Genomic DNA, 57671 nt, shown 5'->3' with positions numbered 1-57671 from the left:
TCTGCCGTGGGGACCTCTGCCGATGCAACCCGTTTCAGGCGCACTGACCCTGCGGCGCCGCCGGCGCTGAAGACCGCCCAGCTCTTTTCCCCGGCCTTGCCGTCCAGTCCGGCCACGGCTTCGCGGTGGTAGTTGCGGAACCATGCCGTGCGTTCGGGGTTCCAGCCGGGCCCGCCCAGCGGGGGAGCCACCTCGTCCGGGGACGCATCCCGGTGGGCAAGGGACAGCAGCTGTTCCAGCACCAGCTCATCGACGTCGACGAGCGTCACGGCGGGGGAGTGCGGTGATTCAGGCATGGGGCACATCAATCCACTCCGTTCCTTCAGGGGCCAGTGTGGCTGACCCGGCGGTCAGGCCGAGCACCCGTTCGGCTGCGGCGGAGATTTCAGCGCCGGTGTCCGGCACGGCGATGCGCAGCACTGTATGGCTGCCTCCGTAGCTGGTGCCGGCCATGGTGAAGCCGCCGGCCCGGAGATCATTCTCAAGACGTCCCGCAACGCCGTGCGGCACGGGGATGGAGCAGATCCGCAGCCGGCTGCGCCGCACCTGGGGCGCCAGGGCCAGCGCCGAGGACACAGATTCCGAGTAGGCACGCACCAGGCCGCCGGCGCCCAGCAGGATGCCGCCGAAGTAGCGGACGACGACGGCGCTGACGTCGCTGAGGTCCGTGGCCCCGGGCACGGTTTCCTTCTTGGTGAGGGCTTCCAGCATCGGGATGCCGGCGGTTCCGGAGGGTTCGCCGTCGTCGCTGGAGCGCTGGATGTCACGGTCCGGTCCGATCACGAATGCGGAACAGTGGTGCCTGGCGTCGTGGAACTCGCGGCGAAGGTCTGCCAGCAGTGAACGGGCTTCGCCTTCACTGCCGGAGCGGCGCAGCACGGTGATGAACCGGGACCGCTTGATCTCCACTTCGTGCCGGAAGTCTTCCCCGGCCAACAGGGTGGTGTAGGCCGTGGCCCTGCTGTTCCCGGGCTCCGCTGCTTCCACCACGGCCTCAGTCTAGCCGCAGCCGTAGGGCCGCCACTGCGGCGGCCCTACTTGCCGGCAGACCCGCGCGGACGGCGGCGCAGTGTCTTGGCCAGCGAGAGTTTGCCGGTGTACTGGATGGACCCGTAGCGGAACAGGTGTACGGACAGGCGCAGCATGAGGACGCCGATGATGAACAGTTCGGCGATCACGATGATCGACTCGGCGGGGCTCAGGGTTCCGAAGCCGTTCCGGAGCATGGCAGTCACGGGCGCCGAGAGCGGGAAGTAAGTGAACGCCTGGACGATGGGTGACTGGGGGTCGCTCAGGATGAGGCTGATGGCGTAGAACGGTACGAAGATCAGCGCCATCAGCGGGCCGAAGACCACCCCGGCTTCCTTGGCGTTTGGCATTACCGCGCCAATGGCACCCAGGACTGCTGTGAACAGCAGGAAGCCGCCCAGCAACAGCAGTGCGCCCACCAGCAGCGGCCCCGGTTCGAACACGACGTCGGAGAGGTCGATGTCCGGAAGCGACAGCCTGTCCCTGAAGAAGGCAAAGCCGACGATGACCGGCGCCAGGAACACCGAAATCTGAACGAGGCCCACCAGGAGGAGCGAGATGATCTTCCCGATTATCAGGGTGGTGGGGTTCAGCGTGGTCAGTATCATCTCGGTGACCCTGTTCTCTTTTTCTTCCAGGGTGCTGTTCAGCATCTGGTTGGAGAGCAGGATGATCATCACGTAGAAAAGCACCAGGAACATCAGCGGCGGAACGGCGGCGCCGAAGCCACCGGATGCCTGCCCGTCCCGGTAGGTCTCGGTGTCCACCTTAACGTTCCCGCTGGCTGCCGCCGTGAGCTGTGGTGAGCCGATGTCTGCTTGCGCCGCCACCATGAGCAATTGCTTGGCCACCGCCTCATAGGTCCCGTTGGCGAAGACGCCACGGTCCGTGCCGTACACCTGCACCGGTTCGGCAGCGGGGTTGGCCGGATAGGCGAAGTAGGCGTCCACCGTGCCGGCCTTGACGTCAGCGAGTGCCTGCTCCGGGTTTGCGGCTTTGGTCCCGCCGGCTGCCCGGCCGGTGGCCTCCGGGATGATCCCCGATGCGTCGGTGTAGGTGAAAGACAGTGCCGCGTTCTTCTGTGCATCCGCGGACGCGCTGGTGGAACTGTTGCTGACAAAGATCAGGGCGAAGACGATCGCTGTCACCACGGGGATGGCCAGTGTGGCGATCCAGAACCGCGGCTTTTTGGTGGTGCGGAAGAACTCAAACCCCACCACGGTGCCCAGGTTGTGCCAGCGCACGGCGGGGCGCCGGGCAGGGATGGGCGGAGTGGAGGACGAACGGGATGGTGCAGTGCTCATGGCCGGGCCTCCGCGGGTTGGTCCTGTCCGCCGTAGACCCGGATGAAGATTTCATCCAGGGAAACGCGGGCTGTGGTGAAGCTGCTGACGCTGACTCCGGCGGTGACCAGCTCGCGCAGGACGGCAGCCTGCCCTGCGCCCGGGCGCGGCGCCAGCTCGGCGTACCCGCCGGAGTCGAGGGCGATGCCGTACAGCGTGGAGCGGGGCAGGACGCCGTCGTAGCCCACCCTGTAGACGGTTCCGCCGAACTGCTCCTGCACCTCCTCCACTGTGCCGTAGGCGCGGGAGGTGCCGTCCTTGAGGAGGATGACGCGGTCGCAAAGCCGTTCCACTTCTTCCATCTGGTGGGTGACCATGATGACCGTGGCACCGGCCAGCTTCTGTTCTTCGATGATGTCCATCAGCAGGCGGCGGTTCACGGGGTCGAAGCCCTTTGTGGGTTCGTCCAGGATCAGCAGTTCCGGGGCGTTCATGATGGTGACGCCGAGTTGGATCTTCTGCTGCTGGCCGCCGGAAAGCTTATCCAGGTTGGAGGCGGCCTTGTCCGCGAGCTGCACGCGCTCCAGGTAGTCGAGGGACCAGGCTTTGGCCTGCGCCTTGCCCAGGCCCTTGAGCCGGCCGAAATAGACCATGACGTCCAGGACTGGTTCCTTTTTGTACAGGCCGCGTTCTTCCGGCAGGTAGCCCAGCCGGGCGCCGTCGCTGGGTTCGAAGGGTTTCCCGCCGATGTGGAGCGTCCCCGCGGTGGGCTGGTAGATCCCCAGCAAAGCGCGGAGCGTCGTGGTCTTCCCCGATCCGTTGCTCCCCAGGAACCCGAAGGTTTCCCCGGCGCGCACATCGAAGGACAGGTCCCTGATGACGGTGGCGTCACCGAAATCCATCCGGAAATCCGCGATATGGACCAGCGGCTCCGTGTCCGCACCCCCTGCAGTCATGGACTCAGACTACCGAACCACGCGGCCCTCCCGGTCCTGCGGCCCGTGCCGGGAACGGGGCGCGGTGCCGCCTGCTGTCCGTCTAGGCTGGGACGGTGCTGAAGATCGGATTGACCGGCGGGATCGCGTCAGGGAAGTCGGTGGTTGCCTCCCGGCTGAAGGAGCGCGGGGCGGTCCTGGTGGACGCAGACGCACTCGCCCGCGAGGTGGTGGAGCCCGGCACCGAGGGCCTGGAACGCATCGTTGCCGAGTTCGGCCAGGACATGCTCGACGCCGAAGGCCGGCTTGACCGCCCGCGGCTCGGAGAGGCGGTGTTCGGCAACAAGGACCGCCTGGCTGCGCTGAACGGCATTGTGCATCCACTGGTGCGCGCCCGGGCGGCGGCCATCACGGCGGCCGCGCCGGAAGGTGCGGTGGTGGTCCAGGACATTCCCCTGCTGGTGGAGACCGGCCAGGGCAGCAACTTCCACCTTGTCCTGGTGGTCGATGCCCCGGACGGGCTGCGGCTGGAGCGGATGCAGGAACTCCGGGGCATGAGTGCTGAAGCCGCCCGTGCCCGCATGGCCGCGCAGGCCCCCCGGGAAACCAGGCTGGCCGCGGCCGACGTCGTCCTGGACAACTCCGGCCCCCTGGTGCACTTATTGGAGCAGGTGGACAGCCTCTGGGACACCCGCCTGCTGCCGTACGCACGGAACCTCGCAGCCGGTGTAAGGGCCAAAAGGACCGGTGCGCCTGTCCTCGAGCCGTACCGGGATGACTGGCCACAGCAGGCCGCAAGGATCGCCGCGAAGCTCATGGCCGCGGCTCCCGGGCTGATCCTCGCAGTGGACCACATCGGCTCCACCTCTGTCCCGGGCCTGGCCGCGAAAGACGTCATCGATCTGCAGGTTGCGGTGTCCGGACTGGACGCCGCAGACAGGCTGGCGCCGTTGCTGGGTGCGGCAGGCTTCCCCCGGGTGCCCGGCGCCGGCAAGGACACTCCGAAACCAGTCGACCCCGATCCCGCGCAGTGGCAGAAGCGGTTCCATGCGAACGCCGATCCCGGCAGGGCGGTCAACCTCCACGTGCGGGTGGCAGGCTCTCCGGGCTGGCGTTATGCCCTGCTGTTCCGGGACTGGCTTCGGGTTGACGGCCAGGCGCGGCGGCTGTACGAGGCGCATAAGACTGCACTTGCACAGAGCTTCGCCGGCGCCGGCAGCACCAGGCCGTATGCCGAAGCCAAGGAGCCGTGGTTCACAGACGTTGCGTGGCCCTCGATGGGGGCCTGGGCCGCCGCAACCGGGTGGGAACCGCCGTCGTACGCTCCCTGAAGGCGCGGACACCGCGCTGTGCTGTTCGCCCGTAACGGACTGGGCCGTCCAGTGTCGGTGCCCGGTTGTAGATTAGATCCATGAGCCTTGCGCAGGATATCAACCGTGTTGTAGCGCCCTTCGAAGTCATCAGCGAGTTCAAGCCGGCCGGCGACCAGCCTGCCGCCATCGCCGACCTGACGGAGCGGATCAACAACGGCGAGAAGGACGTGGTGCTGCTGGGTGCCACGGGTACCGGCAAGAGTGCCACTACAGCCTGGCTCATTGAACAGGTGCAGAGGCCCACCCTGGTGATGGTCCAGAACAAGACCCTCGCCGCGCAGCTGGCCAACGAATTCCGTGAACTGCTCCCTAACAACGCGGTGGAATACTTCGTCTCCTACTACGACTACTACCAGCCTGAGGCCTATGTGGCCCAGACGGACACCTTCATCGAGAAGGACTCGTCCATCAACGAGGAAGTAGAGCGGCTGCGTCACTCCGCCACGAACGCCCTGCTCACGCGGCGCGACGTCATCGTGGTGGCCACCGTGTCCTGCATCTACGGCCTTGGCACCCCGGAAGAATACATCGCCGGCATGGTGACGCTGCGCAAGGGCGCCGAAATGAACCGGGACGACCTCCTCCGGAAGTTCGTCTCCATGCAGTACGCCCGCAACGACATGGACTTCCACCGCGGGACGTTCCGCGTCCGCGGCGACACCGTGGAAATCATCCCGATGTACGAGGAACTCGCCATCCGGATCGAGTTCTTCGGGGACGAAATCGAAAACATCCAGACCCTTCACCCGCTGACCGGCGAAATCATCCAGGATGAAGAGGAAATGTACGTCTTCCCGGCCTCGCACTACGTGGCCGGTCCCGAGCGGATGAGCCGCGCCATCAAGCGCATCGAGGACGAACTGGCAGAGCGCCTGCAGGTCCTTGAGAGCCAAAACAAGCTCGTCGAGGCCCAGCGGCTCCGGATGCGCACCACCTATGACCTGGAAATGATGCAGCAGATGGGTTTCTGCAACGGCATCGAAAACTACTCCTCCCACATCGACGGCCGCGCCCGCGGGACGGCGCCGCACTGCCTGTTGGACTATTTCCCGGACGACTTCCTGCTGGTCATCGACGAATCCCACGTGACCGTGCCGCAGATCGGCGCCATGTACGAAGGTGACATGTCCCGGAAGCGGAACCTCGTGGACTTCGGCTTCCGGTTGCCCTCCGCCATGGATAACCGGCCGCTGAAATGGGACGAATTCCTTGAGCGCGTCGGCCAGACCGTCTACCTGTCGGCAACGCCCGGCAAATACGAGCTGGGCAAGGCTGACGGCTTTGTCCAACAGATCATCCGGCCCACCGGCCTGATCGATCCCGAGGTGGTGGTCAAGCCCACCAAGGGGCAGATCGATGACCTGCTGGGCGAGATCAAGAAGCGTACCGAAAAGAATGAACGCGTCCTGGTAACCACCCTCACCAAGCGGATGGCCGAAGACCTCACTGACTACCTGTTGGGCCACGGCGTCAAAGTCGAATACCTGCACTCGGACGTTGACACCCTGCGCCGCGTGGAGCTTTTGAGGGAGTTGCGGATGGGGACGTTCGATGTCCTTGTCGGCATCAACCTCCTGAGGGAGGGCCTTGACCTGCCCGAGGTCTCGCTGGTCAGCATCCTCGATGCCGACAAGGAAGGCTTCCTCCGGTCCTCCACGTCGCTGATCCAGACCATCGGCCGCGCGGCCCGTAACGTCTCCGGCCAGGTGCACATGTACGCGGACCGGATCACGGACTCCATGGCCCACGCGATCGATGAAACCAACCGGCGCCGTGCCATCCAGGTGACGTACAACACCGAGCATGGGATTGATCCGCAGCCTTTGCGGAAGAAGATCGCCGACATTACGGACCAGCTGGCCAAGGAAGACGCCGACACCGATGCACTGCTGGGAAGCTTCGACTACGGCAAGGGCAAGCGCGGCATCACGGGGTCAACCAAGGCCGGCGCGAAGAAGGGCGCCGCGCAAGTACGGGCGGACGGCCTGGCCGCAGCACCGGCGGAGGACCTGGTGGGGATGATCGCGCAGCTGACCGAGCAGATGCACGGGGCTGCGGCGGAACTGCAGTTCGAAGTGGCCGCCCGGATCAGGGACGAGGTCGGCGAACTGAAGAAGGAACTGCGCCAGATGCAGGCCGCCGGCCACGCCTGACACATACGTCACCACGGGGTCGCATCCAGCCGCGCTGCGGTACAGTTAACGTCACGTAGGGGAGTATCCCAAGCGCTACGATCGTCAACACGCAGGGCATGGTTGCCCAGCCGGGCGTAGCGGGCCCGCCGCATCAGCACCAAGTGCCCAGGCTGGCCGGAGAGACTTACACCGCATCTCTGTACCCCGCGAAAGGCTACCCCTGTGCTCGAATTGCCCTTGTGGTTCGAGGTCGGCTCATTTGTCGTCCTCGGCCTGATCCTCCTGATCGACCTGCTCCTGGTCGTTCGCCGCCCGCACGAACCGTCCATGAAGGAAGCCGGACTGTGGGTGGCGTTCTACGTCACCCTGGCGCTGCTGTTTGCCGGCGCCATGTTCCTCTTCGCCGGCCACGAGTATGGCGGCCAGTTCGTTGCCGGCTGGGTCACTGAGTACAGCCTCAGCATCGACAACCTCTTCGTCTTCATCATCATCATGGCCCGGTTCTCGGTGCCCAGGAAGTACCAGCAGGAAGTGCTGATGGTGGGCATCATCATCGCCCTGGTCCTGCGTGGCATTTTCATCCTGCTCGGCGCGATCGTGATCGAGCAGTTCAGCTGGGTGTTCTACATCTTCGGCGCGTTCCTGCTGTGGACCGCGTGGAAGCAGGCCCAGGATGAGGGCGAAGACGAAGAGGACAAGGAAAACCCCCTCATCGCCCGGATCCGCAAGGTCATCCCCATGTCGGAGAAATTCGACGAAGGCAAGCTGCGCACCACCGTGAACGGCAAGAAGGTCTTCACCCCCATGCTGATCGTGTTCATCACCATCGGCCTGACAGACCTGCTGTTCGCCGTGGACTCGATTCCCGCAATCTTCGGCCTCACCCAGAGCCCGTTCATCGTGTTCACCGCCAACCTGTTCGCCCTCATGGGCCTGCGCCAGCTGTACTTCCTGCTCGGCGGCCTCATGAACCGCCTGGTGTACCTGAAGCACGCCCTGTCCGTCATCCTGGCGTTCATCGGCGTCAAGCTGGTCCTGCACGCCATGCACGTGAACGAGCTGCCGTTCATCAACGGCGGCAAGCACATCGAATGGGCACCTGAAATCCCCACGTTCGTGTCCCTCGCGGTCATCGTCGGCACCATCGTCATCGCCGTCGTTGCCAGCCTGCTCAGCTCCAAGGCCAAGGAAGCCCACATGGACCCGCGCCTCGAAGAGGACGTCCGGAAGAGCCACAGCGACGCCGAATAGACGCTTCATCCCGTTTCAGCGGACCGCAGTCCCGGCAGCATCAGCGCCGGGACTGCGGTCTTTGGTTTATAACCACTGCTGGACGGCGTACCGCGGGACTATGCTCGGTCCATGGCCATCATGGCGGAGCGTGAGGTTGTAAGGGTGCAGCGGCGCACCGTAGCCCTCTTGGCTGCTGCGCAGGTTTTTAGCGGCATCGGCACGGGCGCCACCGTCTCCATCGGCTCCATCCTCGCCGTCGAACTGTCCGGCTCCAGCGCCTGGGCAGGAGCGGTGGCCACCGTCATGACCCTCGGAGCCGCCCTGACCGCACTACCGCTCGCGGCACTGGCGGACCGCAGGGGCCGCAGGGCAGGCCAGGTGGCCGGCATGCTCGCGGCGCTGGCCGGCGCCCTCCTGATGGTGCTCTCAGTGGTAACCGGGTTGTTCGTGCTCCTCATGCTGGGTGCGGCGGGCATCGGGGCCGGCACCGCCGCAAACCTGCAGGCCCGTTTCGCCGCCGTCGACCTTGCCGACGCCGGACACCGCGGCCGGGCGCTGGCAACGGTCGTCTGGGCGGTCACCATCGGCGCCGTGGCCGGCCCGAACCTGATTCAGCCCGGCGCCGCTGTAGGGCAGGCGCTGGGACTGCCGCCAGTAGCCGGACCGTTCGCCATCTCCAGCGCCGGACTGCTGCTGGCCATCATCCTCGTGTTCGCCGGCCTCCGCCCGGACCCGCTGCTGCTGGCGCGGGAACTTGCGGCCCGTGCCGCGGGGCCGGCAGGCCGGCCCCACGCGCACACTCCCCGGTACCAGAACGCGGATCACCGGGACAAGGCCGCCTACGGCGCCGGGGTTGACCCTGCGGCCGGCGCCGGAACCGGCACGCGTCGTCGGCGGAAGCCGGCAGGAAGGCTCACCACCGGCTTGCGGGCCATCCACGGTTCCCGGATGGCGCTGCTGGCCGTCACCGCGGTGGTTGGTGCCCACGCCGTCATGGTGGGCGTGATGTCCATGACGCCGCTGCACCTGCAGCACCTGGTCGAGGGGCCAGGGTTGCCGCACGCCGGCCACGCAGCCGACGGTGGGGTCCTGGTGATCATCGGCTTCACCATTTCGCTGCACATCGCCGGCATGTTCGCCCTGTCTCCAGTCATGGGGTGGCTGACGGACAAGGCAGGCAGGACGGAGACCATTATCATCGGCTTCGCCACGCTGATTGCGGGTGTCGCCGTGGCCGGTTTCGGGCAGGACTCCACCGCCGCGGTGGCCGCCGGACTCGTGCTGCTGGGACTGGGCTGGTCAGCATCCACCGTCGCCGGCTCCACGCTGCTGGCCGAAAGCGTGGAGCAGGACGCACGCGTGGTGGTCCAGGGGGTCTCGGACATGCTGATGGGTGCGGCAGGAGCCGTCGGCGGCGCCGCCTCCGGCCTGGTCCTGAGCGGGGCAGGGTACTTTGGCCTCAACATGCTTGCCGGCGCTATCGCCGCCTGCGTCCTGGCTGCCGCGGTGATGGCCAGGGCTTCGGCGCACCGGCAATCAGCGGCGGCCTGACGCCACCATCCCCAACAGCCGCGCGAAGATTCCCTCACCGTCGTCGGCAATGCCATCGTGGTGGAAATCGCCCGTTTCCCAGACCTGGAGCCCGCGGACCGTGGCTGCGGTCTCCAAGGAGAGTTTCCGGTCCACGTAGATGTCGTCCGAGTAAACAGCAGCAGCCACGGGCACCCGGTTGGCGGCGAGCACGCGGACGTCGTAAAGCGGCTTCCAGTCGTTCTTGGCGGCCAGCAGTCCGGCCACCTCCCGGAGCGGCCGCAGCGCGGGGTCCTGGTCGAAGTACCAGGGGTAGACCATCTCGCCGGTGAGCAGCAGCGGTTCGGCGTCAGGCCGGAACTCGGGGTACTCGTCCAGCACCCGCCAGGCGGCCCAGTCCGTTGCCTGGCCCTGGCCATAAATCGACTCGTGCATCAGGGCGTACAGCGGGTTGGACCCCCGCGAGACCACGCCGTGCACCTGCTCCAGGAACCCGTCCGCGAGCCTGGGCCCGTCGGGGGTGTCCGTGAAGGCGTCCTCGAGCAGGTAGTGGAGGCTGTCCACCCGGGTGTTCCCGCCCAGGAACGCCCCCAGCATCTGCAGCCGCTCCACTGTGAGCGGACTGCCGTCGGGCAGGGTTTCGGGTTTGCTGCGCAAGTGCCGTGCGATCCGTTCCAGGGCCTCCCGGTCCTCCGGGTACCACGAGAAGTACTCCGCGTTCCGTGCCGCAACCCGTTGGTACGTGGCGCGGTATACGTCGTCCGCCGGACCCCTCAGCGGGGCGAGCCCGCCGGTGATGAGCACCTGGCGAAGGGCCTCCGGGGCGAAGGAGAGATAGGTCAGGGCACAGAACCCGCCGTAACTCTGGCCATAGATGGTCCAGTACGGGATGCCCAGCGCTTTGCGGATGAGTTCTGCGTCGGCGACGATCGAGTCGGCGCGGAAGTGCTCCAGGTAGGCGGCCTGCCGGGCGGCCGACCCCCGCAGCGGAAGCGTGTTGCGGTCCGCGGGGGTGGACAGGCCGGTTCCGCGCTGGTCCAGCATGAGGATGCGGAAGTCCTTGGCCGCTGCCTTGCTCCAACCGCCCAGGGTCCCGAACCTGTTGCCGCGCCCTCCCGGCCCGCCCTGCAGGAACAACAGCCAGGGCAGGTTCTCCGCTTCCTCGGCGCTGTGGCCGGCCGCAACATATTCGCGGGCAAAGACGGTGATGGTTTCTGCGTCCCCGCCGCTGGCGGCATGGTCCAGGGGCACGGTGAAGACGTGCTCCACGGTGCGCATGCCGCGGAACTCATGGCGTGCACGGATCCGGTGGCCTGCCTCAGCCACGGGCCGCGGCCGGAACTGGGCTGCCAAACTGGTCCAGGGCTTCGCCGGTAAGCCGGAACGTCGACCACCCGTCCATCGGCCGGGCACCCAGGCTGCGGTAGAAGTTGATGGAGGGCTCGTTCCAGTCGAGCACGCTCCATTCCACCCGGGCGTAGCCGTTCTCCACGGCGATACCCGCCAGGTGCTTCAACAGGGCCTTCCCGTGCCCCTCGCCGCGGGCCGCCGGACTGACGTAGAGGTCCTCGAGGTAGATCCCGTGAACGCCCTCCCATGTGGAATAGTTCAGGAACCACAGGGCGAAGCCCTGCACTTCGCCTGCCGCATTTTCGGCCATGGCCGCGAACACCCGCGGGTTACCGCCAAAGAGGGCTGCCTGCAGCATTTCAGGGGTGTTCCGGACCGCGTCCGGCTCCTTCTCGTAATGCGCCAGTTCATGGATCATCCGGAGGATTGCCGGGACGTCGTGCTCGGTTGCGGGGCGGATTGCACTCATTATCCGAGCTTACCTAAAGCCGGTTGACGCCCGTTACCCTCAGGACCGCGGTGCCGGTTTCGTCCGATTCCGCCAGGTTCACTTCGGCGGAGATGCCCCAGTCGTGGTTCCGCGCCGGGTCGTCGAAGATCTGGCGCACCTTCCACACCCCGGCTTCCTCCGTAATGATCAGCAGTCCGGGCCCGCGGGCGTCCGGTCCGGTGCCGATGTCGTCGTGTTCGTCGAAGTAGTCGTCCAGGGCGTCTTCCCAGCGGTCGGCGTCCCAGCCGGAGCCGCCGTCGAGTTCACCCAGTGCCGCGGCGTCCTCATCGGCGAAGAGCTCCACGCGGCGGAACATCTCGTTGCGGACCATCACGCGGAAGGCGCGGATGTTGGACGTCAGCGACGGCGGGGGAGGCGGCGGTGCGTCGTGCGGCGTGGGCATGGCCCCGGACGCCAGTTCCTCCCATTCGTCCAGGAGGCTGGAGTCCACCTGCCGGACCAGTTCGCCCAGCCAGGCGGTCAGGTCTTCCAAATCGTCGCGGAGCATGTCCTGCGGGACGGTCTGCCGGAGGGCCTTGAACGCGTCGGCAAGGTACCTCAGCACGATGCCTTCCGAGCGGGCCAGCCCATAGAACTGGACAAACTCGCCGAAGTTCATGGCGCGTTCGTACATGTCCCGGACCACGGATTTGGGCGCCAGCTCGAAGTCGCCAACCCACGGGGCGGCCTTGCGGTAGACCTCGAAGGCCTCGGCCAGGATATCCGACAGCGGTTGCGGGTATGTCACTTCGTCCAGCATCGCCATCCGCTGGTCGTACTCGATCCCGTCAGCCTTCATCGCGGCCACCGCCTCGCCGCGGGCCTTCTTCTGCTGCGCGGAGAGGATTTGGCGCGGCTTTTCCAGGGTCGCCTCGATGATGGACACCACGTCCAGGGCGTACGACGGCGACTCCGGGTCCAGGAGCTCCAGCGCGGCGAGCGCGAAGGGGGAGAGCGGTTGGTTGAGTGCGAAGTTGGCCTGCAGGTGCACCGTCAGGCGGACGGCGCGGCCGTCCGGACCCTGTTCGGCTTCCGGGATCCGTTCCACAACTTCAGCCGCCAGCAGCTCGCGGTAGATGCCCAGGGCCTTCTTCATCAGCCGGAGCTGCGCCGGCCGGCTTTCATGGTTCTCCGTCAGCAGCCGGCGTGCGGCGGCGAACGGGTCTCCGGGACGTTCCATCAGGTTCATCAGCATGGCGTGGGTGACCGTGAAGCTGGACGCCAGCGGGTCCGGAACGGATTCCACGAGCCGCCGGTAGGTGGGTTCGCCCCAGGACACGAAACCCTCAGGGGGCTTCTTCTTCACCACCTGGCGCAGCTTCTTCTGGTCGTCGCCGAACTTGGCCACGGCCTTCGCCATGGCCCTGACGTTTTCGGTGACGTGCTCCGGGGCCTGCACCACCACTGTGCCGGCGGTGTCGTACCCTGCCCGGCCGGCGCGCCCGGCAATCTGGTGGAACTCGCGGGAGTTGAGCAGCCGGGTGCGGACGCCGTCGTACTTGCTCAAAGCAGTGAGCAGCACGGTGCGGATGGGAACGTTGATGCCCACGCCCAGGGTGTCCGTACCGCAGATGACCTTCAACAGTCCCGCCTGCGCCAGCTGCTCCACGAGCCGCCGGTACTTCGGCAGCATGCCGGCGTGGTGTACCCCGATCCCGTGGCGGACCAGCCGGTTGAGGGTCTTCCCGAACCCGGCCGCGAACCGGAAGTTCGCGATGAGGTCCGCGATTTTGTCCTTTTCTTCCCGCGTGCACACGTTGATGCTCATGAGCGTCTGGGCGCGGTCGATCGCCTCGAGCTGGCTGAAGTGCACCACGTACACCGGAACCTGCCTGGTGGACAGCAGCTCTTCGAGGGTCTCGTGGACCGGGGTCTCGTGATAGTAGAAATGCAGCGGGATGGGCCTCTCAGCCGAGCTCACGGTGGTGCTCGGGCGCCCGGTGAGCGTTGTGAGGCCCTTCTCAAACCGGGTCACGTCGCCCAGGGTGGCGGACATGAGGAGAAACTGCGCCTGCGGCAGTTCCAGCAGCGGCACCTGCCAGGCCCAGCCGCGCTGCGGGTCCGAGTAGAAATGGAACTCGTCCATGATGACGGAGCCCAGGTCCGCCGTGGCGCCCTCGCGCAGGGCGATGTTCGCCAGGATCTCGGCGGTGCAGCAGATGATCGGGGCGTCCTGGTTCACGCCCGAATCGCCGGTGATCATGCCCACGTTCTCCGCGCCGAAAATCTCGCAGAGCGCAAAGAACTTTTCCGATACCAGCGCCTTGATCGGCGCCGTGTAGTAGCTGCGCCGGCCCAGCGCCATCGCCTGGAAGTGGGCTGCGATGGCAACCAGGGACTTCCCGGACCCGGTGGGTGTTGCGAGGATGACGTTGGCGCCGGTGGCGAGCTCCATGATGGCCTCGTCCTGCGCCGGGTACAGGTCCAGGCCGCGGCTTTCAGTCCATTCCACGAAGCGGGTGTAGAGGTCGTCGGGGTCGACGGCGGCCGACGGTCCCGGCGCGGTCAGATCGGTCAGCTGGTCAACGAGTTTCATTGTTTTCCAGCTTAGTGCCCCGCTGCGGCAGGAAATCCGTGGGTCCGGCGCACGGTGCCGCTGCCGTTGGGCCCGGCTAGGCTTCCCGTAGCAGAGTCAGCACCAAGGCATGGAGAAGCTTATGAAATGGGATCCGGCGAAGTACGTTCAGTTCGGCGATTACCGGAACCGCCCGTTCTTCGACCTCACCGGCAGGATCCACGCCGCCAACCCCGGTCAGGTGGTTGACCTCGGCTGCGGGCCCGGCAACCTGACGGCAACGCTCGCCCGCCGCTGGCCCGGTGCCCGCGTGGTGGGAGTGGACTCCTCGGACCAGATGCTGGGCAAAGCCGCGGAGCTCGCCGCCGCGCAGCCGTCCCTCACGTTTGAGCAGCAGGACATCCGCGACTGGCTGCCTGCCGCTGACACGGATGTGGTGGTGACGAACGCAGCGCTGCAATGGGTCCCCGGGCACCAGGACCTGCTGCGGACCTGGCTGGCCGCGCTGCGCCCCGGCGGCTGGTTCGCGATGCAGGTGCCCGGGAACTTCAACGCCCCGTCCCATCAGCTGATGCGCCAGCTGGCAGGATCATCGCGCTGGGCGGCCCAGCTCGATGGCGTCCTGCGGGGCGGAGAATCCGTCAGCGAACCCGCTGAGTACCTTGAGATCATGCTCGATGCCGGGTGCACCGCGGACGCGTGGGAAACCACCTACCAGCAGCTGCTGCCCGGGCCGGACCCCGTCCTGGAATGGGTTCGTGGAACCGCCCTGCGCCCCGTCCTGGCCGTGCTTTCGCCGGAGGACGGTGCTGTTTTCGAAGCGGAATACGCGGACGCGCTCCGTGCAGCCTACCCGCAGGGGCGGCACGGCACCGTGTTTCCCTTCCGCAGGGTCTTCGCGGTTGGCCGCAAGGCGGACTGAGCGCTTTCCCGCCGCTGTCCTGCCGCTGTGCAGCCGGCTCGACGGGCCTGTCATGTCCTTGACGGTGCTGGAAAGTGATCTGGCTTACAATGGCCGAGTGGCTTCTGGGGGAGAGGCCGCCATCCGGCCCCGACGGCCCCCGACTGAACTGGAGGTTCGTTGCTGATCGGTTTGATGAGGCGGCTGCTTTCGGACCAAAAAGGCTCCGTCGCCGCCGTCGTCCTTCTGCAGCTGATCCAGGCAGCCGCCAACCTCCTGCTGCCAACCGTCAACGCCGCCATCATTGATGACGGAATTGTTCCCGGTGATACGGGCGTGATTTCCCGCCTGGGTGTCGTGATGGCCGGCATCGCCGTTATCCAGGCAGCGGCTGCCATCGCCGCGGGGTATTTGGGCGCCGTGGTGGCCATGCGGATCGGCCACCGGCTCCGCGCGGAAATCTTTGCGCGGATCCAGTCCTTGTCCTCCCTGGAAGTTGCCCGGTTCGGCACCCAAAGCCTGACCACCCGGGCCACCAATGACACCCAGCAGGTGCAGTCCTTCGCCATCCTGGTGTTCACGATGCTGGTGGCGGGCCCAGCCATGGGCGTGGGCGGCATCATCCTTGCCCTGCAGCAGGACGTGGCACTGTCCGCCGTCGTCATCGTCATCGTGCCGCTGCTCGTCCTGATCATGGCGCTGATCGTCCGCCGCCTCATTCCGCTCTACCGCGACGGCCAGGACCTGCTCGACAACGCCGGCGGCATCCTGCGCGAGCAGATCATCGGCGCCAACGCCATCCGCGCCTTCGTCCGGCAGGACCACGAGACTCGCCGGTTCGCCCGCGCCAACTCCAGCCTCACGGCCAACAACCTGCAGTCTGCGCTGCTCGTGGCCGGCATGCTGCCCATGATCATGCTCGTGGTGAACCTTTCCTCGGTGGCGGTGGTCTGGTTCGGCGGCCACCGGATCCAGGCCGGCGAGATGAACCTGGGCGCACTGACGGCCTTTATCGCCTACATCCTGCAGATCCTCCTGGCCATCATGATGTCCATGTACGTGCTGATGACCGCCCCGCGGGCGGCAGTCTGCGCCGAGCGGATCTCTGCGGTGCTGGATACCAAACCCTCCGTCGCCGGCCCTGCCGGCTTCCCGCCGTCGCGCCCTGCCGTGGCCCCGGAGGATCCGGTGACGCCCCCCGCCGCGCCCGCAGCGCTGGAGTTCAGGGGTGTTGGCTTCTCCTACCCGGGGGCGGAAGCGCCGGTGCTGGCAGGCCTGAATTTCGTGGCCGCGCCCGGCACCACCACGGCGATCATCGGATCCACCGGCAGCGGCAAGTCAACGCTGCTGAACCTGGTTCCGAGGTTCCTCGACACCACCGAAGGCAGCATCCTCCTCGACGGCACCGATGTCCGGGAACTGCCGCTGGACTTCCTGCGCAGATCCATGTCGATCGTCCCGCAACACTCCCACCTGTTTTCCGGGACTATTGCAGACAACTTGCGGATGGCTTCACCCGAAGCCTCCGACCACGAGCTCTGGGAGGTCCTCGAGGCGGCACAAACCATGCGCTTCATGCGGGACCTCCCGCTGGGGCTGGCAACGCCGGTAGGGCAGGGCGGCACCAACCTCTCCGGCGGGCAGCGGCAGCGGCTGTGCATAGCCCGCGCGCTGTTGCGCAAGGCCCCGCTGTACCTCTTTGACGACAGCTTCTCCGCCCTGGACTATGACACGGACACCCGGCTTCGGCAGGCTTTGGACGTGCGTCTGGCCGCGGCCACCAGGATTGTCGTGGCCGAACGCATCGCCGCGGTGGAGGATGCCCACCTGATCCTGGTGCTCGACGGCGGGCGACTCGTTGCGCAGGGAACACACGGCGAGCTGCTGGAAACGTCGTCCACCTACCGGGAAATCGCCGACTCGCAGCTTGCACTGGACGGCCCGCAATGACGGCGGCTCCCGGCACCGACACGGGCGGTGCCGGCTTCTGGCGCACCGCCGGAAGGTTGCTGGGCCTGCTGCGGCCATTCCGGGCCCTCATGCTGGGCGCCGTTGCCGCCACCTGCTGCTTCGCGGCCTTGAATGTGGCAGCCCCAAAACTCCTCGGCGACGCCACCGACCTGGTGGTGGACGGGGTGGTCAGGGGAGCGCTGGACCAGGAAGGGCTCGGCCTCCTGCTGGCTGCTGTATCGCTGATGTACATCTTCACGTCGCTGTTCAACTGGGTTCAGGGTTCCCTGACTGCCCGGTCCGTTCAGGGCGTCATGTACGGGTTGCGCGGCGCGGTGGAAGGCAAACTGCACCGGCTCCCGTCCACCTACTTCCGGGAACGGTCCCGCGGCGACGTGCTGAGCCGGGCCACCAACGACATCGACAACATCTCCCAGGCGCTGAACCAGCTCCTCACCCAGCTGATCATGTCCGTCCTGATGTTGTTCGGGTCGCTCGCGATGATGCTGTGGATATCGCCCCTCCTGGCCTGCATCGCCATCGCCTCCGTTCCGCTGTCCATGGGTGTGACGGTGCTCGTGGCCCGCAGGTCGCAGGAGCATTTCGCCCGCCAGTGGACGGAAACAGGGGAGCTGAACTCCCACGTCGAGGAATTCATCACGGGCCATGAGGTGATCAAGGCCTTCGGGCAGCAGCCGCAGGCGGCCGAGGTTTTTGCCAGCAGCAACAGCAGGTTGGCCCGCGCGGCAACCAAGGCGCAGTATTCCGCCGGCGTGGTGCAGCCCCTGATGGTGCTGATGGCAAACCTCAACTACATCGCCGTCGCCGTGGTTGGCGCCCTCCAGGTCATCGCAGGCGCCATGACCATCGGCGGGATCCAGGCATTCATACAGTTCAGCAGGCTGTTCACCCAGCCGGTGGGCCAGATCGGCGGCCTGCTCAACCTGATCCAGTCCTGCGTGGCATCGGCGGAGCGCGTGTTTGCCCTCCTCGACTCGGAAGAGGACGCGGAGAGCGGCACGCTGGAAGCGCCGTCGGGCGGCCGCATCGTCTTTGACGACGTGACGTTCGGCTACCCCGGCGCGGCGCCCGCAGTCCGGAACCTGTCCTTCGCAGTGGAACCTGGCCAGATGGTTGCCATTGTGGGCCATACCGGGGCCGGGAAGACCACGGTGGTGAACCTGCTGATGCGGTTCTACGAACCGGGCACGGGCCGGATCACCATGGGCGGCACCGACATCGCCGCTGTCCGGCCGGACCGGCTGCGCGGACAGTTCGGTGTGGTGCTCCAGGACACGTGGCTGTTTGGCGGGACCATCAGGGACAACATCGCCTATGGACTGCCGGGCGCCTCTGAAGAGGAGATCCTGGCGGCGGCGGAGGCCAGCTACGTTGACCGCTTCGCCAGGTCGCTGCCGGACGGCTACGACACCGTGCTGGAAAACGGGGGCGAACCCCTCAGCCAGGGCCAGCGGCAGCTCATCACCATCGCCAGGGCACAACTGGCCGGCCGCGCCGTGCTGATCCTCGATGAGGCAACCAGTTCCGTCGATTCCAGGACGGAACTGCTGATCCGCCAGGCCATGCTCCGGCTGCGGCGGGGGAGGACCAGCTTTGTCATCGCGCACCGTTTGTCCACCGTCAGGAACGCTGATCTAATTCTCGTCATGGACCACGGACGCATTGTTGAGCAGGGCACGCACCAGGGCCTGTTGGCCGCGAACAGCTTCTACGCACGGCTCTACAGCGCCCAGTTCTCGGCGGCTCCGGGCCGCTCCGGTGCCCTTGAGGCCGGGCTGTGAGCTCCGCGGCCGAATTTCCCGGGGCGTGGAAGCCAAACTCCACGAGCACCGTGGCCCTTTTTGAGCAGCTGCGCCTGCAGGTGATCCACCAGGTGGACAATGGGGCCCTGGTGCCCGGCACCAGGCTGCCTGCGGTCCGGGCGCTGGCAGAGCGGCTGGACGTCGCACCGCACACTGTGGCGCGCGCCTATAAGGAGCTCGAAGCAGCAGGGATCGTGGCAACCCGGGGCAGGAACGGCACCGTGGTCTGCGCCCGTGACGAACGCCTCGGCGGGCTGTCCGACGCCGCGGCGGCCTACGCTGCCACCGCCAAAGCGCAGGGTGCAACGTTTGCGGAAGCGGTGAAGCTGCTGGCCGCCGCCTACGATGTTCCCTGAGGGCGGAACCGTGCGCGTTCGAAGAAATTTTCGATTAGCATTATGGGGTGCCTAAAGCCGTAGCCGAAGAAACAGCCGTCCCCGCTTCCTTCACCGCCACCTCCGCCGACAGCCCCCAACGCCACGATCTCTCCCGGCTTGTGGTCAAGGGCGCGCGCGAGCACAACCTGCGCAATGTGGACCTCGACCTGCCGCGTGACGCCATGATCGTCTTCACCGGCCTGTCCGGTTCCGGCAAATCATCCCTCGCGTTCGACACCATCTTCGCCGAAGGCCAGCGCCGCTACGTCGAGTCGCTCTCCGCCTACGCGCGCCAGTTCCTGGGCCAGGTGGACAAGCCCGACGTCGACTTCATCGAAGGATTGTCGCCGGCGGTCTCCATCGACCAGAAGTCCACCAGCAAGAACCCCCGGTCAACGGTGGGAACCATCACCGAGATCTACGACTACATGCGCCTGCTGTGGGCACGCGTCGGCCGGCCCCACTGCCCCGTCTGTGGTGAACCCGTGGCCAAGCAGACGCCGCAGCAGATCGTGGACCAGCTGCTGGAGCTTGAGGACGGAACCCGCTTCCAGGTCCTCGCACCGGTAGTCCGGGGACGCAAGGGCGAATTCGTGGACCTCTTCAAGGAGCTTTCGGCCAAGGGGTACTCCAGGGCGAGGGTGGACGGCGACCTCATCCAGCTCAGTGATCCGCCCAAGCTCGGCAAGCAGTACAAGCACACCATCGAAGTGGTGGTGGACCGCCTGGTGGTCAAGGAAGGCATCAGCCAGCGCCTTACGGACTCCATCGAAACCGCCCTCGGCCTCGCCGAAGGCCGGGTCCTGGCCGAGTTCGTCGACCTCGACGCCGATGACGCCGGGCGCACACGGGCCTTCTCCGAAAACCTTGCCTGCCCCAACGAGCACCCGCTCGCCATCGATGAAATTGAACCGCGGTCCTTCTCCTTCAACAACCCGTTCGGGGCCTGCGCTGCCTGCAGCGGCATCGGCACCAAGCTGGAGGTGGATGACGAGCTGATCGTCCCCAACCCCGAGCTTTCCCTGTCGGAAGGCGCCATCGCGCCCTGGTCCCTCGGCACCGCCACCACCGAGTACTGGAACCGGCTCCTGGAGGGCCTGGCCAAGGAGCTCGGGTTCTCCATGGACACCCCCTGGGAAAAGCTGGGCAAGGATGTCCGCCAGACTGTCCTGCACGGCAAGGACCACAAGGTGGTGGTGCAGTACCGCAACCGGTTCGGCCGCGAACGCAAGTACAGCACCGGCTTCGAAGGCGCCATCCAGTATGTCCACCGCAAGCATGGCGAGACCGACTCTGACTGGGCGCGCGACCGCTACGAAGAGTACATGCGCCAGATTCCCTGCCCTGCCTGCAATGGAGCGCGGCTGAACCCGGCCTCACTGTCGGTGCTGATCAACGGTAAGTCCATTGCCGAAGTGGCAGCGCTGCCCATGCGTGAATGCGCAGCGTTCCTGGACAACCTTGTCCTCACCGGCCGTGAAGCGCAGATTGCGCACCAGGTACTCAAGGAGATCCAGGCCAGGCTGACATTCCTCCTGGATGTGGGCCTGGAGTACCTGAACCTGGAGCGTCCGTCCGCCACCCTGTCCGGCGGCGAGGCGCAGCGTATCCGCCTGGCCACCCAGATCGGCTCAGGCCTGGTGGGTGTCCTTTACGTCCTGGACGAACCTTCCATCGGTCTTCACCAGCGCGACAACCGCCGCCTGATCGACACCCTCACGCGGCTCCGCGACATGGGCAACACCCTGATCGTGGTGGAGCATGACGAGGACACCATCCAGGTGGCGGACTGGATCGTCGACATTGGGCCGGGTGCCGGTGAGCACGGCGGCCAGGTGGTCCACTCCGGTTCCTACAAGGAGCTCCTCGACAACACCAACTCCCTGACCGGCGACTACCTGTCCGGGCGGAAGAGCATCGAGATCCCGAAGAAGCGCCGCAAGTACGACAAGAAGCGCGAACTGAAGGTGGTCGGCGCGCGGGAGAACAACCTCACCAACGTGGACGCAGCCTTCCCGCTGGGCCTGCTGACAGCCGTTACGGGCGTCAGTGGCTCCGGTAAGTCCACGCTGGTCAACGAAATCCTCTACAAGGTGCTCGCCAACAAGCTCAACGGGGCCAAGCAGGTGGCCGGCCGGCACAAGACGGTCCAGGGCCTCGAGCACCTCGACAAGGTGGTCCACGTTGACCAGAGCCCCATCGGCCGGACACCGCGTTCAAACCCCGCCACCTACACCGGCGTCTTCGACAACATCCGCAAGCTCTTCGCCGAGACCACCGAAGCGAAGGTCCGCGGCTACCTGCCCGGCCGGTTCTCCTTCAACGTCAAGGGCGGCCGCTGCGAGGCATGCTCGGGCGACGGCACCCTGAAGATCGAGATGAACTTCCTGCCGGATGTCTATGTGCCCTGCGAGGTGTGCCACGGCGCCCGGTACAACCGGGAAACCCTTGAAGTCCACTACAAGGGCAAGACCATCGCCGACGTCCTCAACATGCCCATCGAGGAAGGTGCCGAGTTCTTCGCGGCTTTTTCGCCGATCGCACGGCACCTGAACACGCTGGTGGACGTCGGCCTGGGCTACGTCCGCCTTGGACAGCCTGCCACCACCCTTTCCGGCGGCGAGGCGCAGCGCGTGAAGCTGGCGGCCGAGCTGCAGAAGCGGTCCAACGGCCGCAGCGTCTACGTCCTGGACGAGCCCACCACTGGCCTGCACTTCGAGGACATCCGGAAGCTGCTGCTGGTCCTGCAGGGGCTGGTGGACAAAGGCAACACGGTCATCACCATCGAGCACAACCTTGACGTCATCAAGAGTGCGGACTGGATCGTGGACCTGGGGCCTGACGGCGGCTCCGGCGGCGGGAAGATCGTGGCCACGGGAACCCCCGAGCAGGTGGCCACCTCCACCACCAGCCACACCGCCGCGTTCCTGGCCGAAATCCTCAGCTGACCTCTGCGCGGTTCCACCGGAAGTATTCCGCTGGTGGAATGCGAGTTTCGGGCACCCGTAAAGGCATGAGAAACTAACCCGGTGACTTCAACAACAGTGCCCGTGATCTTTGACCTGGACGGCACTCTTGTCGATCCTGCCGGTGGGATAACTGACGGAATCTCCTCGGCCCTGAAGGAGCTGGGACTTCCCGTGCCCAGCCAGGACCTGCTCGATTCCATGATTGGCCCCAAGCTCAGCGATGCGCTGCTGAGCGTGGCGAAGGTGCCGGCGGACCGCCTCGACGACGTGATCCGCCGGTACCGCGCCTACTACGCGGAGACCGGAATCGCCCAGGGCCGGCTTTACCCGGGTATCCGGGAAGTCCTGGAAACGTTCGTGGCAGCCGGCCTGCCCGTGGCCGTGGCGACGCAGAAACCGCAGACCATCGCCCGGACCGTCCTGGCCCACCACGGCATCGATGGGCTCTTCCGCGGCATCCACGGCTCCGCGGACAATGAATCCGCAGTCGACGGCGTTCCGCTCGGAAAAACGGAGATCATCGCAGCCGCCCTGAAGGACCTCGACACCCACCACGCCGTCATGGTGGGGGACCGCGCGCAGGACGTCTCCGGTGCCATTGCCAACGGGCTGGACTGCATCGGCGTGGCGTGGGGATTCGCGCCGGACGGCGAACTGGAAGGCGCCGGCGCCTTCACCGTTGTCGCAAACGCCGCCGAACTCGTCAACGCCGTGGAGCGGCTGCAGTCCATCCACGCCTCCGCCATGAGCGAGGTGACCAACGATGGAAATGTTTGATGCCGTCCGCTGGACCACCCGCAACCTGATCTCCGGCACCTGCCGGCCCACCGTCGTCGGCCTGGAAAACGTCCCCAAGGACGGGCCGTTCATCGTGGCCCCCAACCACCTGTCCTTCTTTGACAGCGTCATCGTCCAGGCCCTCATGCCCCGCCCGGTGGCATTCTTCGCCAAGGCCGAATACTTCACCACCGGCGGCGTCAAAGGGAAAGTCATGAAGGCTTTCTTCGAGTCCGTCGGCTCCATCCCGGTGGAACGCGGGGAGCAGGCCGCCAGCGTCCAGGCGCTCAAGACCCTGCTGGACATCCTTGAATCAGGTAAGGGAATCGGTATCTACCCGGAAGGCACCCGCTCCCGGGACGGCCTTCTCTACCGTGGCCGCACGGGCGTGGGCTGGCTGGCACTGACCACGGGGGCGCCCGTGGTTCCCGTGGGCCTGATCGGAACGGAGAACCTTCAGCGGGCCGGAGAAAAAGGCGTGAAGCCGCAGCACTTCACCATGAAGGTGGGAGAGCCGCTGTACTTCGACAAGACCGGACCTGACCACTCGCTACCTGCCCGGCGCGAAGTGACGGACCGCATCATGGATGCCATCGCCGAACTCAGCGGGCAGCAGCGCTCCACCAGCTACAACCAAAGCAAAGTCGCGGAGTAGGGCGACGCATTTGCCCCCCCACGGCGTGTCCATGGGGAAATCGCGCACAGATATTCCGGCCGCGGCAAAGGCGGGCGGCGCGGCTCAGTAGACTGTATAGGTGGCAAATCCAGCAAGTTACAGGCCCCGGACCGGTGAAATCCCCACCAATCCGGGCGTCTACCGGTTCCGGGATCCGCACGGGCGGGTCATCTACGTGGGAAAGGCCAAGAGCCTTCGCTCCCGCCTGAACTCCTACTTCGCCAACCCCGCCGGACTGCTGCCCAAGACCTACGCCATGGTCCATGCGGCCAGCAGCGTCGAGTGGACCGTGGTGGGCAGCGAGCTGGAGTCCCTGCAGCTGGAATACACCTGGATCAAGGAATTCAAGCCGCGCTTCAACGTGGTGTTCCGCGACGACAAGACCTACCCCTACCTGGCCGTCACCCTCGGCGAGAAATACCCCCGGGTGCAGGTGATGCGCGGTGACAAGCGGAAAGGCACCCGGTACTTCGGGCCGTACACGGCCGGCGCCATCCGCGAAACCATGGACACCCTGCTCCGGGTCTTCCCGGTCCGCAGCTGCAGCGCCGGGGTGTTCAAACGTGCGGAGTCCAGTGGTCGCCCGTGCCTGCTGGGCTACATCGACAAGTGCTCGGCGCCCTGCGTGGGCCGGATTTCCCCGGAAGACCACCGGGCCCTTGCTGAAGACTTCTGCGCCTTCATGGGTGGCGAAGCGAAGCGGTTCACCAACAAGCTCGAAAAGCAGATGGCGGCCGCCGTTGCCAGGCTGGACTACGAACAGGCCGCCCGGATCCGCGACGACATCACGGCCCTGCGGAAGGTCTTTGAGCGCAATGCCGTGGTGTTGGCCGAGGACACGGACGCTGATGTGTTCGCGCTCCACGAGGACGAGCTCGAGGCCGCCGTGCAGGTGTTCCACGTCCGCGGCGGCAGGATCCGCGGCCAGCGCGGCTGGGTGGTGGAAAAGGTGGAGGACTTCACCACACCAGACCTTGTGGAACACCTGCTCCAGCAGGTCTACGGCGAGGACGGCGAGACGCACGGCCGGCTGCCGCGGGAGGTGCTGGTTCCGGTGGCACCCAGCAACGCGGAGGAGCTGACGGAATGGCTCAGCGGCATCCGCGGCGCCAGGGTGGACGTCCGGGTCCCGCAGCGGGGCGACAAAGCCGCCCTGATGTCCACCGTCCGGGAGAATGCCGAGCACGCCCTGAAGCTGCACAAGACCCGCCGCGCAGGGGACCTCACCGTGCGGTCACAGGCTCTCCAGGAACTCCAGGAAGCGCTGGACCTTCCCGTCCCGCTGCTGCGCATCGAATGTTTCGACGTCTCCCATGTCCAGGGAACCAATGTGGTGGCGTCAATGGTGGTAGTGGAGGACGGGCTGCCCAAGAAATCGGACTACCGGAAGTTCTCCATCACCGGCCCGGCTGCCTCCGATGACACCGCCGCCATGCACGACGTCCTCACCAGGCGCTTCCGCCACTACCTCCAGGACAAGTCCGCCCAGGTGGACGAGGACGTCCTCGAAGCAGGCACCGCCGAGGCGGCCGCAGAGGCAGCCGCGGAGGCTGCCGCCGAGGCCGCGGTGGCCGACACCACCACTCCGGCGCCGAAGGGCAAGTTCGCCTATCCGCCGAACCTGGTGGTGGTGGATGGCGGCCAGCCGCAGGTCAACGCAGCCGCACGCGCCCTGGCGGACCTGGGCATCGACGACGTTTACGTGGTGGGCCTGGCCAAGCGCCTGGAGGAAGTGTGGCTGCCGGACAGCGACTTCCCGGTTATCCTTCCCCGCACGTCACAGGGCTTGTACCTGCTGCAGCGCATCCGCGACGAGGCGCACCGGTTCGCCATTTCGTTCCACCGCCAGAAGCGCGGCAAGGCCATGACAGTCTCGGCGCTGGACGGCGTTCCGGGGCTGGGCGCCTCCAAGCGCAAGGCGTTGCTGGCCCACTTCGGGTCGGTCAAGGGCGTCAAGGCGGCAACTCCCGAGGAGCTCGCCCAGGCGAACGGTATCGGTCCGGCGCTGGCCGCAGCCATCGTCAGCCACTTCTCCGGAGACGGCCCCGCCGCGGTCACAGTGCCGGCCATCAACATGACCACCGGCGAAATCACTGAAACTTAGCTAGGGTAAGTGGCGGGGTTTGCGCCGGCGCTGCCCCGCGGACCAACAACGGAAATGGGGCGGACTCAATGGCAGGCACTTCGGCGGAATCCGAGGAAGGGCAGGACGGCATGGAGCCCGTCAAACCCCTCGAAGCGGAACTGCTGGTGGTTACCGGGATGTCCGGTGCGGGGCGGAGCACCGCCGCCGACGCACTTGAGGACCACGGCTGGTACGTCGTGGAAAACCTGCCGCCCCAGATGCTGGGAACCCTCGCCGAGCTCGTCTCGCACGCACCGCAGTCCATCCCGCGGCTGGCAGTTGTCATCGATGTCCGCAGCAAAGGCCTGTTCGCAGACATTCGGGCCGCCCTGGGCGCCCTGGCCGCCAGCGGTGTCACTTTCCGGGTGCTGTTCCTGGACGCCAGCGACAACGTACTGGTCCGCCGCTTCGAGCAGGGACGCCGGCCGCATCCGCTGCAGGGCGGGGGCCGCATCCTGGACGGTATCGCCGCCGAACGCGAGCTCCTCCAGGAACTGCGCGACAGCTCCGACGTAGTGCTGGACACCTCCGGCTACAACGTGCACGGCCTGGCCACGGCCATCACCGAGCTCTTCAGCGAAACCGGTCCCGTGGCGTTGCGGCTGAACGTCATGAGCTTCGGCTTCAAGTACGGCCTGCCCGTGGACTCCAACTACGTGGCCGATGTCCGGTTCATTCCCAATCCGCACTGGGTGCCGCAGCTGCGCCCGCACACCGGCCTGGACAAGGACGTAAGCGACTACGTGCTCGAGGCCGAGGGAGTCAAGAACTTCGTGGACCGCTACGTCATGGCACTCGAGCCGGTCCTCGATGGCTACCGGCGCGAAAACAAGCACTACGCCACCATCGCCGTGGGCTGCACGGGCGGGAAACACCGTTCCGTGGCAGTCGCCGTCGAGCTGTCCAAAAAGCTCGCGCAGTATCCCCGGGTCACCGTGACCACCACCCACCGGGATCTGGGCCGCGAGTAATGGCGCTGTTCACCGGCGCGCTGCCGCTGGTTCCCCCTGCCACGGGACCGGGCGCCGGCCCGCAGGACACCGAGCCCACCATTGTCGCGCTGGGCGGCGGCCACGGGCTCTCCGCCTCGCTGTCCGCCCTCCGCCTCCTCACCTCCAAGCTCACGGCGATCGTCACAGTGGCGGACGACGGCGGCTCATCCGGGCGTCTGCGCGAAGAGTACGGTGTCCTCCCGCCGGGAGATCTCCGGATGGCGCTCTCCGCGCTCTGTGACGATACGGACTGGGGACGGACCTGGCGCGACGTCATGCAGCACAGGTTCCGCCCCGGCAGCGGCCCCGGCGGTTCACTGGACGAACACGCCATGGGGAACCTGCTGATCGTGACCCTCTGGGAACTGCTGGGAGACGCCGTCGCCGGTCTTACCTGGGCCGGGGCGCTCCTTGGCGCCCGAGGCCAGGTTTTGCCCATGTCCACGGTGCCGCTGACCATCGAAGGCGATGTCCGGGTAGCAGCGCCGGATGGGGGATCGGTGCTGCAGACGGTCCACGGGCAGGCCCGCTGCGCCGTGGCAGGATCGCTGGAGAACGTCCGCCTGCTCCCGGAGTCGGCACCCGCCTGCACGGAAGCGCTGACCGCTATCGAGCTCGCCGACTGGGTCATCCTGGGCCCGGGCTCGTGGTACACCTCGGTGCTGCCCCACCTGCTGCTCCCGGAGATGCGCCAGGCGCTGTGCAACACCCCCGCCAAACGCTGCCTCACCATGAACCTCGCCACGGACACCAAGGAGACTTCGGGCATGACGGCCGCGGACCACCTGCATGTCCTGCGCCGCTACGCTCCCGGTTTCAACGTTGATGTTGTCCTGGCCGATCCCGCCTCCGTCCCCGACCGCCAGGAGTTCGAGAAGGCCGCCGCGATGATCGGCGCCGAGGTGGTCTTGGGTAAAGTAGGGGCGTCGGGACGCCGTCCCGTCCATGACCCCCTGCGGCTGGCCACGGCGTACCAGGACATTTTTGGGAACAGTTAGGAAGGTGCCATGGCACTGACAGCATCAGTCAAAGAAGAACTGTCCCGTCTGGACATTAAGAAGTCGTCCGTCCGCAAGGCTGAGGTCTCCGCGATGCTCCGTTTCGCGGGCGGCCTGCACATCATTTCCGGCCGGATCGTCATCGAGGCAGAGGTGGACCTCGCCTCCACCGCGCGGCGCCTCCGGGCAGCCATTGCAGAGGTCTACGGGCACCAGAGCGAAATCATCGTGGTTTCCGCCGGCGGGCTCCGCAGGGCCAGCAGGTATGTAGTCCGGGTAGTGCGCGACGGCGAGGCGCTGGCCCGCCAGACCGGCCTCCTGGACGGCCGCGGACGTCCCGTCCGCGGGTTGCCGTCCGCCGTCGTCAACGGCTCCGCGGCGGACGCCGAAGCAGTATGGCGGGGTGCGTTCCTGGCTCACGGATCGCTGACCGAACCCGGCCGCTCGTCCTCGCTTGAGGTCACCTGCCCGGGGCCTGAATCCGCCCTGGCGCTGGTGGGTGCCGCCCGGCGCCTGGACATTCAGGCCAAAGCGCGCGAGGTGCGCGGCGTGGACCGCGTAGTAATCCGCGACGGCGACACCATTGCCGCGCTCCTGACCCGCATGGGCGCCCACGACGCCCTCATGGTCTGGGAAGAGCGCCGCATGCGCAAGGAGGTCCGCGCCACCGCGAACCGCCTCGCCAATTTCGATGACGCCAACCTCCGCCGCTCGGCACAGGCCGCCGTCGCGGCCGGCGCCCGCGTGGACCGCGCCCTGGAAATCCTCGGCGACGACGTACCCGACCACCTGAAGTACGCCGGCGAACTGCGCGTGGCCCACAAGCAGGCCAGCCTGGACGAGCTCGGCCGGCTGGCCGATCCCGTCATGACCAAAGACGCCATCGCGGGCCGGATCCGCCGGCTTTTGGCGATGGCGGACAAGAGGGCCCTTGACCTGGGGATTCCCGGCACCGACGCCAATGTGACGCCCGAAATGCTCGACGAGTAGCGGGCCCCTAGAATCAAAAATAATTCCGGGCGCAAGACGTCCGGATGCATAATCCGAGAGTCACCAACCGGACCGAAAGTCCACGATATTGGAGGATTTTGTGACTGAGTACGTATTGCCCGAACTCAAGTACGACTACGCCGCCCTTGAGCCGCACATCTCTGCGCGGATCATGGAGCTGCACCACAGCAAGCACCACGCAGCTTATGTTGCCGGCGCCAACAACGCGCTGGCCCAGCTGGCTGAGGCACGGGAGAAGGGCGATTTCGCCAACATCAACCGGCTCTCCAAGGACCTCGCGTTCCACACCGGCGGACACGTCAACCACTCCGTCTTCTGGAACAACCTTTCCCCGGACGGCGGCGACAAGCCCGAGGGCGAACTGGCTGCGGCCATCGATGACGCGTTCGGTTCCTTCGACGCCTTCCGCGCCCAGTTCTCCGCAGCCGCACTCGGCCTGCAGGGGTCGGGCTGGGGTTTCCTGGCCTACGAGCCCATCGGTGGAAACCTGGTCATCGAGCAGCTGTACGACCAGCAGGGCAACGTGGCGCTGGGCACCACGCCGCTGCTCATGCTGGACATGTGGGAGCACGCCTTCTACCTGGACTACGTGAACGTCAAGGCGGACTACGTCAAGGCGTTCTGGAACATCGTGAACTGGGCCGACGTCGCCAAGCGCTTCGACGCCGCCCGCAGCAACGCAACCGGGCTCATCACCCTCCCGTAACCTGCAGCACGCATGCTTGTTACAAACTTCACATTCGGACTTAATAAGGCCGCCATGTGGACTGGCCGCCCCCGCACTTGCGGGGGCGGACCCAGTTAAACGTAAGATAGGTCACGGAAGGCGGTTAGCCTTCAGCAATGAGGCTGGTCGCCCTCCGTCTGTAAATCATCTCTGCCCAATGGCGTGCGGGATCTGTTAGTTGGCTTGAACGCCCGCTCAACTAGTAGTGCTTGCTTCAAGCACCAAGGAGACTGAAAAGTGACGACCCGTATTGGTATCAACGGCTTCGGCCGTATTGGCCGCAACTACTTCCGCGCAGCACTCGCCCAGGGTGCGGACCTCGAAATCGTTGCCGTCAACGACCTCACCAGCCCCGAGGCGCTGGCCCACCTGTTCAAGTACGACTCCGTGGGCGGACGCCTGAAGGAAACCATCGAGGTCAAGGACGGCAACATCGTCGTCAACGGCAATGTCATCAAGGTCCTGGCGGAACGCGATCCCGCCAACCTTCCGTGGGGCGAGCTCGGCGTGGACATCGTCATCGAATCCACCGGCTTCTTCACCAAGGCAGCTGATGCGCAGAAGCACATCGACGCCGGCGCCAAGAAGGTACTGATTTCCGCCCCGGCCTCGGATGAGGACATCACCATCGTCATGGGCGTAAACCACAACCTGTATGACAACGCCACGCACCACATCATTTCCAACGCGTCCTGCACCACCAACTGCCTCGGCCCGCTGGCCAAGGTGGTCAACGACGAGTTCGGCATCGAGCGTGGCCTGATGACCACCGTGCACGCCTACACGGCCGACCAGAACCTCCAGGACGGCCCGCACAAGGACCTGCGCCGCGCCCGCGCCGCCGCCATCAACATGGTGCCCACCTCCACCGGTGCGGCCAAGGCCATCGGCCTGGTCCTGCCGGAGCTCAAGGGCAAGCTGGACGGCTACGCCATCCGCGTTCCCGTCCCCACCGGTTCCGCCACGGACCTCACGGTCACCGTGTCCCGCGAAACCACCGTTGAGGAAGTCAACGCCGCCCTCAAGCGCGCTTCCGAGTCCGACGAACTGCAGGGCTTCCTGACCTACACGGAAGAGCCCATCGTTTCTTCGGACATCGTTGGCGATCCCGCATCCTCGATCTTCGACGCCGGGCTGACCAAGGTCATCGGCAACCAGGTCAAGGTTGTTTCCTGGTATGACAACGAATGGGGCTACTCAAACCGCCTCGTCGACCTCACGGAGCTTGTCGCGTCCAAGCTGGGCTAGGGTTAGACACATGACATCCCACACCCTCAACGAACTGATCGCTGAAGGTGTCCGCGGGCGGTACATTCTGGTCCGAAGCGACCTGAATGTGCCGCTCGACGGCTCTACAGTCACTGACGACGGCCGCATCAAGGCCTCCCTTCCAGTGCTGGCAAAGCTCACGGACGCCGGTGCCCGCGTGCTGGTAACAGCCCACCTTGGACGCCCGAAGGGCGCCCCCGAGGATAAGTACTCCCTCCGCCCTGCCGTGGACCGCCTCGCTGAACTGGCGGGCTTCAAGGTCACCCTCGCCGCCGACACTGTCGGTGACTCCGCCAGGGAAGCAGCAGCTTCCCTGCAGGACGGCGAAGCCCTGGTCCTGGAGAACGTCCGCTTCGACGCCCGCGAAACCAGCAAGGACGACGCCGAGCGCGGCGCCTTCGCTGACGAGTTGGTGTCGCTGACCGGTGGCAACGGCGCCTACGTGGATGACGCCTTCGGCGCTGTCCACCGCAAGCACGCCAGCGTCTACGACGTCGCGTCCCGGCTGCCGTCCTACCAGGGCGACCTGGTGCACACCGAGGTGGAGGTCCTGCGAAAGCTCACCGCCGACACCCAGCGTCCCTACGTGGTGGTCCTGGGCGGATCCAAGGTCTCGGACAAGCTCGCCGTGATCGACAACCTGCTCGGCAAGGCAGACACCATCCTGGTGGGCGGCGGCATGCTGTTCACGTTCCTCGCTGCGGCGGGGCACAAGGTGGCCGCCAGCCTGCTCGAACAGGACCAGATCGGCGTTGTCCAGGACTACCTGAAGCGCGCTGCGGATGCCGGCACCGAGTTCGTCATCCCCACGGACGTTGTGGTGGCGGAGAAGTTCGCTGCCGACGCCGCGCACGAAACCGTTGCGGCGGACGCCATCGAGGGCAGCAGCTTCGGCGCCAACGGCATCGGCCTGGACATCGGTCCCGACTCGGCGGCTGCCTTCGCGGACCGGATCAAGGGCGCACGGACGGTGTTCTGGAACGGACCCATGGGAGTCTTCGAATTCGAAGCCTTTTCCGCCGGAACCCGCGCCATCGCCCAGGCCCTGACCGAAACCGCAGCGTTCACCGTGGTGGGCGGCGGCGACTCTGCTGCCGCTGTACGCACCCTCGGCTTCGCCGACGACCAGTTCGGGCACATTTCCACCGGCGGCGGCGCCAGCCTGGAGTACCTTGAGGGCAAGGAACTCCCCGGCCTGAGCATCCTGGACCGGTAGGAACAGCCGCCGGGAGCAGCAACGCTCCTGTCCTTCGGCCGGCAGGTTGCCCGCGGCAGCCTGCCGGCCGCACACTTTACACGACCATTTTGGAGAACACGTGACAACGTCTACTAACGGCGCCTTCGACCGTAAGCCCTTCATCGCCGGCAACTGGAAGATGAACATGGACCACGTGCAGGGCATCACGCTCCTGCAGAAGCTGGCCTGGACACTCTCGGACGCCAAGCACGATTACAGCCGCGTCGAGGTTGCGGTCTTCCCGCCCTTCACGGACCTCCGCGGTGTCCAGACCCTCGTCCAGGGCGACGACCTGGACGTGGCCTACGGCGGCCAGGACCTTTCCCAGTTCGACTCCGGCGCTTACACCGGCGACATCTCCGGGCAGTTCCTGAGCAAGCTGGGCTGCAAGTACGTACTGGTGGGCCACAGCGAACGCCGCACCATCCACAACGAATCGGACGACGTCCTGAACGCCAAGACCAAGGCGGCGTTCAAGCACGGCGTCACGCCGGTCCTCTGCGTCGGTGAGGGCCTGGAGATCCGCCAGGCGGGCACGCACGTCAACCACACCCTGGAGCAGCTTCGCGGCGGCGTGGCAGGCCTGACCGATGAGCAGGCGGCAGAGCTCGTGGTTGCCTACGAACCCGTATGGGCCATCGGAACGGGCGAGGTTGCCGGGCCGGAGGACGCCCAGGAGATGTGCGCCGCCATCCGGGCCGAGCTGGAGAAACTGTTCGGTGCGGACGTTGCTGCCAAGACCCGGTTGCTCTACGGCGGCTCGGTCAAGGCCAACAACGCAGCAGCCATCCTGAAGGAACGCGACGTTGACGGCGTGCTTGTGGGCGGCGCCAGCCTGGATCCCGCTGAGTTTGCTAATATTGTCAGGTTCGAGAGTCACCTGGTGACGGACTAGTCCGTGCCGGCGCACGCACTCCCGCCACACCAACTTCCTGAAAGGCCGTCGTGGACGTTCTTCATGTCATCCTGCAGATCCTCCTGGGCATCACCAGCCTCCTGCTGACGCTGCTCATCCTCCTTCACAAAGGACGTGGCGGCGGGCTGTCGGATATGTTCGGCGGCGGCATGAGCTCAGGACTCAGCTCATCCGGTGTGGCTGAACGCAACCTCAACAGGTTCACCATCATCCTCGGCGTGACCTGGGGAATCGTCATCATCGCCCTGGGCCTGATCATGAGGTTCAGCGGCGCCGGGGACTCCTAACCCCCAACGTCATGCACTGGCATGCGCTGGGCCCTCCCGCCCCGCGCGCCCGCCAACTAAACTGTGGCTGTCGGCTTCCGACAGCCACAGTTTTGTTTAACCGGCAGAACCAGTCATCCCCAGGCAGGAGTTCCGATGGTCCATCCAGTGTCAGGTTTCCGCGGTACGCGGGCAGGGGTGACAGCGGGGACAGGCTCGAGCCTCCAAGGCGGCGCCGGCCACGGAAACCCGCTTCCACGAATCCGTATTTCGTACTGGTGTGCAAAGGGGCACGTCACGGAGCCTGTATTCCTGCAGCTCCCTGACGTCCAGATCCCGGCCGTCTGGGACTGCCGCCGCTGCGGGGCCCCGGCATCAAGGGACGGATCCGAGGCCGCTGGCACCGAGGCCCTCGACGACGGCTACAAAACGCACCTCGAATACGTTAAAGAGCGGCGCTCCGACCAGGACGCCGAAGACGTGCTGGCCGGAGCGCTGGAACGGCTACGCGCCCGCGGCGTCCTTCCGGACGAGCTGCTGCGGGACCCGTGAGGCCGCATTTTCGTCGATGAGCCACAAGGTCCGGGACGTTCCCCGGGGCCCAGCCGCGGGCACCTGGACCGGGGTGGCCCCGGCGAGGGCCAGGCCGACGGCGCCGGCCTTGTCCTCGCCGGCCACCACCATCCAGACCTCGGCGGCAGTGTTGATGGCCGGCAGCGTCAGCGAAATCCTCAGCGGAGGAGGCTTGGGGGAGTTCCGGACCCCCACCACCGTGCGCTCCTTCTCGCGGATGCCGGCCTGCTCGGGGAAGAGCGACGCAACGTGCGCGTCGGGACCCACACCCAGCAGGACAACATCAAGCCGGGGGAGGACCCCGGGCTCTTCCGGTCGGTCGTCGGACATGTCGGCGGCGTGTTCGGCGGCCGCGGCCTCACGAAGGCGGCGCGCATAATCATCAGCCGCCTCTTCAGGCGTTTCGAAGTCGTCCGAGGAACCGGGCTCGTGGATCCGCTCCGGATCCACGGGAATGTGCTTCAGCAGGGCGTCGTACGCCTGCCTGGTGTTCCGGTCGCCGTCGGCAGATCCAACGAACCGCTCATCGCCCCACCAGAAATTCACCTTTGACCAGTCGACGGCCGGAGCCGCCGGAGAGTCTGCAACAGCCTTCAGCGTGCCGATGCCCACCGTGCCGCCGGTCAGGACAACGGTGGCCTCACCGTGTTTGTCCTGGACATCGACGAGCTTGGTAATCAGGCGTGCCGCGATGGCAGCCATCAGCACGGACGAATCGGGATGAATGCTTACTCTTGGGTCAACGCTCACTGGGCCGGACGCTCCTTAGGTTTGTACGTGGCAGTCCAATAGTAATCACTTCACCGAACACCTCATCCGGATCGAGCCGGCGCAGCTCTTCCGCGAGGCAGTCACGGAGGCTGCGGCGCGGGAGGGAGATCCGCTGGGCGGGCTGCCCGGGCTGGGTGAGTTCGGCCACCGAGAGGCCGGGGCGGAACAGCTGGACATCACCGCCGGGCCGGGTGAGCCGGACCCGGCGGATACCGGTTCCTGCCGGATCCGCCACGATGGTGACGGGGGCGTCCAGGGTGAGGGTCAGCCAGGCGGCCAGCAGGATGGTGCTGGGCGAGTCCGAGGCACCTTCCACAGCCACGGCCGTGACGGGGGAGGAATCCGCTTCGTCGAGGGCTGCGGCGAGTTGGATGCGCCAGTTGGTCAGCCTCGTCCAGGCGAGGTCTGTGTCACCGGCCTTGTAGGTGCCATGGATGCGTTCGAGGGCCGCCTGGGGGTCGGGTTCGTTCGCGGAGTCCGTGATCCGGCGGTGTGCGATGGCGCCGATGGAGGTTTCGCAGGCGTTCTCCGGGGCGCCGTGCGGCCACCAGGCCACGATCGGCGCGTCCGGAAGCAGCAGCGCCGCGACGAGCGACTCGCTTTCGTGGGCGAGCTGTCCGTAGCCGCGCAGCACGATCACTTCCGAGGCGCCGGCGTCGCCGCCCACCCGAATCTGGGCATCCAGGCGGTCACCTGCGTCCTTGCCGGCGTCGGCGAGGACGATGATCCGGCAGGGGTGTTCCCGGCTCGCGTCGTTTGCGGCCTCAATCGCTTCCTCTTCAAGGCCGGACTTCGTCACCACCACGAGGGTCAGGACGCGGCCCAGGGCGATCACACCGCCCTGTTCCCGCAGGGCCATGAGTTTCTTGGATACCTTCGAAGTGGTGGTATCCGGCAAATCGACAATCATGGCCTTCTCCAGGTTCGTCCGTCACGGGCCAGCAGCTCATCAGCAGAGGCAGGGCCCCAGGATCCCGGGGCGTAGGGTTCGGGCTGTTCGTCCAGCTGCGCCCAGTATTCCTCGAACGGGTCAAGGATCTTCCAGGACAGTTCCACTTCCTCATGCCGGGGGAACAGCGGCGGCTCACCCAGGAGTACGTCCAGGATCAGGCGCTCGTATGCCTCGGGGGAGGACTCGGTGAACGAATGGCCGTAGCCAAAGTCCATCGTGACATCCCGGACTTCCATCTGGGTGCCCGGGACCTTTGACCCGAACCGGATGGTGACGCCCTCGTCGGGCTGGACGCGGATGACCACCGCGTTCTGCCCGAAGTCGTCCTCACCGTGGTCACGGAACAGCAGGTTGGGGGCGCGTTTGAAGACCACCGCAATCTCCGTGACCCGCCTGCCCAGTCGTTTGCCGGCACGCAGGTAGAACGGGACTCCTGACCAGCGGCGTGTGTGGATGTCCACCCGCACCGCGGCGTAGGTCTCGGTGGTGGAGTCCGCGGGGATCCCCTCTTCCTCCAGGTAGCCCTGGACCTGCTCACCGCCCTGCCAGCCGCCGGAGAACTGCCCCCGCGCAGAATGCGTGGACAGGTCCTCCGGGAGCTTGACCGCTGCCAGGACCTTTTCCTTCTCCGCGCGCAGGTCATCGGCGTTGAAGGAAATGGGCTCCTCCATCGCTGTAAGCGCCAGCAGCTGGAGGAGGTGGTTCTGGATGACGTCGCGGGCAGCACCCACGCCGTCGTAGTACCCGGCACGGCCGCCGGTGCCGATGTCCTCGGCCATGGTGATCTGGACGTGGTCCACGTAGTTCGCGTTCCACAGCGGTTCGAACAGCTGGTTGGCGAACCGCAGCGCCAGGATGTTCTGGACCGTTTCCTTACCCAGGTAGTGGTCGATCCGGAACACTGCATCCGGCGGGAAAACCGACTCGACGATGTCGTTCAGCTGCCGGGCGGACTGGAGGTCGTGGCCGAACGGCTTCTCGATGACCACGCGCCGCCACTTGTCGCCGTCGGCCTGTGCCAGCCCATGTTTGGACAGCTGCCGGCAGACCTGTTCAAAGGCCTTCGGCGGGATCGACAGGTAGAACGCATGGTTCCCGCGGGTGCCGCGGACATCATCGAGTTCCTTGATGGTTTCGCCGAGCCGCTCAAACGCAGCGTCGTCGTCGAATTCACCCTGGACGAACCGGATGCCCTCGGAGAGCTGGTTCCAGACGGCCTCATCGAATGGGGTCCGTGCGTGGGCCTGGACGGAGGCCTTCACCTCAGCGGCGAAGTCCTCCTTGTCCCACTCACGGCGGGCGAACCCGACCAACGCGAAACTCGGCGGCAGCAGCCCCCGGTTGGCGAGGTCGTACACCGCCGGCATCAGTTTCTTCCGGGCGAGGTCGCCGGTGACCCCGAAGAGCACCAGCGACGACGGACCGGCAATGCGGTTCAACCGGCGGTCACGCGGATCCCGCAGGGGATTCCGGCCTGACTTTCCGGAACGTGTCCCGGAGGTCCTGCCGTATTCAGTTTCTGGCATGTTGCTTGTGCGCCTTAGCTTTCGGTAGCGGATGCCCGGGCGGACAGTGCAGAAACGATGTCCTGCAGCTGTGCCACTCCGGCGGCTCGGTTGGTCAGGTGCAACCGGAGCACGGGGCGGCCGTGCTCCTCGAGGACCTGGGCGTCGCCGGCGGCCTGGGCGGAAATCAGTTCGCCAAAGGTGAAGGGACGCTCGGGGATGGCCAGGTCCTCCGTGGACGCAGCCGTCACCTGGAGGAACACGCCGATGGCGGGTCCGCCCTTGTGGAACTGGCCGGTCGAGTGCAGGAACCGGGGGCCCCACCCGAACGTCACGGGCCGTCCCGTCGCCGCCGCGAACTCGTCGCGGACGCCTTCAAGCTCCGCGAACGCCAGCCGGTCGAAGTAGGCCTGGATGCTGAGGTAGCTGTCCGGCCGGAGGGTGTCCAGCAGTGCGCTGACAGCTTCTGCGGCCGTTGATGCGCCGCCGAGCCATTCCCCGCCGCGGACTTCGATGGAACCATCGACGAACGCTGCCGGAGTGGGTTCAGGCTGCGCGTCCAGCAGGCCACGGGCCGCGACCTTGGCGGCTTCCACGTCCGGCTGGTCGAACGGGTTGATGCCCAGGAGCCTGCCGGCCACTGCGGTCGCGAACTCCCAGACCATCATCTGGGCAGCGAGGCCGCCGGCGATGGCAACTTCGTTTTCACCGAGTTCGACGTCGGCATCCGCGGCCACGAGGCGGACCACGAGGACATCCTTCGCGCCGGAGTTGACCTCGGGGGAGTCGGGACCCGCGACGACGGGAAGCACCCCGGTGCCGAGCTTGCCGGTGGATTCGGCGATAAGCTGCTCGGCCCAGTCGGCGAAGCCGACGATGCCGGACCCGTCTTCGGCGATGACGATCTTGTTGCGCAGCGGGCTGGTTCCGCCCAGTGCGGTTCCAAGTGCCAGGCCGATGTTCTCGGGGGCGTCGTCGTTCAGGACCTCTGCGGCTTCTTCAGCCTCGTCCAGGAATGCCTGGATGTCCACGCCGGCCAGGCCGGACGGCACCAGGCCGAAGGCGGTCAGTGCGGAGAAGCGGCCGCCAACGTTGGGGTCGGCGTTGAAGACGGCGCGGTACCCGGCTTCGCGGGAGGCCTTGTCCAGGGGCGAACCCGGATCGGTGACGATGATGATCCGGCTCGCGGCGTCGATGCCGGCGTCGTTGAACGCCTTCTCGAAGACCCGCCGCTGGGAGTCGGTTTCAACGGTGGAACCCGACTTGGAGGAGACAACGATGGCGGTTTCGGCCAGGCGGTCCGCCAGGGCAGCACGGACCTGGTCCGGGTCCGTGCTGTCCAGCACAGTCAGCTCGACGCCGGCGGTACCGGCAATGACCTCGGGAGCCAGCGAGGATCCGCCCATGCCACACAGGGCAATTCGGGTGACTCCCTCGGCCCGGAGGGCGTCGCGCAGTTCCAGGATGTCCTTCACCAGCGGCTGGGAGACCGTGGCAGCCTCCACCCAGCCGAGGCGGATTGCGGACTCCGACTCGGCGTCGGGACCCCAAAGGGTATGGTCCTTCGCAAAGATCCGGGTGGCAATCCTTTCCTCGACGAGGGCGGGAAGGTGCTGTTCGAGTGCCTGCTGCGCGGCACCGGTGGCTTCGTAGCTGAGTGTGCTCATGGGTGGTTAGGAGGCCTTCCGTGCAGAGGCGAGGGCGCCTTCGACATCGGCCAGCAGTTCCTTCCAGCTGGCCACGAACTTATCCAGGCCCTCTGATTCCAGGAGGGCGACGACTTCGTTGTAGGAGACGCCGAGCTTTTCCAGTGCATCCAGGGTGGCGTTGGCGTCGGCGTACGTGCCGGAGACGGTGTCACCGGTGACCACGCCGTGGTCGAAGGTGGCGTCCAGGGTCTTTTCCGGCATGGTGTTGACGACGCCGGGAGCAACCAGTTCGGTCACGTAGAGGGTGTCCGGGTAGGCCGGGTCCTTCACTCCGGTGGAGGCCCACAGCGGACGTTGGGGGAGCGCGCCGGCTTCGGCGAGGAGTGCCCAGCGTTCGGTGGCGAAGAGTTCCTCGTAGACCTGGTAGGCGAGGCGGGCGTTGGCCAGGCCGGCTTTGCCCTTGAGGGCCTTGGCTTCGTCCGTGCCGATCTTGTCGAGGCGCTTGTCGATTTCGCTGTCCACGCGGGAGACAAAGAAGGACGCCACGGAGTGGATCTTCGAGAGGTCGTGCCCGTTCTCCTTCGCCTGCTCCAGGCCGGCCTGGAAGGCGTTGATGACCGCGCGGTAGCGCTCGAGGGAGAAGATCAGGGTCACGTTGACGCTGATGCCTTCGGCGAGCGTGGCGGTGATGGCTTCCAGGCCCTCGATCGTGGCCGGGATCTTGATCAGGACGTTGTCCTTGTTGACCTTCTTGTAAAGGTGCTTGGCCTCGGCGATGGTGCCGTTGGTGTCCCAGGCGAGGCGGGGGTCCACCTCGATGGAGACGCGGCCGTCAACACCCCTGGTGGCTGCCGCCACGGGGGCGAACAGGTCACAGGCGTCGGCAACGTCCGTGGTGGTGATCTCGAAGATCGTCTCCTCCACGCTGGCGCCGGCTGCTGCCTTGGCAGCAACGGTGGCATCGTAGTCGGTGCCTGCGGTGATCGCGGCGTGGAAGATGGACGGGTTGGTGGTCACGCCAACCACGTTCTTCTCTTCGATGAGCTTGCGGAGGGTGCCGGTTTCGAGGCGTCCCCGGGAAAGGTCATCGAGCCAGATGGAGACTCCGGCTTCGGAGAGCTGCTGGGTGGGAGTTGTCATGGTGGTTATCTCCTGGAAATCGTTGTTAGGCGTTCAGGCCTGCGAGGGAGTCCTTGGCTGCGGCGGCGACTGCCTCCGCGGTGATGCCGAACTCCTGGAAAAGGCGCTTGTAGTCGGCTGAAGCGCCGTAGTGCTCGAGGCTGACGGAACGGCCGGCGTCGCCGACGAATTCCTTCCAGCCCAGGGAGAGGCCGGCCTCGACGGAGACGCGGGCCTTGACCGCGGCGGGCAGCACGGATTCGCGGTAGGCGGCGTCCTGCTTGTTGAACCACTCGACGCAGGGCATCGAGACGACGCGGGCGGCGACGCCTTCAGCCTGCAGGGATTCGCGGGCCTGGACGGCCAGCTGGACCTCGGACCCGGTGGCGATCAGGATGACGTCAGCGGGGACGGTGGCGCCGTCCTTCGCTGCCTCGGCCAGGACGTAACCTCCCTTGGCGACGCCGGACGCGGCACCGAACGTGTCGCCGTCGGCTGCTCCTTCGCCGCGCTCCCAGGTGGGGATGTTCTGGCGGGTCAGGACAATGCCGGCAGGGTTGCTGTGGTTCTCCAGCATGGTCTTCCAGGCCACGGCAACCTCATTGGGATCGCCGGGGCGGACAACGTCCAGGCCCACGATGGCGCGCAGCGAGGCGAGCTGTTCCACCGGCTGGTGGGTGGGGCCGTCCTCGCCCAGGCCGATGGAGTCGTGCGTCCAGACGTAGAGCGACGGAACGCCCATCAGGGCACCCAGGCGGATGGCGGGACGCTGGTAGTCGCTGAAGATCAGGAACGTGCCGGAGAACGCGCGGGTGTTGCCGTGCAGGCTGATGCCGTTGACGATCGACGCGGCGGCGTGTTCGCGGATGCCGAAGTGCAGCACGCGGCCGTAGGGGTTGCCCTTCCAGGCGTCAGTCTGCTTGGAAGCCGGGACGAATGACGGTGAGCCCTCGATGGTGGGTGTTGTTCGACTCGGCGAGGTCGGCGGAGCCGCCCCAGAGTTCGGGCATGACCGGGCCCAGGGCGTTCAGGACCTTGCCGGAAGCAGCGCGGGTGGAGACGTCCTTGCCGGCCGGGAAGACCGGAAGGGCGGCGTCGATGTCGGCGGGAAGTTCCCGGGCCTCGATGCGCTGCAGCAGGGCTGAACCCTCGGGGTTGGCGGCCTGCCAGGCGTTGAAGGACTCTTCCCATTCCTTGCGGGCTTCCGCGCCGCGGTCAACCACGGAGCGGGCGTGGGCCAGGACTTCCTGGTCCACGTCGAAGGACTTGGCGGGGTCGAAGCCCAGGACTTCCTTCAGGGCTGCAACTTCCTCGGCGCCCAGGGCAGAACCGTGGATCTTGCCTGTGTTCTGCTTCTTGGGAGCCGGGTAGCCGATGATGGTGCGCAGCGAAATGATGGAGGGCTTGGACGTTTCGGACTTGGCGGCGCGCAGGGCGGAGTACAGCTCCTGGACGTCTTCCTTGTACTCGCCGGTCTTGGTCCAGTCCACCCGCTGAATGTGCCAGCCGTAGGCTTCGTAGCGCTTCAGGACATCCTCGGTGAAGGCGATGTCGGTGTCGTCCTCGATGGAGATGTGGTTCTCGTCGTAGATGACCACGAGGTTGCCGAGTTCCTGGTGGCCGGCCAGCGAGGAAGCCTCGGACGTGACGCCTTCCTGCAGGTCGCCGTCGGATGCGATGACCCAGATGGTGTGGTCGAACGGGCTGGTGCCGGGTGCGGCATCGGCGTCGAACAGACCGCGCTGGCGGCGCTGGGAGTAGGCAAAGCCAACCGAGGATGCCAAGCCCTGCCCCAAGGGGCCGGTAGTGATCTCCACGCCGGCGGTGTGCTTGTACTCGGGGTGGCCCGGGGTCAATGAACCCCAGGTCCGCAAGGCTTCCAGGTCCTTCAGTTCCAGGCCGTAGCCGGAGAGGAACAGCTGGATGTAAAGGGTCAGCGAGGTGTGGCCCGGGGACAGGACGAACCGGTCACGGCCCAGCCACTGCGGATCCCGCGGATCGTGGCGCATCAGCTTCTGGAACAGCAGGTACGCGGCCGGTGCCAGGCTCATCGCCGTACCGGGGTGTCCGTTGCCCACCTTCTCCACAGCATCCGCGGCCAGGACGCGGATGGTATCCACGGCACGCTCATCCAGGCTGGTCCAGGACAGTTCTTGCTCTTCCAAATGTGGCACGAAAACCGGGCCCCTCTCTTTGCTGACGGCGCACGGCACACCCGGTCCGGTTATAGGCACGAAATAGGCGCCCGTTGCGGTGTGTACCAGTCGCCGTCGAATGTTGGTCTTTCGTTCAGCCGCGAGCTACGTGGGAATGCGTTTTCCGCCACGTTCCTGCCGCGTGCTGATCTGGTGACAGCTTAGCTCCAATCCAATCTCCGGGAGGCTGAAATCTCACGTTTTGGACGCAATTTCGCCTTTTGTGAATATGCCTGAAGTGAGGATGAGTTAATCTGCTCGAATCGGGCTGCGAGCGATCAAGTGCGCCTATCAGCCGGGCTTTGGGCGTGTGGCGGCGCGGTATGATATTCGGAGGCCAATGCCGGGCGCCGGACCTTTTCAACCGCCCGCAGCTGCAATGCCAGATACAACTGCCACACAGAACGGGTGACTGCCACCGTGAGCACAACAGATACGCCGCTGAACGCTTCCCGGGCCTCCGGCCCAGGGTTTGCCCGTAAGGCCAAGGCGTATCTCGCCCTCACCAAGCCGCGCGTCATCGAACTGCTGCTGGTCAGCACGCTGCCCACCATGATCTACGCAGAGCGGGGTTTCCCGTCCATCGGCCTGATCCTGGCCACACTGGTAGGTGGCGCCTTCGCCGCGGGCAGCGCCGGCGCGTTCAACTGCTACATCGACCGCGACATCGACAAACTGATGGCCCGCACCGAGAACCGGCCACTGGTCACCGGTGAAGTCACCCCGCGCGAAGCGCTGGTCTTCTCATGGCTGCTGGGCGCTGCGGCCATCGCCATCCTCTGGTTTGGCGCCAACCCACTGTCGGCCTGGCTCGGGCTCGGAGCCATTTTCTTCTACGTCGTGATCTACACGATCATCCTGAAGCGGCGCACAGCCCAGAACATCGTCTGGGGCGGAGCAGCCGGCTGTTTCCCGGTGCTGATTGCCTGGGCCGCCGTCACCAACTCGGTGGAATGGCCGGCCATCATCCTCTTCATGGTGATCTTCCTCTGGACGCCGCCGCACTACTGGCCGCTGTCCATGCGCTACGGCGAGGATTACCGCAACGCCAAGGTGCCCATGCTTGGAGCCATCGCCGGCGCCAAGGTGGTGTCCGTGCAGGTGGTCCTGTACGCCTGGGCCATGGTGGCGTGTTCACTGCTGATGGTTCCGGCGGGCGGCGCCGGGTGGGTCTACACGGTCACGGCCGTGCTGGCCGGCGCGTGGTTCCTCTATGAGTCGCACGCTCTCTACAACCGCGCGCAGCGTGAGGACATCCCGGACAAGCGGGCCATGAAGGTCTTCCACGGCTCCATCAGCTACCTCACCCTGCTGTTCATTGCCCTGGCCGTGGATCCTTTCATTGGACCTGCTGTCATCGGCGGCTAGACACCACCCATGTGCCGACGAACGGCCCGGACTTTAGAGTCCGGGCCGTTCTCCTTTTAATCGCCGGGGCGAACCGGGCACCCCGGCACGAATGCGGGTAACTGAGAATGACTAGTTTTGTCATGTCCGTCACTTTAAGTGTAATCCTGCGTGACAACCTGCATACGGTGGACTGGATCCTTCCCGCGAAGCAAAGGAAATCCAATGACGCCCGGCCCAGCCACAACAACAGCCTCCAACCACAGCCCGCCCGGCGGACAGCGCGGCCGAGCCAACCGCTTCCGGCCTTTCCTGTCGAACCTGGGTGCTGACGTGCCCGCCTCCCTGGTCGTGTTCCTGGTGGCGCTGCCACTGTCCCTCGGGATCGCCGCTGCCTCCGGTGCGCCGATCATGGCCGGACTCATCGCCGCGGCTGTCGGCGGCATCGTCGCCGGAAGCCTGGGCGGCGCTCCGCTGCAGGTGAGCGGACCGGCCGCCGGCCTGACCGTGATTGTCGCCGGGCTGGTCCAGGAATTCGGCTGGCAGGCCACCTGTGCCATCACTGCCGCTGCCGGCGTCGTACAACTTTTGCTCGGCGTGAGCCGGGTGGGGAGGGCTGCACTGGCGGTCTCGCCAGTGGTGGTCAAGGCGATGCTTGCCGGCATCGGCGTCACCATCATGGTCCAGCAGATCCACGTGCTCCTGGGCTCCGGCCCGGCAGGCTCCGCGATCGAGAACCTGGCCAACCTCCCGGCGGCCATCACCAACGTCGAGATCCATGCGGCACTGCTTGGGCTCACCGTGGTGATCATCCTCGTGGCCTGGAAGCACCTGCCCGCCGCGGTACGGAAAGTCCCCGGCCCCCTGGCTGCAGTTGCTGCCGTCACCGCGTTGTCGGTACCGCTGGCGCCGGCCGTGGAGCGGATCTCCTTTTCGGGCTCCATCCTGGACGCTGTGGCCCTGCCTGCACTGCCCGAAGGGAACTGGCGCGCCGTAGCCTTCGCTGTCCTGTCGATGGCGCTTATCGCCAGTATCGAATCGCTCTTGTCAGCCGTCGCCGTGGATAAGATGCACTCCGGTCCGCGGACCAACCTCAACAAGGAGCTGATGGGCCAGGGAACGGCCAACATCCTCTCCGGTGCCCTGGGCGGCCTGCCGGTCACCGGCGTCATTGTCCGCAGCGCGACGAACGTGGAAGCCGGTGCCAAGTCACGGACTTCCGCCATCCTGCACGGCGTGTGGATCCTCATCTTCTCGGCGCTTTTCGCCGGCATGATCCAACTCATTCCGCTGTCGGTGCTGGCGGGGCTGCTCCTGGTCATCGGGGCCAAGCTGATCAAGGTTGCCGACATCCGTACCAGCAGGCGCACCGGCGACCTGCTGATCTACGTCGTGACCCTCTTCTGCGTCGTCTTCCTCAATCTGCTGGAGGGCGTGCTCATCGGCCTGGCGCTTGCCGCGGCCAGCGTGCTGTGGCGCGTGCTGCGCGCGGCAATCCGCGTACACGAGCCAGTCTCGCCGTCGTCGGCATGGCGGATCACCATCGCCGGATCGTGCAGCTTCTTCGCCCTGCCGCGCCTGAACCGCGTATTGCACTCGGTGCCGGCAGGAAACGCAGTGGTGGTTGAACTCAATGCCGATTACGTGGACCACGCCTTCCGTGAATCCTTGGTGGCCTGGCGCGACCAGTACCGTGCCGCCGGCGGCTCCGTCGAACTTGAGGAACACGGAAACACGCTGTTCCGGGACGCCGAGCACAGGGCACCGCAGCGGCAGGAAGCCCGCGAACTACCGCTGCCGCCGCGCAACTCCCGGACGGTGGACGGCGACGATGCCTGCGGCCAGCACGGCAGTGAACGGATGCCGGCAGTCCTGGCGGGAATCAGCAAGTACCACCGGCGCTTCGCTGACCAGGTCCGTCCCCTGGTGGAGGACCTGGCGGAGCAGCAGCATCCGGATACGCTCTTCGTGGCGTGCGTCGATTCGAGGGTCAACCCGAACCTCATCACCAGCAGCGGCCCGGGCGACCTGCTGACCCTCCGCAACATCGGCAATGTGGTCTGCCATGACGGCCAGGACGCCTCCATCGACTCGGCGCTTTCGTTCGCGGTCAAGGGCCTCGAGGTAAACACCATCGTGGTGTGCGGGCACTCGAACTGCGGTGCCATGAAGGCCGTCATCGCCGACGCCGAAGGCGCGGGGAACCCGGGACTGGGTACCGGCTTCGACGCCTGGCTGGAGCATGCCCGTCCCAGCTACCTTGAACTGCTGGCGGACCACCCCGTGGCGCGGGCCGCTGCGGCGGCGGGCTACTGCCGCCTCGACCAGCTGGGCATGGTGAATGTCGCAGTCCAGCTCAGCAAGCTCGACAACCATCCGGTGGTCGGTCCCGCCATCGCCGCCGGGGACGTCCAGGCCACCGGGCTCTTTTACGACATCGCCACCGCCCGAGTGGTCCTGGTGACACCGCACGGCATTGAGTCCCTGGATCCGGCTCAAGCCTTGGTGCAGGCAACTGGCGCGGCAGCCGGCTGAGCACCGACGCAAGCCACCTTAAAAACGTCAGGGCGCCCCGGTCTGGAACCGGGGCGCCCTGACGTTTAAGGTGTTACTCCACCGGGCTGGACCTGGCGAGGTCCCAGGCATTCGTGGCGGTGGCCATCAGCAGCGCGGCGCCCAGCATATGGGCGCCCACCAGCAGGGCCGGAATGCCGTTGTAGTACTGGGTGAAACCGATGACCGCCTGCAGGACCGTGACCCCGAGCAGGCCGAACACGGCCGTCCGGAACGGTCCGGCAATGCGGCGCATCAGCACCAGGACAAGCGCCACCAGGGAACCCGCAGTCACGAGGTAGGCCGGAACGGCGTGGATGTGCGAGAAAAGGTCCCAGTCCAGGCCGTTGCGGGGTGCATCCGCGTCACCTGCATGCGGTCCGGCTCCGGTGACAACCACGCCCAGCATTACGGCCAGGGCGGAGAACAGCGCGACGGCGGACGTCACCGGACGCAGGGTCCCCGGCAGCGGGCGCAGGGACACCGTCATGTAGCGGCCGGTGCGGCCATAGGCCCTGTTGACCAGCAGGGTGGCGAACACCACCAGAGCCATGGAGACCAGGAAGTGCAGGCCCACCACCCAAGGATTGAGGCCGGTGAGGACGGTGATGCCGCCGATGACGGCCTGGGCGGGGATGCTGGCCAGAAGGCCGAGCGCCAGCAGGAAAAGGTCGCGGCGTTCCTTGCGGAGGTTCCACAAGTACACCAGCATCAGGGCGGCGACGGCGGCGAGGGCGAAGGTCAGGAGCCGGTTGCCGAACTCGATGAAGCCGTGGATGCCCATTTCCGCCGTGTTGACCAGCGATGTGTCGGTGCAGCGCGGCCATGTGGGGCAGCCCAGGCCCGAGGCCGTGAGCCGCACGGCGCCGCCGGTCACCACCAGCAGTGTCTGTCCGATCAGGGAACCCACGGCCAGGCGGCGCACCCTGGCGTCGACTGTGCGGGGAAGCCGCGATGCCAGGCGGCCGGCGAACTGGGGGAGGCGCGAAGCCGTGCTCACGAATATCTCAATTCCACTTGAACCAACGGATGGCTGCTGCTCCGGCAATCGCCGTCCAGAGCACCAGGATGAGGGCGGCCCCGCCGTTGAGGGCGCCATGGAGGAAGGCGTCGCGAAGGGATTCACCCAGCGCGCCGGAGGGCAGGAAATGCACAATGGATTGCGCGGCGGCGGGAAGCCTGTCGGCCGGAATCACGATTCCGCCCATGGCACCCAGGAGGATCCACAGCAGGTTGGTGATGGCGAGCGTTGCCTCCGGCCGGACGGTACCGGCAACCAGCAGGCCCAGTGACGTGAACGCCGCCGCACCCAGGACCAGCAGGACCAGGCCGGGCAGCCAGCCCGCGGCGACGGGCTGCCAGCCCAGGGCAAACGCCACTGCCGACACCACCACGATCTGCAGGCACAGCACCACCAGCACCGACAGGACCTTGCCCGCAATCAGGCCGCCGCGGCCAAGGGGGGTGGTGGAGAGGAACCGGAGCACGCCGTAGCGGCGGTCGAAGCCTGTTGCGATGCCCTGGCCGGTGAAGGCCGTGGACATGGCGCACAGGGCCAGGATGCCCGGAACGGCAACGTTGACGCGGCTCGGCCCCAGACCATCAAGGAAGGGCGTGACGGTGAGGCCAACCAGGGCAAGCAGCGGCAGCACCACGGCAAGGATCAGCTGTTCACCGTTCCGCAGCATGGTGATGGCTTCATATTTGCCCTGCAGGAGAACGCGCCGAAGCAGGGAAGCAGGGTGCTGGCGGCCGCCGGCTGCTTCCGCCAGGCCGTTCCCGGGAGCACTGCCCGCGGCAGTACCGGTCCCGTTCATCGAATGTCCTTTCCAGAGATGTCCAGGAAGACGTCTTCAAGGCTACGCGCCTGCAGGCTCATGGCGGCGGGCATGATGCCCATCGCTTCCCACCAGGCTGCCAGCGCCGCCAGGTGTGCCGGCGTGAGTGCTCCCGTCACTGAATAGCTGCCCGCACGGGTCTCAGCGACGGCGATGGACGCGGGGAGTACAGCGGAAACATCCAGGCCCGGCTGCGCTTCGAACACCAGCGTCCGGACGTGGTCAGCCCCGCTGTCAACGGCCGGTTCGCGCTGCAGGAGCTGCTGCACTGTTCCTTCGGCAACGTTGCGGCCGCCGTCGATGATGTAGACGTAGTCCGCCAGGCGCTGGGCATCGTCCATCAGGTGGGTGGTGAGGATGATGCCCATTCCGCTGCTGCGGAGCTCGGAGATGAGGTCGAAGACGAGGGCGCGGGACTGCGGGTCGAGCCCGGCGCTCGGTTCGTCGAGGAAAAGGACCTCGGGCCTGCCCACCAGGGCCGCCGCCAGGGCGAGCCGCTGTTTCTGTCCGCCGGACAGCCTCCGCACGCCGGTGCGGCTGAACGTATCGATGCCCAGCCGCTCCACCAGGTCCTCCACGGGCCAGGGGTTCGCGTACAGGCCGGCGATGTGTCGCAGCAGCGGCACGGGCTTGGCCGACGGCGGGAGCCCGCCGTCCTGGAGCATCACGCCTACACGGGAGCGCAGGTCTGCGCCGGCGGAGGCAGGATCCTCGCCGAGAAGTTTGATGGTTCCGCCGCTCCGCCGCTGGAGGCCCTGCGCGCACTCAAGCGTGGTGGTCTTTCCGGCGCCGTTGGGTCCCAGCAGGGCCGTCACCTCGCCGCGCCCGGCGATCAGCGAGACATCGCTGACTACCCTCAGCATCTTTCCGTCCAGGCTGGCCAGCGGGCCGACGTCCTTAACGAGTCCACTGATGGACAGGACGGGGGATTGGGGGGATCGCACCCCAGTATTCTACGGGACGTAGTACTTGCCGGGTCCCGCCGTGCTGCCAGGGGAAGGTCAGCCTGCCCTTACTGGAGCCGGGGACTAAATTACGACATGATTGTGTTGTGTATTCCGTGAGCAATGCTACTGCTGTGCCTATCGCCGGGCACGGGGCCGCGCAGGCCCAGGAAGGGCGCGCCCAAACTGTGCCCGGTCCCGTGGCTGACGCCGATGAGCGCACCCGCGACCGCGTGCTCTCGGCTGTCCTGGAACACGGACCCGTCAGCGCGGCCGAGCTTGGCGACATGCTGGGCTTCACTCCGGCGGCAGTCCGCCGGCACCTCGACCATTTATCCCGTGCCGGCATCATCGAAGTCAAGAGGGTGGCCAGGGCCGGGGCGGGTGCCGGACGCCCCGCACGCCGTTACGTCCTCAGCTCCGAAGGCCAGTCGAGCCTGGGCAACGATTACCTGGACATTGCCGCGCTGGCGCTCCAGCAGCTCCAGAAAGCAGCAGGACCGGACGCCGTCCGTGCCTTTGCGGTCGAGCGCTTCGCTGAGATGGAACGGCGCTACGCCCCCGAAATCGACAAGGCGGGGCCGGACATCGCTGACCGGGCCAGGGCTCTCGCCGAAGCACTCAGCAGGGACAACTTCGTTGCGTCCGCAGCCTCCATCGAGGCCAAGGCTCCACTGCCGGCCGCGCTCTCCAGCGTCCAGCTGTGCCAAGGCCACTGCCCCATCCAGCAACTCGCGGCCCGCTTCCCGGTGTTCTGCGACGTGGAAACCGAAGTGTTCTCACGGCTGGTGGGCGTCGACGTGCGCCGCCTGTCCACACTGGCCCGCGGCGGGCACGTCTGCACCACCCACATTCCCACAGGCAGGCTGTCTGCGCCCGGGCCCACAAGGCCTTCTGCAGCCCCCGCCAGCCTGAACGAAGTAACAAACCATCAGCAAGAAAGGCCGTGATGACGGACCAACTATCAGAGAAAGCAGTAGCCGAAAACACTGTGATCTCGGAGATTCTGGAAAAGAATCCCGAGCTCCACGGCATCGGCAACTACGAGTACGGCTGGGCTGACAAGAACGATGTCGGCGCCAACGCACGCCGTGGACTCGACGAAGAGGTAGTCCGCGACATCTCGGCTAAGAAGAGCGAGCCTGAGTGGATGCTGGACCTTCGCCTCAAGGGGCTGAAGTACTTCGACCGCAAGCCCATGCCCACCTGGGGTGCAGACCTCTCAGGCATCGACTTCGACAACATCAAGTACTTTGTGCGCTCCACGGAGAAGCAGGCCACCAGCTGGGAGGAACTGCCCGAGGACATCAAAAACACGTACGACAAGCTCGGCATCCCCGAGGCTGAAAAGCAGCGCCTGGTCTCCGGCGTCGCCGCCCAGTATGAGTCCGAGGTTGTCTACCACCAGTTGCGTGAGGACCTTGAGAAGCAGGGCGTCATCTTCCTGGACACCGACACGGCGCTGAAGGAACACCCGGAAATCTTCCAGGAGTACTTCGGCACCATCATCCCGGTTGGTGACAACAAGTTCGCCTCGCTCAACACGGCTGTCTGGTCCGGCGGTTCCTTCGTTTACGTCCCCAAGGGCGTTCACGTGGACATCCCGCTGCAGGCCTACTTCCGCATCAACACCGAGAACATGGGCCAGTTCGAACGGACCCTGATCATCGCCGACGAGGACTCTTACGTCCACTACATCGAAGGCTGCACGGCGCCGATCTACACGTCGGACTCCCTGCACTCTGCCGTGGTGGAAATCGTGGTCAAGAAGGGCGCCCGCGTCCGGTACACCACCATCCAGAACTGGTCCAACAACGTGTACAACCTGGTGACCAAGCGTGCCATCTGCGAAGAAGGCGCCACCATGGAATGGGTGGATGGCAACATCGGCTCGAAGGTGACCATGAAGTACCCGGCCGTGTACCTGGTGGGTGAGCACGCCAAGGGTGAAACCCTGTCCATCGCGTTCGCCGGTGAAGGCCAGCACCAGGACACGGGCTCGAAGATGGTCCACATCGCGCCCAACACCAAGAGCTCCATCATCTCCAAGTCGGTGGCCCGCGGCGGCGGCCGTGCAGCCTACCGCGGCCTGGTCCAGGTCCGCGAAGGCGCCAAGCACTCCGCCAACACCGTGCGCTGTGACGCCCTGCTGGTGGACACCATCTCGCGGTCTGACACCTACCCCTACATCGACATCCGCGAGGACGATGTACAGCTGGGACACGAGGCAACTGTTTCGCGAGTCAGCGAGGAGCAGCTGTTCTACCTCATGTCCCGCGGCATGCCCGAGGACGAGGCCATGGCCATGATCGTGCGCGGCTTCATCGAGCCGATCGCCCGTGAGCTCCCCATGGAATACGCCCTCGAGCTGAACCGCCTCATCGAACTCCAGATGGAAGGATCCGTCGGTTAATGACTGCCGAAGCTACTACTGAAAAGGCCCGCATCGGCGCGCCGTCAATCGCCGGTTTCACTGAGGAAGGCGAACACCTGGTCGCCTCCAAGGTGGACCGCCACCACAGCCACGGCACACAGGTCATGGCCTCCCGCGCGGAGCGCCTCACCAGCCACGATGTCGCTGACTTCGCCCTGCCCAACGGCCGCGAAGAGGAATGGCGCTTCACCCCGGTCCGCGAGCTGGCCAACCTGCTCTCGGACTCGCCTTCGGACGCCGGCGCGCTCGGCGTCACGGTCGAAGGCCCGGACTCCTTTGCCCAGGGTGTCCTCCGCGCCGGTGAGGCCCCCCGCGGTGCCACACTGGTCCCCGCAGACCGTGCCGCCGTCGTCGCTTCCGCAAATGTGGAGGAGGCCCAGCTCATCCGCATTCCCGCGGACGCCGAACTGGACCAGCCCATCCGAGTGCTCATGACCGGCAACGGCGCAGGCCGCCGCACCAACACGCACCATGTCATCGAGGCCGGCGCGAACAGCCGCGCCGTGGTGATCCTGGAACACGACGGTTCCGCCGACCACAACGGCAACGTGGAGGTCTTCGTCCGTGAAGGCGCCCAGCTGACCGTGGTCTCCGTCCAGCTCTGGGAAGACGACGCACGCCACCTGGCCCAGCACGACGCCGAGGTTTCCAAGGACGCCGTGTACAAGCACATCGCGGTGACCCTTGGCGGCAAGATCGTCCGGTTGAACTCCAACGTCCGCTTCGCCGGTGAAGGCGCCGATGCCGAACTCCTCGGCCTCTACTTCGCCGACGCAGGCCAGCACCTGGAGCACCGTTCGTTCGTTGACCACAACCTGGCCAACTGCAAGTCGAACGTCCTCTACAAGGGCGCACTGCAGGGCAAGGGTGCGCACACCGTCTGGGTGGGCGACGTCCTCATCCAGAAGCAGGCCGAAGGCACCGACTCCTACGAGAAGAACCAGAACCTGGTCCTGACCGACGGCTGCCGCGCGGACTCCGTGCCTAACCTCGAAATCGAGACCGGCCTGATCGAGGGTGCCGGCCACGCCAGCTCCACCGGCCGTTTCGACGACGAGCACCTGTTCTACCTGATGGCACGCGGCATCCCTGAGGATGTTGCCCGCCGCCTGGTGGTCCGCGGCTTCCTCAACGAGATCATCCAGCAGATCAAGGTCCCGGCACTCGAAGAGCGCCTGACCGAGGCTGTGGAACGCGAACTCTCGGCAACGGAAAACTAGACGACAGGCAGGCAGGAACACATGAGTGGTAAGCCCAAGGGCGAGCTGGTGTGCAGCGCCAATGACATCAAGGTCAAGCAGGCGCTGCGCATCCTGATCGACGACTACCCCGTCGCCGTGGTCAGGGATTCGATGGGTGACATCCACGCCATCGGCGACACCTGCTCGCACGCTGACATTTCGCTGTCCGAAGGCGACGTGGAAGGCTGCGCGATCGAATGCTGGGGGCACGGCTCCCAGTTCGACCTGCGCAGCGGCCAGCCACTCCAGCTTCCCGCCTACGACCCCGTTCCGGTGTTCGCCATCGAGCTCGACGGCGACGACGTCTACGTGGATGTCACCAACGTTTTGAACGGCGCGGCAGTAAACAACTACTGAGCGCCCCGCAGCACAGACTTACGAACGAACAGAAAGAAGAGCATGTCAACTCTTGAGATCAAGGACCTGCACGTCAGCATTGAGACGGAACAGGGCACCAAGGAGATCCTGAAGGGCGTCAGCCTCACCATCCGCACGGGTGAAACCCACGCCATCATGGGCCCCAACGGATCCGGCAAGTCCACCCTGGCCTCCACCATCGCAGGCCACCCCCGCTACACGGTCACCAGCGGTTCCATCACCCTGGACGGCGAAGACGTCCTGGAGATGAGCGTTGACGCGCGTGCCCGCGCCGGAGTCTTCCTGGCCATGCAGTACCCGGTGGAGGTTCCCGGCGTCACCATGACCAACTTCCTGCGCACCGCGAAGACCGCGATCGACGGCGAAGCACCCAAGCTGCGCACCTGGACCAAGGACGTCAAGGACGCCATGGGGAAGCTGCGCATCGACGCCGACTTCGCCGAGCGCAACGTCAACGAGGGCTTCTCCGGCGGTGAAAAGAAGCGCGTGGAGATCCTGCAGCTTGAGCTCTTCAAGCCGAAGTTCGCCGTGCTGGACGAGACCGACTCCGGCCTGGACGTCGACGCTCTCAAGATCGTTTCCGAAGGCGTCAACCGCGCACACGCCGAGGGCAACATGGGCACGCTGCTCATCACGCACTACACCCGCATCCTGCGCTACATCAAACCTGACTACGTCCACGTCTTCGTTGACGGCCAGGTTGTCGAGGAAGGCGGCCCGGAACTGGCTGACCGCCTCGAAGAAGAAGGCTACGACCGCTACGCCAAGGGTGCAGGTGCTGCCATCATTGCCGCTGAAGCCGCAGCACAGGCCTAGTTAGGACTTGCGATGACCGAAATCAAGCCGGGCCGCACGGCCCTGGAAGACGTCGAGGAAGCGCTCAAGGACGTCATTGATCCCGAGCTTGGCGTCAACGTGGTGGACCTTGGGCTGCTGTACGGCCTGAAGTACTCCGATGACGACGGTGCGCTCCTGATCGACATGACGCTCACTACGGCGGCCTGCCCCCTCACCGATGTCCTCGAGGAACAGGTGGGCAAAGCCCTGGAAAGCGTTGTGGATGACTGGCGCCTGAACTGGGTGTGGATGCCGCCATGGGGTCCCGAGCGGATCACCGACGACGGCAAGGACCAGATGCGGGCCCTCGGCTTCAACATCTGAAATACCTGAAGTACGACGACGGCCGGTCACCTTCTCCACGAAGGTGACCGGCCGTTGTGCTTGGGCTAAAGGGTGGGGGCGCTGAACGTGTCGCACTGCTTGATGTCGCCGGACTCGTAGCCGCGGGCAAACCAGCGTTGGCGTTCCTCGCTGGAACCATGCGTCCAGCCTTCAGGGGAAATGCGTCCGGTGGCGGCCTTCTGGATGCGGTCGTCGCCCACGGAGGCGGCGGCGGAGAGGGCATCGTTGACGTCCTGCTGCTTCAACGGCTCCAGGTACGGCTGGCCGGTATCGGGGTTCGGCGTCGTGGACGCGTATTTGGCCCACAGCCCGGCATAGCAGTCGGCCTGCAGCTCTGTTCGGACGGAACCGGATTCCGGGCCCTGCGGATCCTGCTGGGCCCGGCCCAGGTCACCGAGGACATTCTGGATGTGGTGGCCGAACTCATGGGCCACCACGTACTCCTGCGCGAGCGGACCGCCGGAGGAACCGAACCGGTCCACCAGTTCCTGGAAGAACCCGGGATCGAAGTAGGCGGTGGTGTCCGTGGGGCAGTAGAACGGGCCCACCTCGGAGGTCGCTGCACCGCACCCGGTGTTGGTGCCGCCCGTGAAGATCACGGCTTCCGGCCGCGGGTACTGCACGTTGTACTGCTGCAGGTAGCCGGGCCAGAACGCGTTCAGGCTGTTGACCGTGCCGGTGATCCGGCAGTCCAGCCGGGCGTCGGCATCGGCGCCGGTACTGCAGGCAGGAGCACTGCCCTGGGTCTGGGGCTGCTCCCCAGTTCCACCACCGGTGAGGCCCCCCAGCAGGTTGGGGTCGATGCCGAGCAGCAGCGCTACGAGCAGCACAAGTCCGCCGCCGATGCCGCCGCCGACTTTTACGCCGCGGCCCATGCCCCGCCGGTCCTGGACCTGGGACGGATCGAGCTGCACATTGTCGTTGAAACTCATATCGTCACAATACCCGCGGATCGGCCGCCCAATCAGGGCCGCCGGTAAAGTTGATCCGATGCCTTTCCTTGACCGAATCCAGCGCTGGGCCACCGAACGGCCGCACGGCACAGCTGTGGCCGTTGCCGGCCGCCGGCTGTCCTGGGCCGAGTTGCGGGGCGGTGCGGCTGCAATGGTTCCGAAGACGGAATCGGTGACCACGCTGTGTGAAGCCAATTCGACTGATTTCGCGCTGAAGCTTGCCGCGGCCGTCGCCGGCGGCCGCCAGTGCGCCGTCCTGGATCCTGCCTGGCCCGCGCACCTGCAGGAGGATATCGTCCGGCGGGTCCAGTCGTCAGCGGACCCGGCGGCGGTCGCTCCGGACGATCCCCTGGCGGACGGTGCGCCCGGCTCAACGTTCCTGATCGGCCTCACGTCAGGCACCACATCCGTGCCAAAGGCGTTCACCCGGTCGCGGCGTTCGTGGCAGGAGTCCTTTGAGGCCTCCATCGAGTTCTTCGGCCTGCGCCGGGACGATGTGACACTCGCCCCGGGACCGCTGGCCGCCAGCCTGAATCTCTACGCCCTGGCGGAGTGCCTCTACGCCGGATCCGAATTCCAGACCCTGGAACACTTCGACGTCGGCGACGTCCACGCAGCCGTCACCCATGACCGCGTGACCCGCCTGGTGCTGGTGCCCACCATGCTGCGGATGCTGAGCGAACGCGGGCTGACCGGGTGTGTGGACGCATCAGGCATCCGGACCATCGTCTGCGCCGGTTCAAAGCTTGATGCCAGGACCCTGGAAGCGGCCCGCCGCTGGGCTCCCAATGCCACCATTTACGAGTACTACGGCGCCTCGGAACTGAGCTTCGTCTCAGGTGCCGGCCTGTCCGCCCACCAGCCACCCGCCGTCGGGAGCACCTGCATAGGACAGCCGTTTCCCGGCGCTGAGGTGCGCATCCTTGATGACGCCGGGCAGCCGGTACCGGACGGCGGGTACGGGAACATCTGTGTGCGCAGCGGCATGGTCAGCAACGGCTACCTGTGGGGCGACGACGGCGAGGCCCTGCGGTCCTTCGGCGACTGGCACACCGTGGGAGACCAGGGTTACCTCGGCCCGGACGGGCTGCATATCCTGGGCCGCCGGGCTGACATGATCCTCACCTCGGGCCGGAACGTCTACCCGCACGAGGTGGAGCTGGCGCTCTGCGCATTGCCCGGTGTTTCCGCCGCCATCGCCGCCGGAATGCGGGACGACCTGCGCGGGCAAAAGGTGGTGGCCGGCGTCGTCCCGTCCCACGGCGGGATCACCGCGACCCAGCTGCGGTCAGGCCTGGAGGACATCCTGGCCCGGGACAAGCGTCCGCTGCAGTACTTCGTCCTCGCCGAGCTTCCCGTCACGGACCGCGGCAAGGTCAGCCGCAACCTGCTGCTGGACTGGATCGCCCAGAGGGATCCACGGGTGAAGAGCCTTGGAAGCTGACCTTCTTCCGGCGGACCGCCAGCCCGTGATCATCGCGGCCCGCCGGACCCCTGTGTGCCGGACCAATGGCGCCCTGCGGACCGTCCGCGCCCATGAACTCCTTGCACCGGTGCTCAGCGGCCTGCTCCACGAAACTGCCGCGGCACCCGGCGCGGTGACCGACGTCGTCATTGGCAACGCGGTGGGCGGCGGCGGAAATGTTGCAAGGCTATCCCTCCTGGAAGCAGGGTTGCCAGTGAGTGTTCCGGGCATCACCGTGGACCGCCAGTGCGGTTCCGGCCTGGACGCGATCGCCCTCGCCGCGCAGCTGGTGGCCGCCGGCGGGAACCCGCTCTATCTCGCGGGGGGAGTGGAGAGCACCAGCACGGCTCCCTTGCGCGCGCACAGGAAGTCCGACGGTGGCCCGGAGTTCTACGACCGCGCCCGGTTCGTGCCGTCACGTTTTGGCGACCCGGACATGGGTGTGGCCGCAGAGACGGTGGCCCTGAGGTATGGCATTGCCAGGGACCGGCAGGACGCCTTTGCCCTCGGCAGCCACCGGAAGGCCCTGGAGGCCATGGCGGAGGGCCGCTTCGGGCGGGAGATTGTTCCGCTGGCTACGGCCGGAGGGACGGTAGCGGCTGATGACGGCCCCAGGCGCGGTCTCACCCCCGCAGTCATGGGGCGGTTCCCCGCCGCGTTCGTGGCCGGGGGAACTGTCACCGCTGGAAACTCCTGCTTCGACGCGGACGCGGCGTCCGCCGTCGTCATGACCTCCCTGCAGCGGGCCCGCGAACTCGGCGCCGAAGACGGGCTCCTGGTGCTGGGCACCTGTACCGCCGGGGTGGAGCCGGACGTGCTGGGCGTGGGTGCCGCCGAGGCGGCACGGAGACTGCTGTCCGCCCATGGCGTGGAGGCTGCCGGGCTGGACCTGGTGGAATTCAACGAGGCGTTCGCCTCCCAGGTTCTGGCCTGCTTTGATGAATTGGGCATAGATCCTGCCCGCGCCAATCTTGACGGCGGAGCGTTGGCCCTGGGGCACGCCTACGGTGCCTCCGGCGCCGTGCTGGTGACCAGGCTGCTTGCCCAGGCGCGGAGGGCAGGAACGCCCGGTAGCCTGGGGCTGGCCATGATCAGCAGCGCCGGCGGCATGGGAACGGCGGCCCTGCTGCGCTACGGACACCTGGACTGACCCGCAGTCCGTCCGCCGCTTAGTCCCCGGGGCCGTCGTCTCCAGCGTCTCCGAGCCCCCTGGCGGCGAGCGCCTCACCGGTCTGCCGGGCGTAGGCCACCGAGGTGATGAAAACCGGCAGGACCAGTGCCCGCGGGTTCCGGTCCAGCCCCCGTGCCCTTGCGGAATCCCTGACGTCGGCGAAGGTGCCGGCGATGTAGGGGATGCTGCGCAGCATGACTCCGATGGTGAGTGCGAACCGCTCCGGATCGGCTCCGAAACGCTGGAATGGTGTTGCGGCCGCAACCACGCCGTCAAGGATCCTCTGGACGGGGGTGGTGGCCGTCAGCAGGGACGCGGCCACCACGCAGACCAGGATGTTGAGGACGATCCTGCCCGCTGTGGGCGCACCCAGCTGCCACCACTGGAAGAGCCCGATCACCAGGAGCACCGGAAACAGCGGGCGGACCACACGCCCCAGCCGCTTCGGCCCGGCTCCGGTCAAAAGGAACAGCCCGCACAGCGCAGCCAGCACCGCCAGGGAGACACGCCAGTC

At 66.3% G+C, this 57671-nt stretch carries 48 protein-coding genes and 1 pseudogene (2 of these 49 only partly in view); 31 read left to right on the top strand and 18 right to left on the bottom strand.

All coding sequences use genetic code 11. The features are described from left to right. The 4 genes in view from QE394_RS20000 to QE394_RS19985 are tightly spaced (at most 44 nt apart) and all read right to left on the bottom strand, a layout consistent with a single transcriptional unit that may run on beyond the window. Positions 1 to 296 carry the 5' portion of a GNAT family N-acetyltransferase gene (locus tag QE394_RS20000; RefSeq protein ID WP_349035345.1) on the bottom strand. The gene continues 214 nt to the left of window position 1, outside the view, so 296 of the gene's 510 nt are visible here — the first part of the coding sequence; it begins with the start codon at positions 294 to 296; its stop codon lies beyond the left edge, outside the window. Further along, positions 289 to 990 carry a YigZ family protein gene (locus QE394_RS19995; protein WP_349035344.1) on the bottom strand — a complete coding sequence of 234 codons (702 nt, stop codon included), beginning with the start codon at positions 988 to 990 and terminating at the stop codon, positions 289 to 291. Before QE394_RS19995 ends, QE394_RS20000 begins: the two co-directional genes overlap by 8 nt. Before the next feature lie 44 nt (positions 991 to 1034). Further along, the gene (locus tag QE394_RS19990; RefSeq protein ID WP_082497374.1) at positions 1035 to 2333 is read right to left on the bottom strand and encodes an ABC transporter permease; all 1299 of its coding nucleotides are present in this window, start codon (positions 2331 to 2333) and stop codon (positions 1035 to 1037) included. Then, a complete protein-coding gene (locus QE394_RS19985; protein ID WP_349035343.1) occupies positions 2330 to 3268 on the bottom strand; it encodes an ATP-binding cassette domain-containing protein in 939 nt (312 codons plus the stop codon). Before QE394_RS19985 ends, QE394_RS19990 begins: the two co-directional genes overlap by 4 nt. A 95-nt stretch (positions 3269 to 3363) precedes the next feature. On the opposite strand from QE394_RS19985, the gene coaE reads away from it, so the two are divergent. From coaE to QE394_RS19965, 4 genes are all read left to right on the top strand, one after another. After that, the gene (coaE, locus tag QE394_RS19980; protein ID WP_349035342.1) at positions 3364 to 4578 is read left to right on the top strand and encodes a dephospho-CoA kinase; all 1215 of its coding nucleotides are present in this window, start codon (positions 3364 to 3366) and stop codon (positions 4576 to 4578) included. 80 nt (positions 4579 to 4658) lie between these two features. Further along, a complete protein-coding gene (uvrB, locus tag QE394_RS19975; protein WP_349035341.1) occupies positions 4659 to 6773 on the top strand; it encodes an excinuclease ABC subunit UvrB in 2115 nt (704 codons plus the stop codon). Between the two features lie 204 nt (positions 6774 to 6977). Continuing rightward, the gene (locus QE394_RS19970) at positions 6978 to 8006 is read left to right on the top strand and encodes a TerC family protein (RefSeq protein ID WP_056078930.1); all 1029 of its coding nucleotides are present in this window, start codon (positions 6978 to 6980) and stop codon (positions 8004 to 8006) included. 111 nt (positions 8007 to 8117) lie between these two features. Continuing rightward, entirely contained in the window at positions 8118 to 9539 is a 1422-nt protein-coding gene (locus tag QE394_RS19965; protein WP_056078933.1) for an MFS transporter, read from the top strand. Here the strand turns inward: QE394_RS19965 and QE394_RS19960 are convergent. From QE394_RS19960 to QE394_RS19950, 3 genes are read right to left on the bottom strand one after another with little or no spacing between them, the layout of a single operon-like run. Next, the gene (locus QE394_RS19960; protein WP_235501499.1) at positions 9525 to 10796 is read right to left on the bottom strand and encodes an alpha/beta fold hydrolase; all 1272 of its coding nucleotides are present in this window, start codon (positions 10794 to 10796) and stop codon (positions 9525 to 9527) included. The two genes, QE394_RS19965 and QE394_RS19960, sit on opposite strands and share 15 nt — an antisense overlap. Before the next feature lie 40 nt (positions 10797 to 10836). Continuing rightward, positions 10837 to 11337 (bottom strand): GNAT family N-acetyltransferase, encoded by a 501-nt coding sequence (locus tag QE394_RS19955; RefSeq protein WP_056078938.1) that lies wholly within the window; start codon positions 11335 to 11337, stop codon positions 10837 to 10839. A 13-nt stretch (positions 11338 to 11350) separates the two neighbouring features. Then, positions 11351 to 13894, bottom strand: a complete 2544-nt coding sequence (locus QE394_RS19950; RefSeq protein ID WP_261619759.1) for a DEAD/DEAH box helicase — start codon at positions 13892 to 13894, stop codon at positions 11351 to 11353. A gap of 121 nt (positions 13895 to 14015) precedes the next feature. On the opposite strand from QE394_RS19950, the gene QE394_RS19945 reads away from it, so the two are divergent. The 17 genes from QE394_RS19945 to QE394_RS19865 all read left to right on the top strand — a co-directional run bounded on the left by QE394_RS19945 (position 14016) and on the right by QE394_RS19865 (position 33439). Then, entirely contained in the window at positions 14016 to 14795 is a 780-nt protein-coding gene (locus tag QE394_RS19945) for a trans-aconitate 2-methyltransferase (protein ID WP_349035340.1), read from the top strand. A 174-nt stretch (positions 14796 to 14969) separates the two neighbouring features. After that, complete coding sequence (locus QE394_RS19940) at positions 14970 to 16724, top strand: ABC transporter ATP-binding protein (protein WP_200937760.1); 1755 nt, start codon at positions 14970 to 14972, stop codon at positions 16722 to 16724. Continuing rightward, complete coding sequence (locus tag QE394_RS19935; protein ID WP_349035339.1) at positions 16721 to 18526, top strand: ABC transporter ATP-binding protein; 1806 nt, start codon at positions 16721 to 16723, stop codon at positions 18524 to 18526. The genes QE394_RS19940 and QE394_RS19935 overlap by 4 nt, the downstream gene beginning before the upstream one ends. After that, positions 18523 to 18903 (top strand): GntR family transcriptional regulator, encoded by a 381-nt coding sequence (locus QE394_RS19930; RefSeq protein WP_056078953.1) that lies wholly within the window; start codon positions 18523 to 18525, stop codon positions 18901 to 18903. Before QE394_RS19935 ends, QE394_RS19930 begins: the two co-directional genes overlap by 4 nt. A gap of 47 nt (positions 18904 to 18950) precedes the next feature. Further along, positions 18951 to 21872, top strand: a complete 2922-nt coding sequence (uvrA, locus tag QE394_RS19925; protein WP_056078956.1) for an excinuclease ABC subunit UvrA — start codon at positions 18951 to 18953, stop codon at positions 21870 to 21872. A gap of 81 nt (positions 21873 to 21953) precedes the next feature. Continuing rightward, complete coding sequence (locus QE394_RS19920; RefSeq protein WP_056078959.1) at positions 21954 to 22670, top strand: HAD hydrolase-like protein; 717 nt, start codon at positions 21954 to 21956, stop codon at positions 22668 to 22670. Then, complete coding sequence (locus tag QE394_RS19915; RefSeq protein ID WP_056078962.1) at positions 22657 to 23325, top strand: lysophospholipid acyltransferase family protein; 669 nt, start codon at positions 22657 to 22659, stop codon at positions 23323 to 23325. The genes QE394_RS19920 and QE394_RS19915 overlap by 14 nt, the downstream gene beginning before the upstream one ends. 100 nt (positions 23326 to 23425) lie before the next feature. After that, positions 23426 to 25450, top strand: a complete 2025-nt coding sequence (uvrC, locus tag QE394_RS19910) for an excinuclease ABC subunit UvrC (protein ID WP_349035338.1) — start codon at positions 23426 to 23428, stop codon at positions 25448 to 25450. A 68-nt stretch (positions 25451 to 25518) separates the two neighbouring features. Next, positions 25519 to 26442, top strand: a complete 924-nt coding sequence (rapZ, locus tag QE394_RS19905; protein WP_349035337.1) for an RNase adapter RapZ — start codon at positions 25519 to 25521, stop codon at positions 26440 to 26442. After that, positions 26442 to 27461 (top strand): uridine diphosphate-N-acetylglucosamine-binding protein YvcK, encoded by a 1020-nt coding sequence (gene yvcK / locus QE394_RS19900; protein ID WP_349035336.1) that lies wholly within the window; start codon positions 26442 to 26444, stop codon positions 27459 to 27461. Before rapZ ends, yvcK begins: the two co-directional genes overlap by 1 nt. A 9-nt stretch (positions 27462 to 27470) precedes the next feature. Then, positions 27471 to 28451 (top strand): DNA-binding protein WhiA, encoded by a 981-nt coding sequence (gene whiA, locus QE394_RS19895; RefSeq protein WP_015937022.1) that lies wholly within the window; start codon positions 27471 to 27473, stop codon positions 28449 to 28451. Positions 28452 to 28551: 100 nt separating this feature from the next. Continuing rightward, positions 28552 to 29178, top strand: a complete 627-nt coding sequence (locus QE394_RS19890; RefSeq protein ID WP_015937023.1) for a superoxide dismutase — start codon at positions 28552 to 28554, stop codon at positions 29176 to 29178. 258 nt (positions 29179 to 29436) lie between these two features. Next, a complete protein-coding gene (gene gap / locus QE394_RS19885; RefSeq protein ID WP_015937024.1) occupies positions 29437 to 30447 on the top strand; it encodes a type I glyceraldehyde-3-phosphate dehydrogenase in 1011 nt (336 codons plus the stop codon). A 10-nt stretch (positions 30448 to 30457) separates the two neighbouring features. Next, positions 30458 to 31684 carry a phosphoglycerate kinase gene (locus QE394_RS19880; RefSeq protein WP_349035335.1) on the top strand — a complete coding sequence of 409 codons (1227 nt, stop codon included), beginning with the start codon at positions 30458 to 30460 and terminating at the stop codon, positions 31682 to 31684. A gap of 100 nt (positions 31685 to 31784) precedes the next feature. Beyond that, a complete protein-coding gene (gene tpiA / locus QE394_RS19875; RefSeq protein ID WP_261619765.1) occupies positions 31785 to 32600 on the top strand; it encodes a triose-phosphate isomerase in 816 nt (271 codons plus the stop codon). A gap of 50 nt (positions 32601 to 32650) precedes the next feature. Next, on the top strand, positions 32651 to 32908 hold the full coding sequence (gene secG / locus QE394_RS19870) for a preprotein translocase subunit SecG (protein ID WP_015937027.1): 258 nt from the start codon (positions 32651 to 32653) through the stop codon (positions 32906 to 32908). A gap of 135 nt (positions 32909 to 33043) precedes the next feature. Further along, complete coding sequence (locus QE394_RS19865) at positions 33044 to 33439, top strand: RNA polymerase-binding protein RbpA (protein WP_056078975.1); 396 nt, start codon at positions 33044 to 33046, stop codon at positions 33437 to 33439. On the opposite strand, the gene pgl is transcribed toward QE394_RS19865, so the two are convergent. The 6 genes and pseudogenes from pgl to tkt all read right to left on the bottom strand — a co-directional run bounded on the left by pgl (position 33392) and on the right by tkt (position 41621). Then, positions 33392 to 34210: a 6-phosphogluconolactonase gene (gene pgl, locus QE394_RS19860; RefSeq protein ID WP_056078977.1), complete on the bottom strand. Its 819-nt coding sequence runs from the start codon at positions 34208 to 34210 to the stop codon at positions 33392 to 33394. The genes QE394_RS19865 and pgl overlap by 48 nt on opposite strands. Continuing rightward, entirely contained in the window at positions 34200 to 35141 is a 942-nt protein-coding gene (locus QE394_RS19855; protein WP_015937030.1) for a glucose-6-phosphate dehydrogenase assembly protein OpcA, read from the bottom strand. The genes pgl and QE394_RS19855 overlap by 11 nt, the downstream gene beginning before the upstream one ends. Then, the gene (gene zwf, locus QE394_RS19850) at positions 35138 to 36709 is read right to left on the bottom strand and encodes a glucose-6-phosphate dehydrogenase (protein ID WP_056078980.1); all 1572 of its coding nucleotides are present in this window, start codon (positions 36707 to 36709) and stop codon (positions 35138 to 35140) included. Before zwf ends, QE394_RS19855 begins: the two co-directional genes overlap by 4 nt. Before the next feature lie 14 nt (positions 36710 to 36723). After that, positions 36724 to 38355, bottom strand: a complete 1632-nt coding sequence (locus tag QE394_RS19845; protein ID WP_056078983.1) for a glucose-6-phosphate isomerase — start codon at positions 38353 to 38355, stop codon at positions 36724 to 36726. Positions 38356 to 38361: 6 nt separating this feature from the next. Next, positions 38362 to 39477, bottom strand: a complete 1116-nt coding sequence (gene tal, locus QE394_RS19840; RefSeq protein ID WP_056078987.1) for a transaldolase — start codon at positions 39475 to 39477, stop codon at positions 38362 to 38364. Between the two features lie 25 nt (positions 39478 to 39502). Continuing rightward, positions 39503 to 41621: pseudogene (gene tkt / locus QE394_RS19835) on the bottom strand (transketolase). 438 nt (positions 41622 to 42059) lie between these two features. Between tkt and QE394_RS19830 the strand changes: the two are divergent. Together QE394_RS19830 and QE394_RS19825 are read left to right on the top strand one after the other, a co-directional pair. Then, a complete protein-coding gene (locus QE394_RS19830) occupies positions 42060 to 43019 on the top strand; it encodes a heme o synthase (protein WP_056078992.1) in 960 nt (319 codons plus the stop codon). Positions 43020 to 43223: 204 nt separating this feature from the next. Beyond that, positions 43224 to 45533 carry a bifunctional SulP family inorganic anion transporter/carbonic anhydrase gene (locus QE394_RS19825; RefSeq protein ID WP_349035334.1) on the top strand — a complete coding sequence of 770 codons (2310 nt, stop codon included), beginning with the start codon at positions 43224 to 43226 and terminating at the stop codon, positions 45531 to 45533. 73 nt (positions 45534 to 45606) lie between these two features. Here the strand turns inward: QE394_RS19825 and QE394_RS19820 are convergent, their stop codons facing one another. From QE394_RS19820 to QE394_RS19810, 3 genes are read right to left on the bottom strand one after another with little or no spacing between them, the layout of a single operon-like run. Continuing rightward, on the bottom strand, positions 45607 to 46551 hold the full coding sequence (locus QE394_RS19820; RefSeq protein ID WP_349035333.1) for a COX15/CtaA family protein: 945 nt from the start codon (positions 46549 to 46551) through the stop codon (positions 45607 to 45609). Between the two features lie 7 nt (positions 46552 to 46558). Further along, positions 46559 to 47368 (bottom strand): ABC transporter permease, encoded by an 810-nt coding sequence (locus QE394_RS19815; protein ID WP_235501486.1) that lies wholly within the window; start codon positions 47366 to 47368, stop codon positions 46559 to 46561. After that, complete coding sequence (locus QE394_RS19810) at positions 47365 to 48333, bottom strand: ABC transporter ATP-binding protein (protein WP_056079002.1); 969 nt, start codon at positions 48331 to 48333, stop codon at positions 47365 to 47367. Before QE394_RS19810 ends, QE394_RS19815 begins: the two co-directional genes overlap by 4 nt. A gap of 188 nt (positions 48334 to 48521) precedes the next feature. On the opposite strand from QE394_RS19810, the gene QE394_RS19805 reads away from it, so the two are divergent. Genes QE394_RS19805 through QE394_RS19780 form a run of 6 tightly spaced genes read left to right on the top strand, consistent with a single transcriptional unit; the run spans position 48522 to position 53547 of the window. Then, the gene (locus QE394_RS19805; protein ID WP_235501501.1) at positions 48522 to 49283 is read left to right on the top strand and encodes a helix-turn-helix domain-containing protein; all 762 of its coding nucleotides are present in this window, start codon (positions 48522 to 48524) and stop codon (positions 49281 to 49283) included. Further along, entirely contained in the window at positions 49283 to 50746 is a 1464-nt protein-coding gene (gene sufB / locus QE394_RS19800) for a Fe-S cluster assembly protein SufB (protein WP_056079005.1), read from the top strand. The genes QE394_RS19805 and sufB overlap by 1 nt, the downstream gene beginning before the upstream one ends. Further along, positions 50746 to 51987, top strand: coding sequence for a Fe-S cluster assembly protein SufD (sufD, locus tag QE394_RS19795; RefSeq protein ID WP_314213040.1), 1242 nt, complete (start codon positions 50746 to 50748; stop codon positions 51985 to 51987). Before sufB ends, sufD begins: the two co-directional genes overlap by 1 nt. 21 nt (positions 51988 to 52008) lie before the next feature. Then, positions 52009 to 52365: a non-heme iron oxygenase ferredoxin subunit gene (locus tag QE394_RS19790; RefSeq protein ID WP_015937043.1), complete on the top strand. Its 357-nt coding sequence runs from the start codon at positions 52009 to 52011 to the stop codon at positions 52363 to 52365. A 42-nt stretch (positions 52366 to 52407) separates the two neighbouring features. Continuing rightward, on the top strand, positions 52408 to 53202 hold the full coding sequence (gene sufC / locus QE394_RS19785; protein ID WP_056079011.1) for a Fe-S cluster assembly ATPase SufC: 795 nt from the start codon (positions 52408 to 52410) through the stop codon (positions 53200 to 53202). 12 nt (positions 53203 to 53214) lie between these two features. Further along, positions 53215 to 53547: a metal-sulfur cluster assembly factor gene (locus tag QE394_RS19780; protein WP_045732257.1), complete on the top strand. Its 333-nt coding sequence runs from the start codon at positions 53215 to 53217 to the stop codon at positions 53545 to 53547. A 65-nt stretch (positions 53548 to 53612) separates the two neighbouring features. Here the strand turns inward: QE394_RS19780 and QE394_RS19775 are convergent, their stop codons facing one another. Then, the gene (locus QE394_RS19775; protein WP_349035332.1) at positions 53613 to 54500 is read right to left on the bottom strand and encodes a neutral zinc metallopeptidase; all 888 of its coding nucleotides are present in this window, start codon (positions 54498 to 54500) and stop codon (positions 53613 to 53615) included. Between the two features lie 58 nt (positions 54501 to 54558). Between QE394_RS19775 and QE394_RS19770 the strand changes: the two genes are divergently transcribed. Beyond that, positions 54559 to 55965 carry an AMP-binding protein gene (locus QE394_RS19770; protein WP_349035331.1) on the top strand — a complete coding sequence of 469 codons (1407 nt, stop codon included), beginning with the start codon at positions 54559 to 54561 and terminating at the stop codon, positions 55963 to 55965. Then, positions 55955 to 57136, top strand: coding sequence for a thiolase family protein (locus tag QE394_RS19765; RefSeq protein WP_349035330.1), 1182 nt, complete (start codon positions 55955 to 55957; stop codon positions 57134 to 57136). Before QE394_RS19770 ends, QE394_RS19765 begins: the two co-directional genes overlap by 11 nt. 19 nt (positions 57137 to 57155) lie before the next feature. Here QE394_RS19765 and QE394_RS19760 read toward each other — a convergent pair whose 3' ends face one another. Further along, positions 57156 to 57671, bottom strand: partial view of an energy-coupling factor transporter transmembrane protein EcfT gene (locus QE394_RS19760; RefSeq protein WP_349035329.1) — the 3' portion only. It continues 123 nt past the right edge of the window; only the last 516 of its 639 coding nucleotides appear in the window; its start codon lies off the right edge, out of view — the gene reads right to left on this strand; the stop codon is at positions 57156 to 57158.

Source organism: Pseudarthrobacter sp. SORGH_AS 212 (genome assembly GCF_030818145.1).
Taxonomy (GTDB): Bacteria; Actinomycetota; Actinomycetes; order Actinomycetales; family Micrococcaceae; genus Arthrobacter.
This window is presented reverse-complemented; position numbering and strand designations above follow the sequence as displayed.

Coding starts and splice junctions, on each gene's coding strand:
- QE394_RS19990 (WP_082497374.1), bottom strand. CDS start 2,333: ATGAGCACTGCACCATCCCGTTCGTCCTCCACTCCGCCCATCCCTGCC.
- QE394_RS19985 (WP_349035343.1), bottom strand. CDS start 3,268: ATGACTGCAGGGGGTGCGGACACGGAGCCGCTGGTCCATATCGCGGAT.
- uvrB (WP_349035341.1), top strand. CDS start 4,659: ATGAGCCTTGCGCAGGATATCAACCGTGTTGTAGCGCCCTTCGAAGTC.
- QE394_RS19965 (WP_056078933.1), top strand. CDS start 8,118: ATGGCCATCATGGCGGAGCGTGAGGTTGTAAGGGTGCAGCGGCGCACC.
- QE394_RS19960 (WP_235501499.1), bottom strand. CDS start 10,796: ATGCGCACCGTGGAGCACGTCTTCACCGTGCCCCTGGACCATGCCGCC.
- QE394_RS19955 (WP_056078938.1), bottom strand. CDS start 11,337: ATGAGTGCAATCCGCCCCGCAACCGAGCACGACGTCCCGGCAATCCTC.
- QE394_RS19950 (WP_261619759.1), bottom strand. CDS start 13,894: ATGAAACTCGTTGACCAGCTGACCGATCTGACCGCGCCGGGACCGTCG.
- QE394_RS19945 (WP_349035340.1), top strand. CDS start 14,016: ATGAAATGGGATCCGGCGAAGTACGTTCAGTTCGGCGATTACCGGAAC.
- QE394_RS19940 (WP_200937760.1), top strand. CDS start 14,970: ATGAGGCGGCTGCTTTCGGACCAAAAAGGCTCCGTCGCCGCCGTCGTC.
- QE394_RS19935 (WP_349035339.1), top strand. CDS start 16,721: ATGACGGCGGCTCCCGGCACCGACACGGGCGGTGCCGGCTTCTGGCGC.
- QE394_RS19915 (WP_056078962.1), top strand. CDS start 22,657: ATGGAAATGTTTGATGCCGTCCGCTGGACCACCCGCAACCTGATCTCC.
- rapZ (WP_349035337.1), top strand. CDS start 25,519: ATGGCAGGCACTTCGGCGGAATCCGAGGAAGGGCAGGACGGCATGGAG.
- yvcK (WP_349035336.1), top strand. CDS start 26,442: ATGGCGCTGTTCACCGGCGCGCTGCCGCTGGTTCCCCCTGCCACGGGA.
- whiA (WP_015937022.1), top strand. CDS start 27,471: ATGGCACTGACAGCATCAGTCAAAGAAGAACTGTCCCGTCTGGACATT.
- QE394_RS19880 (WP_349035335.1), top strand. CDS start 30,458: ATGACATCCCACACCCTCAACGAACTGATCGCTGAAGGTGTCCGCGGG.
- QE394_RS19865 (WP_056078975.1), top strand. CDS start 33,044: ATGGTCCATCCAGTGTCAGGTTTCCGCGGTACGCGGGCAGGGGTGACA.
- QE394_RS19855 (WP_015937030.1), bottom strand. CDS start 35,141: ATGATTGTCGATTTGCCGGATACCACCACTTCGAAGGTATCCAAGAAA.
- zwf (WP_056078980.1), bottom strand. CDS start 36,709: ATGCCAGAAACTGAATACGGCAGGACCTCCGGGACACGTTCCGGAAAG.
- QE394_RS19845 (WP_056078983.1), bottom strand. CDS start 38,355: ATGAGCACACTCAGCTACGAAGCCACCGGTGCCGCGCAGCAGGCACTC.
- tal (WP_056078987.1), bottom strand. CDS start 39,477: ATGACAACTCCCACCCAGCAGCTCTCCGAAGCCGGAGTCTCCATCTGG.
- QE394_RS19825 (WP_349035334.1), top strand. CDS start 43,224: ATGACGCCCGGCCCAGCCACAACAACAGCCTCCAACCACAGCCCGCCC.
- QE394_RS19815 (WP_235501486.1), bottom strand. CDS start 47,368: ATGAACGGGACCGGTACTGCCGCGGGCAGTGCTCCCGGGAACGGCCTG.
- sufB (WP_056079005.1), top strand. CDS start 49,283: ATGACGGACCAACTATCAGAGAAAGCAGTAGCCGAAAACACTGTGATC.
- sufD (WP_314213040.1), top strand. CDS start 50,746: ATGACTGCCGAAGCTACTACTGAAAAGGCCCGCATCGGCGCGCCGTCA.
- QE394_RS19790 (WP_015937043.1), top strand. CDS start 52,009: ATGAGTGGTAAGCCCAAGGGCGAGCTGGTGTGCAGCGCCAATGACATC.
- sufC (WP_056079011.1), top strand. CDS start 52,408: ATGTCAACTCTTGAGATCAAGGACCTGCACGTCAGCATTGAGACGGAA.
- QE394_RS19780 (WP_045732257.1), top strand. CDS start 53,215: ATGACCGAAATCAAGCCGGGCCGCACGGCCCTGGAAGACGTCGAGGAA.
- QE394_RS19775 (WP_349035332.1), bottom strand. CDS start 54,500: ATGAGTTTCAACGACAATGTGCAGCTCGATCCGTCCCAGGTCCAGGAC.
- QE394_RS19770 (WP_349035331.1), top strand. CDS start 54,559: ATGCCTTTCCTTGACCGAATCCAGCGCTGGGCCACCGAACGGCCGCAC.